This is a genomic window from Streptomyces mesophilus, assembly GCF_011044995.1.
Lineage (GTDB): Bacteria > Actinomycetota > Actinomycetes > Streptomycetales > Streptomycetaceae > Streptomyces > Streptomyces mesophilus.
The window spans coordinates 1-56,628 of record NZ_JAAKZW010000017.1; the positions used below are offsets into that span (position 1 = coordinate 1).

52 protein-coding genes, 2 rRNA genes and 1 pseudogene (1 of these 55 only partly in view) are annotated in these 56,628 nt (G+C 71.0%); 39 read left to right on the top strand and 16 right to left on the bottom strand.

Translation table 11 applies throughout. The annotated features are described in order from the left end of the window. From G6045_RS42475 to G6045_RS07895, 4 genes and pseudogenes are all read left to right on the top strand, one after another. Positions 1-105, top strand: a 23S ribosomal RNA gene (locus G6045_RS42475); the annotation flags it as partial. A gap of 132 nt (positions 106-237) precedes the next feature. After that, positions 238-354, top strand: a 5S ribosomal RNA gene (gene rrf, locus G6045_RS07885). A gap of 119 nt (positions 355-473) precedes the next feature. Next, positions 474-1,313, top strand: a pseudogene (locus G6045_RS41970) (hypothetical protein); the annotation flags it as partial. A gap of 540 nt (positions 1,314-1,853) precedes the next feature. Next, positions 1,854-2,831, top strand: coding sequence for a tetratricopeptide repeat protein (locus tag G6045_RS07895; protein ID WP_206343387.1), 978 nt, complete (start codon positions 1,854-1,856; stop codon positions 2,829-2,831). 82 nt (positions 2,832-2,913) lie between these two features. Here G6045_RS07895 and G6045_RS07900 read toward each other — a convergent pair whose 3' ends face one another. Beyond that, positions 2,914-4,200 (bottom strand): DUF1015 family protein, encoded by a 1,287-nt coding sequence (locus G6045_RS07900; RefSeq protein ID WP_165331117.1) that lies wholly within the window; start codon positions 4,198-4,200, stop codon positions 2,914-2,916. A gap of 74 nt (positions 4,201-4,274) precedes the next feature. Between G6045_RS07900 and G6045_RS07905 the strand changes: the two genes are divergently transcribed. Continuing rightward, a complete protein-coding gene (locus tag G6045_RS07905) occupies positions 4,275-5,300 on the top strand; it encodes an HAD hydrolase-like protein (protein WP_165331161.1) in 1,026 nt (341 codons plus the stop codon). A 44-nt stretch (positions 5,301-5,344) separates the two neighbouring features. On the opposite strand, the gene G6045_RS07910 is transcribed toward G6045_RS07905, so the two are convergent. From G6045_RS07910 to G6045_RS07920, 3 genes are read right to left on the bottom strand one after another with little or no spacing between them, the layout of a single operon-like run. Continuing rightward, the gene (locus G6045_RS07910) at positions 5,345-6,142 is read right to left on the bottom strand and encodes a siderophore-interacting protein (RefSeq protein ID WP_165331118.1); all 798 of its coding nucleotides are present in this window, start codon (positions 6,140-6,142) and stop codon (positions 5,345-5,347) included. Between the two features lie 33 nt (positions 6,143-6,175). Further along, on the bottom strand, positions 6,176-7,222 hold the full coding sequence (locus G6045_RS07915) for an ABC transporter substrate-binding protein (RefSeq protein ID WP_165331119.1): 1,047 nt from the start codon (positions 7,220-7,222) through the stop codon (positions 6,176-6,178). Continuing rightward, a complete protein-coding gene (locus G6045_RS07920) occupies positions 7,222-8,271 on the bottom strand; it encodes an ABC transporter substrate-binding protein (RefSeq protein ID WP_165331120.1) in 1,050 nt (349 codons plus the stop codon). The genes G6045_RS07915 and G6045_RS07920 overlap by 1 nt, the downstream gene beginning before the upstream one ends. 55 nt (positions 8,272-8,326) lie before the next feature. Between G6045_RS07920 and G6045_RS07925 the strand changes: the two genes are divergently transcribed. Genes G6045_RS07925 through G6045_RS07935 form a run of 3 tightly spaced genes read left to right on the top strand, consistent with a single transcriptional unit; the run spans position 8,327 to position 11,351 of the window. Beyond that, a complete protein-coding gene (locus G6045_RS07925; protein ID WP_235967689.1) occupies positions 8,327-9,379 on the top strand; it encodes a FecCD family ABC transporter permease in 1,053 nt (350 codons plus the stop codon). Positions 9,380-9,414: 35 nt separating this feature from the next. Next, complete coding sequence (locus G6045_RS07930; protein ID WP_328707695.1) at positions 9,415-10,458, top strand: FecCD family ABC transporter permease; 1,044 nt, start codon at positions 9,415-9,417, stop codon at positions 10,456-10,458. A 5-nt stretch (positions 10,459-10,463) separates the two neighbouring features. After that, the gene (locus G6045_RS07935; RefSeq protein WP_165331122.1) at positions 10,464-11,351 is read left to right on the top strand and encodes an ABC transporter ATP-binding protein; all 888 of its coding nucleotides are present in this window, start codon (positions 10,464-10,466) and stop codon (positions 11,349-11,351) included. Between the two features lie 50 nt (positions 11,352-11,401). On the opposite strand, the gene G6045_RS07940 is transcribed toward G6045_RS07935, so the two are convergent. Next, positions 11,402-11,749, bottom strand: coding sequence for an SCP2 sterol-binding domain-containing protein (locus G6045_RS07940; RefSeq protein ID WP_165331123.1), 348 nt, complete (start codon positions 11,747-11,749; stop codon positions 11,402-11,404). Positions 11,750-11,825: 76 nt separating this feature from the next. Here G6045_RS07940 and G6045_RS07945 point away from each other — a divergent pair, with 76 nt between their 5' ends. The 3 genes from G6045_RS07945 to G6045_RS07955 are packed head-to-tail and all read left to right on the top strand — an operon-like array spanning position 11,826 to position 13,937. Continuing rightward, positions 11,826-12,197 carry a hypothetical protein gene (locus G6045_RS07945; protein WP_165331124.1) on the top strand — a complete coding sequence of 124 codons (372 nt, stop codon included), beginning with the start codon at positions 11,826-11,828 and terminating at the stop codon, positions 12,195-12,197. A 7-nt stretch (positions 12,198-12,204) separates the two neighbouring features. Continuing rightward, complete coding sequence (locus G6045_RS07950; protein WP_165331125.1) at positions 12,205-13,020, top strand: TlyA family RNA methyltransferase; 816 nt, start codon at positions 12,205-12,207, stop codon at positions 13,018-13,020. After that, entirely contained in the window at positions 13,017-13,937 is a 921-nt protein-coding gene (locus G6045_RS07955) for an NAD kinase (RefSeq protein WP_165331126.1), read from the top strand. The genes G6045_RS07950 and G6045_RS07955 overlap by 4 nt, the downstream gene beginning before the upstream one ends. A gap of 58 nt (positions 13,938-13,995) precedes the next feature. Here G6045_RS07955 and G6045_RS07960 read toward each other — a convergent pair whose 3' ends face one another. Continuing rightward, complete coding sequence (locus G6045_RS07960; protein WP_165331127.1) at positions 13,996-15,345, bottom strand: FtsX-like permease family protein; 1,350 nt, start codon at positions 15,343-15,345, stop codon at positions 13,996-13,998. Positions 15,346-15,621: 276 nt separating this feature from the next. Between G6045_RS07960 and recN the strand changes: the two genes are divergently transcribed. Both recN and G6045_RS07970 read left to right on the top strand, forming a co-directional pair. Continuing rightward, positions 15,622-17,340, top strand: coding sequence for a DNA repair protein RecN (recN, locus tag G6045_RS07965; RefSeq protein ID WP_165331163.1), 1,719 nt, complete (start codon positions 15,622-15,624; stop codon positions 17,338-17,340). Positions 17,341-17,543: 203 nt separating this feature from the next. Further along, on the top strand, positions 17,544-18,713 hold the full coding sequence (locus G6045_RS07970; protein WP_165331128.1) for a glycosyltransferase family 4 protein: 1,170 nt from the start codon (positions 17,544-17,546) through the stop codon (positions 18,711-18,713). Between the two features lie 39 nt (positions 18,714-18,752). On the opposite strand, the gene G6045_RS07975 is transcribed toward G6045_RS07970, so the two are convergent. Beyond that, complete coding sequence (locus tag G6045_RS07975) at positions 18,753-20,423, bottom strand: PucR family transcriptional regulator (protein WP_165331129.1); 1,671 nt, start codon at positions 20,421-20,423, stop codon at positions 18,753-18,755. A gap of 160 nt (positions 20,424-20,583) precedes the next feature. Between G6045_RS07975 and G6045_RS07980 the strand changes: the two genes are divergently transcribed. Genes G6045_RS07980 through G6045_RS07995 form a run of 4 tightly spaced genes read left to right on the top strand, consistent with a single transcriptional unit; the run spans position 20,584 to position 24,829 of the window. After that, positions 20,584-22,134, top strand: a complete 1,551-nt coding sequence (locus tag G6045_RS07980; protein WP_408056311.1) for an APC family permease — start codon at positions 20,584-20,586, stop codon at positions 22,132-22,134. An 11-nt stretch (positions 22,135-22,145) separates the two neighbouring features. After that, a complete protein-coding gene (locus G6045_RS07985) occupies positions 22,146-23,762 on the top strand; it encodes a flavin monoamine oxidase family protein (RefSeq protein ID WP_165331130.1) in 1,617 nt (538 codons plus the stop codon). Between the two features lie 25 nt (positions 23,763-23,787). After that, positions 23,788-24,381, top strand: coding sequence for an RNA polymerase sigma factor (locus G6045_RS07990; protein ID WP_328707696.1), 594 nt, complete (start codon positions 23,788-23,790; stop codon positions 24,379-24,381). Further along, positions 24,371-24,829 carry a hypothetical protein gene (locus G6045_RS07995; RefSeq protein ID WP_165331131.1) on the top strand — a complete coding sequence of 153 codons (459 nt, stop codon included), beginning with the start codon at positions 24,371-24,373 and terminating at the stop codon, positions 24,827-24,829. Before G6045_RS07990 ends, G6045_RS07995 begins: the two co-directional genes overlap by 11 nt. Here G6045_RS07995 and G6045_RS08000 read toward each other — a convergent pair. Together G6045_RS08000 and G6045_RS08005 are read right to left on the bottom strand one after the other, a co-directional pair. Continuing rightward, on the bottom strand, positions 24,826-25,740 hold the full coding sequence (locus G6045_RS08000) for an alpha/beta fold hydrolase (RefSeq protein WP_165331132.1): 915 nt from the start codon (positions 25,738-25,740) through the stop codon (positions 24,826-24,828). The two genes, G6045_RS07995 and G6045_RS08000, sit on opposite strands and share 4 nt — an antisense overlap. 120 nt (positions 25,741-25,860) lie before the next feature. Next, positions 25,861-27,663, bottom strand: a complete 1,803-nt coding sequence (locus G6045_RS08005) for a glycoside hydrolase family 15 protein (RefSeq protein ID WP_165331133.1) — start codon at positions 27,661-27,663, stop codon at positions 25,861-25,863. Between the two features lie 445 nt (positions 27,664-28,108). Between G6045_RS08005 and G6045_RS08010 the strand changes: the two genes are divergently transcribed. From G6045_RS08010 to G6045_RS08080, 15 genes are all read left to right on the top strand, one after another. Continuing rightward, the gene (locus G6045_RS08010; protein ID WP_165331134.1) at positions 28,109-29,758 is read left to right on the top strand and encodes a CTP synthase; all 1,650 of its coding nucleotides are present in this window, start codon (positions 28,109-28,111) and stop codon (positions 29,756-29,758) included. Positions 29,759-29,845: 87 nt separating this feature from the next. Further along, positions 29,846-30,472, top strand: coding sequence for an NUDIX domain-containing protein (locus tag G6045_RS08015; protein ID WP_165331135.1), 627 nt, complete (start codon positions 29,846-29,848; stop codon positions 30,470-30,472). A 204-nt stretch (positions 30,473-30,676) separates the two neighbouring features. After that, positions 30,677-32,701 (top strand): tetratricopeptide repeat protein, encoded by a 2,025-nt coding sequence (locus G6045_RS08020; RefSeq protein ID WP_408056312.1) that lies wholly within the window; start codon positions 30,677-30,679, stop codon positions 32,699-32,701. Between the two features lie 213 nt (positions 32,702-32,914). Continuing rightward, a complete protein-coding gene (ald, locus tag G6045_RS08025) occupies positions 32,915-34,030 on the top strand; it encodes an alanine dehydrogenase (RefSeq protein ID WP_165331136.1) in 1,116 nt (371 codons plus the stop codon). Positions 34,031-34,441: 411 nt separating this feature from the next. Next, on the top strand, positions 34,442-35,587 hold the full coding sequence (locus G6045_RS08030) for a ParA family protein (protein ID WP_206343381.1): 1,146 nt from the start codon (positions 34,442-34,444) through the stop codon (positions 35,585-35,587). Then, positions 35,572-36,108 carry a hypothetical protein gene (locus G6045_RS08035; RefSeq protein WP_165331138.1) on the top strand — a complete coding sequence of 179 codons (537 nt, stop codon included), beginning with the start codon at positions 35,572-35,574 and terminating at the stop codon, positions 36,106-36,108. Before G6045_RS08030 ends, G6045_RS08035 begins: the two co-directional genes overlap by 16 nt. A 98-nt stretch (positions 36,109-36,206) precedes the next feature. Then, positions 36,207-37,394 carry a segregation and condensation protein A gene (locus G6045_RS08040; protein WP_235967684.1) on the top strand — a complete coding sequence of 396 codons (1,188 nt, stop codon included), beginning with the start codon at positions 36,207-36,209 and terminating at the stop codon, positions 37,392-37,394. Beyond that, positions 37,391-38,038, top strand: coding sequence for an SMC-Scp complex subunit ScpB (scpB, locus tag G6045_RS08045; protein ID WP_165331139.1), 648 nt, complete (start codon positions 37,391-37,393; stop codon positions 38,036-38,038). Before G6045_RS08040 ends, scpB begins: the two co-directional genes overlap by 4 nt. Then, complete coding sequence (locus G6045_RS08050) at positions 38,038-39,303, top strand: pseudouridine synthase (RefSeq protein ID WP_165331140.1); 1,266 nt, start codon at positions 38,038-38,040, stop codon at positions 39,301-39,303. Before scpB ends, G6045_RS08050 begins: the two co-directional genes overlap by 1 nt. 155 nt (positions 39,304-39,458) lie before the next feature. Then, positions 39,459-40,418: a sigma-70 family RNA polymerase sigma factor gene (locus G6045_RS08055; protein ID WP_165331141.1), complete on the top strand. Its 960-nt coding sequence runs from the start codon at positions 39,459-39,461 to the stop codon at positions 40,416-40,418. A gap of 117 nt (positions 40,419-40,535) precedes the next feature. Next, the gene (locus G6045_RS08060) at positions 40,536-41,972 is read left to right on the top strand and encodes a DHA2 family efflux MFS transporter permease subunit (protein ID WP_165331142.1); all 1,437 of its coding nucleotides are present in this window, start codon (positions 40,536-40,538) and stop codon (positions 41,970-41,972) included. A 61-nt stretch (positions 41,973-42,033) separates the two neighbouring features. Continuing rightward, the gene (gene pnuC, locus G6045_RS08065) at positions 42,034-42,681 is read left to right on the top strand and encodes a nicotinamide riboside transporter PnuC (RefSeq protein WP_165331143.1); all 648 of its coding nucleotides are present in this window, start codon (positions 42,034-42,036) and stop codon (positions 42,679-42,681) included. Further along, entirely contained in the window at positions 42,678-43,751 is a 1,074-nt protein-coding gene (locus tag G6045_RS08070) for an AAA family ATPase (RefSeq protein ID WP_165331144.1), read from the top strand. The genes pnuC and G6045_RS08070 overlap by 4 nt, the downstream gene beginning before the upstream one ends. Then, positions 43,748-44,536 (top strand): NUDIX hydrolase, encoded by a 789-nt coding sequence (locus G6045_RS08075; RefSeq protein WP_165331145.1) that lies wholly within the window; start codon positions 43,748-43,750, stop codon positions 44,534-44,536. The genes G6045_RS08070 and G6045_RS08075 overlap by 4 nt, the downstream gene beginning before the upstream one ends. Then, entirely contained in the window at positions 44,536-45,585 is a 1,050-nt protein-coding gene (locus tag G6045_RS08080; protein WP_235967685.1) for an ADP-ribosylglycohydrolase family protein, read from the top strand. The genes G6045_RS08075 and G6045_RS08080 overlap by 1 nt, the downstream gene beginning before the upstream one ends. 326 nt (positions 45,586-45,911) lie before the next feature. Here the strand turns inward: G6045_RS08080 and G6045_RS08085 are convergent, their stop codons facing one another. The 5 genes from G6045_RS08085 to G6045_RS08105 are packed head-to-tail and all read right to left on the bottom strand — an operon-like array spanning position 45,912 to position 48,990. Then, positions 45,912-46,463 (bottom strand): GNAT family N-acetyltransferase, encoded by a 552-nt coding sequence (locus G6045_RS08085; RefSeq protein ID WP_408056313.1) that lies wholly within the window; start codon positions 46,461-46,463, stop codon positions 45,912-45,914. 14 nt (positions 46,464-46,477) lie between these two features. After that, positions 46,478-47,170, bottom strand: coding sequence for a nucleotidyltransferase domain-containing protein (locus G6045_RS08090; RefSeq protein ID WP_165331147.1), 693 nt, complete (start codon positions 47,168-47,170; stop codon positions 46,478-46,480). 9 nt (positions 47,171-47,179) lie between these two features. Beyond that, complete coding sequence (locus G6045_RS08095; RefSeq protein ID WP_165331148.1) at positions 47,180-47,635, bottom strand: Rieske (2Fe-2S) protein; 456 nt, start codon at positions 47,633-47,635, stop codon at positions 47,180-47,182. 46 nt (positions 47,636-47,681) lie between these two features. Continuing rightward, entirely contained in the window at positions 47,682-48,272 is a 591-nt protein-coding gene (locus G6045_RS08100; protein ID WP_165331149.1) for a DUF6529 family protein, read from the bottom strand. Positions 48,273-48,318: 46 nt separating this feature from the next. Continuing rightward, complete coding sequence (locus G6045_RS08105) at positions 48,319-48,990, bottom strand: hypothetical protein (protein ID WP_165331150.1); 672 nt, start codon at positions 48,988-48,990, stop codon at positions 48,319-48,321. A gap of 205 nt (positions 48,991-49,195) precedes the next feature. On the opposite strand from G6045_RS08105, the gene G6045_RS08110 reads away from it, so the two are divergent. The 6 genes from G6045_RS08110 to der all read left to right on the top strand — a co-directional run bounded on the left by G6045_RS08110 (position 49,196) and on the right by der (position 54,542). Further along, a complete protein-coding gene (locus G6045_RS08110) occupies positions 49,196-49,627 on the top strand; it encodes a YidB family protein (RefSeq protein ID WP_165331151.1) in 432 nt (143 codons plus the stop codon). Positions 49,628-49,849: 222 nt separating this feature from the next. Beyond that, positions 49,850-50,212 (top strand): chorismate mutase, encoded by a 363-nt coding sequence (aroH, locus tag G6045_RS08115; protein ID WP_165331152.1) that lies wholly within the window; start codon positions 49,850-49,852, stop codon positions 50,210-50,212. Further along, positions 50,209-51,294 (top strand): prephenate dehydrogenase, encoded by a 1,086-nt coding sequence (locus G6045_RS08120; RefSeq protein WP_165331153.1) that lies wholly within the window; start codon positions 50,209-50,211, stop codon positions 51,292-51,294. Before aroH ends, G6045_RS08120 begins: the two co-directional genes overlap by 4 nt. Before the next feature lie 329 nt (positions 51,295-51,623). Next, the gene (gene cmk, locus G6045_RS08125) at positions 51,624-52,307 is read left to right on the top strand and encodes a (d)CMP kinase (protein ID WP_165331154.1); all 684 of its coding nucleotides are present in this window, start codon (positions 51,624-51,626) and stop codon (positions 52,305-52,307) included. A 56-nt stretch (positions 52,308-52,363) separates the two neighbouring features. Next, the gene (locus G6045_RS08130; RefSeq protein ID WP_206343412.1) at positions 52,364-52,951 is read left to right on the top strand and encodes a lysophospholipid acyltransferase family protein; all 588 of its coding nucleotides are present in this window, start codon (positions 52,364-52,366) and stop codon (positions 52,949-52,951) included. A 109-nt stretch (positions 52,952-53,060) separates the two neighbouring features. Then, a complete protein-coding gene (der, locus tag G6045_RS08135; RefSeq protein WP_165331169.1) occupies positions 53,061-54,542 on the top strand; it encodes a ribosome biogenesis GTPase Der in 1,482 nt (493 codons plus the stop codon). Between the two features lie 129 nt (positions 54,543-54,671). On the opposite strand, the gene G6045_RS42155 is transcribed toward der, so the two are convergent. Next, positions 54,672-54,938 (bottom strand): hypothetical protein, encoded by a 267-nt coding sequence (locus tag G6045_RS42155; protein WP_165331116.1) that lies wholly within the window; start codon positions 54,936-54,938, stop codon positions 54,672-54,674. A gap of 146 nt (positions 54,939-55,084) precedes the next feature. Then, the gene (locus G6045_RS08145) at positions 55,085-55,855 is read right to left on the bottom strand and encodes a hypothetical protein (protein ID WP_165331156.1); all 771 of its coding nucleotides are present in this window, start codon (positions 55,853-55,855) and stop codon (positions 55,085-55,087) included. A 553-nt stretch (positions 55,856-56,408) separates the two neighbouring features. Here G6045_RS08145 and G6045_RS42160 point away from each other — a divergent pair. Continuing rightward, positions 56,409-56,628, top strand: partial view of a transglycosylase family protein gene (locus tag G6045_RS42160; protein WP_328707697.1) — the 5' portion only. It continues 446 nt past the right edge of the window; 220 of the gene's 666 nt are visible here — the first part of the coding sequence; its start codon is at positions 56,409-56,411; its stop codon lies off the right edge, out of view.

Here is a 56,628-nt window from a genome sequence, read left to right on the forward strand (position 1 = left end):
TTGAGGGGTTAAGGCTCCCAGTAGACGACTGGGTTGATAGGCCGGATGTGGAAGCCCTGTAAAGGGTGGAGCTGACCGGTACTAATAGGCCGAGGGCTTGTCCTCAGTTGCTCGCGTCCACTGTGTTAGTTCTGAAGTAACGAACAGCTGTTGCCGGCTGAACAGTTCCTCAATTGAAGAGAGTGCTTGTTCGCTGCCCTGTTCAGGCTCCGGAATTTTGGAGCCACTTGAAAGGGTTTCGGTGGTCATAGCGTGAGGGAAACGCCCGGTTACATTCCGAACCCGGAAGCTAAGCCTCACAGCGCCGATGGTACTGCAGGGGGGACCCTGTGGGAGAGTAGGACGCCGCCGAACAATTATTGGAGGACCCCTGGTCCCAGCGTTCACGCTGGGGACCAGGGGTCCTTTTCTTTTTCTGCCGAAGCGCGGCCGGTTGGCGGTTGCGCAAGAATGACTTGCGGTACCTAGGACAGGAGTCACCGATGTCGAGCAACTCTCCCGAGGATCGTCCGGAGCGCGAGCCGCGCCGCCGGGACGATGACCGGGGCGGATACCGCGGCGGCCGTGATGACCGCGGCCCGCGCAGGGACGACCGCGGTGGTTCCGGCCGGCGTGACGAGCGCCCCAGCGGTCCCCGCAGGGACGATCGCGGGGGTGACCGAGGCGGTTTCCGTCGAGATGACCGTTCCGGCGGTCCGCGCCGTGATGACGACCGTGGTGGGTACCGCGGGCGTGACGACCGTTCCGGCGGTCCGCGCCGTGATGACCGTGGCGGGCGCCCGTCCGGCGGCGGCTTCGAGCGTCGTGATGACCGTGGTGGACGTCCGTCCGGTGGTGGTTTCGAGCGTCGTGACGATCGTGGTGGCCGTCCGTCGGGTGGCGGCGGTTTCCGTCGCGATGACCGTGGTGGCCGGCCTGCGGGTGGTGGCTACGGTCCGCGTCGTGATGACGACCGTTCCGGCGGTCCGCGTCGTGATGACCGCGGCGGCCGCCCGTCCGGCGGTGGCTTCGAGCGTCGTGACGACCGCGGTCCGCGTCGTGATGACCGTGGCGACGACCGCGGCGGGTTCCGCCGTGACGACCGTCCCTCCTTCCGGCGTGACAACGACCGTCGGGATGACCGACGTGACGACCGCGGCGGCCGTCCCTCCGGTGGTGGCTACGCGCCCCGCCGTGACGACGACCGCGGTGGCTACCGCGGACGTGACGACCGCTCCGGCGGCCCGCGTCGTGATGACCGTCCTTCTTTCCGTCGTGACGACGACCGTGGTGGTCGTCCGTCCGGTGGTGGCTTCGAGCGTCGTGACGATCGCGGCGGCCGCCCGTCGGGTGGCGGCGGTTTCCGTCGTGACGATCGTGGTGGCCGGCCTGCGGGTGGTGGCTACGGGCCGCGTCGTGATGACGACCGTGGTGGGTACCGCGGGCGTGACGACCGTTCCGGCGGTCCGCGCCGTGACGACCGCGGCGGGCGCCCGTCCGGCGACGGCTTCGAGCGTCGTGACGACCGTGGTGGCCGTCCGTCCGGCGGTGGCTTCGAGCGTCGTGACGACCGCCGTGACGACCGAGGTCCCCGTCGTGATGACCGTGGCGACGACCGCGGTGGGTTCCGCCGTGACGACCGTCGCGATGACCGACGCGACGACCGCGGTGGCCGTCCCTCCGGTGGTGGCTACGCGCCCCGCCGTGACGACGACCGCGGCGGGTTCCGCGGCCGTGACGACCGTGGCGGACGTCCGTCCGGCGGCTCCGGGCCGCGTCGCGACGACGACCGTGGTGGATACCGCGGGCGTGACGACCGCGGTGGGTACCGGGGACGTGACGACCGGGACCGCGACCGCGAGCCGATCCGGCGGCTGCCGATCCCGGAGGACGTCACCGGCTACGAGGTCGACCCGGACGTACGGCAGGAGCTGCAGAGCCTCCCCAAGGGCCTTGCGGACGATGTCGCCAAGAACCTGGTGATGGTCGCCAAGCTCATCGACGAGGATCCCGAGCAGGCCTACGCGTACTCGCGTGTGGCCCTGCGCCTCGCGTCCCGTGTCGCTGCCGTCCGCGAGGCCGCCGGCTTCGCCGCGTACGCGAACGAGAAGTACTCCGAGGCGCTCGCCGAGTTCCGTGCCGCGCGCCGGATGACCGGCTCGGCCGAGCTGTGGCCCGTCATGGCGGACTGCGAGCGCGGTCTCGGGCGGCCCGAGAAGGCGCTGGACATGGCCGGTGAGCCCGAGGTGAAGCGGCTCGACAAGGCCGGACAGGTCGAGATGCGGCTGGTCGCCGCCGGTGCACGGCGCGACATGGGCCAGCTCGACGCGGCCATCGTGACGCTGCAGAGCCCCGAGCTCGCCTCGAACTCCGTACAGCCGTGGACCGCGCGACTGCGCTACGCCTACGCCGATGCGCTGCTCGAGGCCGGGCGTGAGGACGAGGCGCGGGAGTGGTTCGCCAAGACCGTCGAGTCCGACAAGGAGCACACCACCAATGCCTCCGACCGGCTCGCGGAGCTGGACGGTGTGGAGTTCGTCGACGCCTTCGATGAGGACGATGACGAGGACGAGGGCGAGGGCGACGAGGACGAGCAGCTCGTCGCAGAGTCCCGCACCGACGAGTCCGACGAGTCCGACGACTCCGAGGACGACGAGGACGTAGCGGAGGCCGAGAAGGCCGACGGTACCGAGTACTACGACCCCGATGACGACGAGTACGAGGGCGACGACGACGCGGACGACGACGTAGCCGCCAAGCCGACGCTCGACCAGCCGCTCTTCGTGGCCCCCGAGCAGGACGAGGCGCAGGCCGCCGACGAGGGCGAGGAGCCCGAGGCGGACAAGGCCTGAGGCTTCAGGGACAAGTGAAAAGGGGCGGTGACCGGAAACGGTCACCGCCCCTTCGTCGTATCCGGGCCCGGCAGGCGAGGGCTCAGTGGGCGAGGCTGCGCAGCACCAGACCCGTGGCCGGCTTCGGGCCGAACGACGTCGACTTGCGCGGCATCGTCACGCCCTCGCGCGCCAGCTCCCGTACGACGTCCTCGTGGACGGGGTGCATGAGGACCGCCGTACCGCCGTCGCGTTCCGCCTTGGCGACCGTGGCCACCGTGTCGTGGATGTACGCGATGTGCGCGGGGTCGTCCGGGATGTTCCAGACGTGGTCGAGGAGTGTGGCGTGCAGGACCGTCGCGTCGAGCCGGCGCCAGGCGTCGGGGCGGTCGGCCCGCACCGTGCGGGCCAGGAGCTCGGGGGAGGGGCGGTCGATCAGGTGGTACGTGCCGTCGCCGGTCAGGAGGAAGGCGTTGGACTCGGCCGACGCGGAGGCCAGGGACTCCATGGCGCGCGAGAGGGGGCCGTCGACCTGGCGTACACGGAAGGAGCCCCGTACGGAGGAGAGGGCGTCGGCGAGCGGCAGTCGGTGCAGCAGGCGGTGGATGGCCCGTACGCGCAGGGGGTAGCGGGCCGTGTCCACCAGGAGCACCAGACCGTGGTCCCAGGGCGTGCCCCGCGGGTGTTCGGCGCGCAGGCGCAGATACGTGGCCCAGCGGTGGTGGCCGTCGGCGATCAGGGCCTGGCGGTGGCTCAAGTCGCTCTGGACCTCGGCCAGTTCGGCGGGGTCCGTGACCGACCACAGGCGGTGGCTGAAGCCGTCCTCCGTGGTCGTGGAGAGCAGCGGGGGGCGCTGGGCCGCCCGCTCGATCGCCGCGGTCGCGCCGACCCGGGTGCCTTCGCTGCGGTAAGTGAGCAGCAGCGGCTCGAAGTTGGCGGCCGCGGCGCGCATCAGGGCCGCGCGGTCGGCGACGACATCCGGCATCACGTCCTCGTGCGGCAGCACGACGCCCTGGGCCGCCTCCGAGAGCTCCAGCGCGCCGATGAGACCGCGCTGGAGCACGTCGCCGTTGCGCTGCTCGTAGACGTAGAGCGCCGGTTCCGGGTCCGGGGCGAGGATGCCCTCGGCGAGCCAGCGGTGCAGGGTGTCGGCGGCCTGCTGGTGGCGGGCCGCGGGCGTTTCGGCCTGCGGGAGGATCAGCCGGACGATGTTGTGGGGGTCCGCCGATTCCAGGTGGGTCAGGCCGTCGGGCCGTACGACCACGTCGTACGGCGGCGACGTGACCGCGGCCAGGCTGCCGACCCGCTCCGGGGCGTAACGCAGGCCCCGAAACGGTGAGAGGTGCAGCCCCTCCGGCCTACCGCTGTCCCTCTGACCTGTGGTGTTCATTGAGGCATCGTAGTTGTGTCCGAGCAGTGCGAGAGGATCGGGGCATAAGCACCGATCGAGGAGCGATGACCACCATGCATGAGACCGTCAGGACCAGCCCGGCCGGCAGCGAACGGGCGCTGAGCGCGGCGTACGACACGGCGCTGCTCGACCTCGACGGGGTGGTGTACGCGGGCGGTGCGGCGATCACGCACGCCGTCGACTCGCTGCTGACCGCGCGCGAGGGCGGTATGCGGCTCGCGTATGTCACCAACAACGCGCTGCGTCCGCCGCAGGTCGTGGCCGAGCACATCACGGAGCTCGGGGTGCCGACCGAGGCCTCCGAGGTGATCAACTCCGCGCAGGCCGTGGCCCGGCTCATCTCGGAGCAGCAGCCGGCCGGTGCGAAGGTCCTGGTCATCGGCGGGGGAGGGCTGCGGATCGCGCTGCGCGAGCGGGGGCTCGTACCGGTGGAGTCGGCGGACGACGATCCTGCGGCCGTGGTGCAGGGGTACGGCGGGCCCGAGTTGCAGTGGGGAAGGTTCGCGGAGGCCTGTTACGCGATCGCGCGGGGCGTGCCCTGGTACGCGTCCAACACCGACCTGACCATCCCGAGCGGACGCGGCATCGCGCCCGGCAACGGTGCGGCGGTGGAGGTCGTACGGATCGCCACGGGCGCCGAACCGCAGGTCGCGGGCAAGCCGTTGCCGCCGATGCACCGCGAGACGATTCTGCGCACGGGTGCCGAGCACCCGCTGGTGGTGGGCGACCGGCTCGACACGGACATCGAGGGTGCCTACAACGGGCAGGTCGACTCGCTGCTCGTCCTGACCGGAGTGACCGACGGCGCGCAGCTGCTCGCGGCGCGGCCCGAGCACCGGCCCACATACGTCGACGCCGATCTGCGCGGCATGCTCACCGGGCAGCCCGAGGTCGTGGCCGAGGGCGACGGGTTCCGCTGCGGCGGCTGGACCGCGCGGGCGGGGGAGCGCCTCGAACTCGACGGTGAGGGCGAGCCGTTGGACGGCCTGCGGGCGCTGTGCGCGGCGGCTTGGACGCACGCGGGCGCAGGGGTGTGCGAGCTGGACTCGGGGAAGGTGCTGGCGCGGCTGGGGCTGTGACGACGTGAGGGGTGCGCCCGGCCCGGGCGCACCCCTCACGTGGTTCAGGCGTCCTCGCCCGAGGTCAGGAGGTCGTCCTCGGTGGCTCCCTGGCGCCAGTAGCCCGTGAACTTCACCCGCCGCTTGTCGAAGCCCCGCTCACCGACGAGATGGCGGCGCAGCGCCTTTACGGTGGCCGATTCGCCCGCGATCCAGGCGTACGGGGTGCCGGACGGCAGATCCGCCGCGCGGACCGCGTCCACCACCCCCGAGGTGACCCACTCGATCTTCGCGTCCGCGGCGGTGGCCAGCTCCTGGCGGTCGGCGAGATCGCGGACCTCCAGCCACACCCGTACGGGAAGACCGGACGGCAGCGATTCGAGGATGCCGGCGATGGCGGGCAGGGCCGACGCGTCGCCCGTGAGGAGCAGCCATTCGGAGTCCTCGGGCGGGCGGAAGTCGTACGCGCCGTTCTCCTCGTCGACCGGGGCGAGGACCGAGACGCGGTCGCCCGGCTCCGCGTGGTGGGCCCAGCGCGATGCCGGGGCCTCGGTGCCGTGCAGGGCGAAGTCGACGAGGAGTTCGTCGGAGGTCAGGGCGCGGGTCGTGTACGTGCGCATGACCCCGCGGACCGCGGGGTCGAGTTCCCGCCAGGCGGCGTACCAGTTGTCGCCCTGCTCCGTCGGCACGATCGGAGCGTCCTGGCCCGGGTGCGGCAGGAACAGCTTGATGCGCTGGTCCCGCCCGGCCGACGCCATCCGCGCGACGTCCGGGCCGCCGAAAGCGACACGGATCATCGACGGGGTCAGACGTTCCTTGCGTACGACATGGGTGTCGAAGAACTGGTACGGGGCGTCGGACACGGGCGGACTCCTCCTGGCAATTGCGCCGGCCGGTCAGGCCTTGAGCTTCTTCGCGTTCTCGATGGACTCGGCGAGCGCTTCGAGGACCGGCGCGTAACCGGCGTAGCTGTAGCGCTCCTCCATCGACCACGGAATGACCTGGTCGGCCTCGACCGCGGGCATGCGGGTCCACGTCGGCTTCTTGGCCAGCTCGGCGGCGGGCAGCGTCTGGCTGCGGTTGTCGAGCAGGAGCAGGTCCGCGTGGTACTTGTCGGTGTTCTCCCAGCTGAAGGTCTCCCAGAAGCCCCACTCGTCGACCTTCTTGCCCTCGATCAGCTCGACGCCGAGGTCCTTGAAGTAGTTGAGGTCGCAGTAGGAGTCGGGGACGGCCACGTAGAACTGGTCCTTGTCGGCCGTGACCGCCATGACCTTGAGGCCCTTGTTCTTCTTCGCCGCTTCGCGCAGCCGCGCCTCAGCCTTGTCGAAGCGGGCCTTGGCGTCCTTGACGGCCTGGGCCTCCAGGTCGGCGCCGAGCGACTTCGCGAGCTCCGTGTAGCGCTTGAGCGGGTCGAGCAGCGTACGGCGGGCGCCGTCGATGCCGACGGTCGGGGCGAGCGCCTCGATCTTCTTGGTGGACTCCTCGGGGACGAACCAGAGGAGCGGCGCCGGGAACATGTTGCTGATCAGGAGATCGGGCTCGAGCGCCGCGTACTTCTCGACGTTGAACTGGCCCCAGTCCTCACCGAGGCTCGTCACCTTGGCCACGTCCATGGCGCCGGCCTGCGGGTTGGGCTTGCCGTCGATCGGCTTGCTGGGGCCGAAGATGCCGACGCATTCGATGCCGTAGTCGTGCAGGGCCGCGGCCGTGGAGACAAAGGCGACGATCTTGTTCGGGGTGTGGCCGACCTTGGCGGTCTTGCCGCGGTCGTCCTTGAACGACCAGGGCTTGTCCTTGCCCTTGTCGGTGCTCGCCGCGGGCTTCTTGTCATCGCCGCACGCGGTCAGGAAGGCACCGAGACCGAAGGCCGCGCCGGCGGAGAGCAGGCCGCGGCGGGAGAGGCCGCCCTTGTTCAGGTGCGAGGGGCGGTTCTTGGCAGACATCAGGCGACCTTCTTGGCGTCTTGAAGAGCGGTGGCAAGGGATTCGAGGAGCGGCGCGATACCGGCGTGGCTGAACTGCGGCTCGTTGTACCAAGCCACGGTCTGGCCGGCCTTGACCGCGGGGAGCTTCGCCCAGGTGGGCATGGACTTCTTCAGGTCCTCGGGCTGAAGATTTCCGGTGCGCTTGTCGACGAGGATCACGTCGGCGTCGTACTTGTCGGCGTTCTCCCAGCTCAGCTCGGCGAAGAAGCCGGCCTCGCCGACCCCGTCCGGGGTCACGAAGTCGACGCCGAGCTCGCGGTAGTAGCGCAGATCGGTGAAGTCGTCGGGGGTACCGACGTAGAGCAGGTCCTTGGTCGCGGAGACCGCCATGACCTTCAGCTTCTTGGCCTTCGCGGTCTTGGCGGCCTGGCGTACGGACTCGGCCGCGGCCTCGAATCGGGCCTTGGCGTCGGTCACCTTCTTCGCCTTGAGATCCGCGCCGAGCGAGGCCGCGAGCTCGCCGAAGCGGTCGATCACGCCGGTCAGCGAGGCCTTGCCGGTGAGGATGCCGACGGAGGGGGCGAGGGCCGCGATCTTCTTGGCCGACTCCTCGGGGACGTACCAGAGCGTCGGCGACTCGTTCATCGTGGTGACGAGGAGGTCGGGCTCGAGGGCCGCGTACTTCTCGAGGCTGAACTCGCCCCAGGCGTTGCCGATGATCTCGACCTTGTCGACATCGATCCGGCCCGCCTGGACATCGGGCTTGCCGTTCTCGAGCTTCGTGGGGCCGAACACCCCCACGCACTCGACGCCGAAGTCGTGCAGGGCGGAGGCGGCGCCTATGTAGGCGACCACGTTCTTGGGGGTGCCGTTGGTCTTCACGGTCTTGCCGCGGTCGTCCTTGAAGGACCAACTGCCCTTCTTCTCGGGAGACTTGGCGTCCTCCGAGTCGCCGCACGCGGCAAGGAGCGCGCCCAGGCCGAGGGCGCCGCCGGAGGCGAGCAGTCCGCGCCGGGATATCCGGGAGCGCTGACCGGCCGGCGAAAGGGAAGGACGGGACGGCAACATTCTTCGTGCTCTCTCGTCGAAGGGAAGTGCGAGGGTAGGCTAACCTAACCGGGTGTTGGTCGACAGTCCCCCTCAGCCCCAGACACAGCCGCCACCAGCCGATACGGTGCCGGCCCGGCGCCAGGCGATGCGCGCGGCCGGTCTGCTGGTCTCCGTCGGTGTGCTGCTGCTCGTCGTCGTGGCGAGCATCGCGATAGGCGCCAAGCAGATACCCGTCGGCGACGTCTGGCACGGCCTGTTCGGTAACACGGGCACCGACAACGACGTCGTCATCCGCGACCTCCGCCTGCCGCGCACCCTGCTCGGACTGCTCGCGGGCGCGGCCCTCGGCCTCGCCGGCGCCGTGATGCAGGCGCTCACCCGCAACCCGCTCGCCGACCCCGGACTGCTCGGCATCAACGCCGGAGCCTCCGCCGCGGTCGTCTCGGCGGTCAGCTTCTTCGGGGTCACCTCGCTGACCGGCTACGTCTGGTTCGCGTTCGCCGGCGCCGCCGCCGTCATGGTCCTGGTGTACGCGCTCGGCGGGGTCCGCGCCGCCACCCCGGTACGGCTCGCGCTCGCCGGTACGGCCGCGACCGCCGCGCTCTACGGCTACATCAACGCCGTACAGATCATGGACACCGCGGCCCTCGACAAGATGCGCTTCTGGACGGTCGGTTCGCTGGCCTCCGCCTCGATGTCCACGGTCGGGCAGGTGCTGCCGTTCATCGGCGTCGGCATCGTCCTCGCGCTCGTCGTGGCCCGCCCGCTCAACGCGATGGGCATGGGCGACGACACCGCCCGCGCGCTGGGCGCCCACGTCAACCGCACCCGCGCGGTCGCGATGCTCGCCGTGACGCTCCTGTGCGGTGCGGCCACCGCGGCCTGCGGGCCGATCGTCTTCGTCGGCCTGATGGTGCCGCACATCGTGCGCAGCTTCACCGGCCCCGACCAGCGCTGGATCCTGCCGTACGCCACGGTCCTGTCGCCGGTGCTGCTCCTGGGCGCCGACGTCATCGGCCGCGTGGTCACGCGCCCGGCCGAACTGCAGGTCGGCATCGTGACGGCGCTCATCGGCGGTCCGCTGTTCATCTTTCTCGTACGACGCCGGAGGATGGCGCAGCTGTGAAGGCCCCTTCGAAGACCTCTGTGTCGGGCACCTCTGTGCCGAAAACCTCTGTGCGGGCGGTACGGACCGCGGGCGGCCTCTCCGTCCGGTTCGAGCTGCGTCCGCTGCTCACGGTCGGGGCGCTGCTCGTCGTCGCGTTCGCGGCCAGTGTGCTGCTCATCGGCACCGGCGACTTCCAGATCCCCGTTCCGGACGTGCTCAACACCCTGATGGGCAACGGCAGCGTCGCGCACGAGTTCATCATCAACGACCTGCGGCTGCCGCGCGTCGTCGTCGGCCTCCTGGTCGGCGCCGCGCTGGGCCTGTCCGGTGCGCTGTTCCAGTCGGTGACGCGCAACCCGCTCGGCAGCCCCGACATCATCGGCTTCGGCCAGGGCTCCACGGTCGGCGCACTCATCGTGATCGTGCTCTTCCAGGGCAGCGCCGAAGCCGTCGCGCTCGGCTCGCTGGCCGGCGGTCTGGTCACCGGCGCGCTGATCTATCTGCTCGCCTGGAAGCGCGGCATCCACGGCTACCGGCTCGTCCTCGTCGGTATCGGCGCCGCGGCCGTGCTCACCGCCATGAACGGCTATCTGCTCACCAAGGCCCAGATCGTGGACGCGGCCCGCGCCGTCGTCTGGATCACCGGCTCGCTGAACGGGCGCGGCTGGGAGCAGGTCGGGCCGCTGTTCTGGTTCTGCCTGATCCTCATGCCGCTCGTGCTCCTGTACGCACGTCCGCTGCGCATGCTCGAAATGGGCGACGACGTGGCGTACGCCCTGGGTGTACGGGTGGAACGCACGCGGCTCGTCCTGATGACGGCGGCCGTGCTCCTGACCGCGGCGGCCACCGCGGCGGCGGGCCCCGTGGCCTTCGTCTCGCTCACCGCACCGCAGCTCGCACGGCGGCTGACCCGCTCGCCGGGACCCAATCTCCTCGCCTCGATGGTCATGGGCGCCACGCTCCTGATCGCCGCGGATCTGGGGGCGCAGCGGGTGTTCGGCGCCGACCAGTTGCCGGTCGGTGTGGTGACCGGGGTGCTCGGCGGCGGATATCTGCTCTGGCTTCTCGCCTCGGAGCGGAAGGCGGGGCGGATTTGAGCCACGTGAAGCACCAGACGACCGCTGCGAAGAACTCATCGAACCAGGAGCGTGCTCCCTTGAACCGCCTGTCCGCGGACAACGTCACCCTCGGCTACGACCAGCGCGTCATCGCCGAACAGCTGTCGGTCGAGATACCCGACCACTCCTTCACGGTGATCGTCGGCCCCAACGCCTGCGGAAAGTCCACGCTCCTTCGCGCCCTGTCGCGGATGCTGAAGCCGTCCGAGGGCCGGGTGCTGCTCGACGGGCAGACCATCCACTCGATGCCGGCCAAGAAGGTCGCCCGTACGCTCGGCCTGCTCCCGCAGTCCTCGATCGCACCCGACGGCATCACGGTCGCCGACCTGGTGGGCCGCGGCCGCTACCCGCACCAGGGGCTGCTTCGGCAGTGGTCGTCCGAGGACGAGGGGGTCGTCCAGGAGTCGATGGCCTCGACCGGTGTCGCCGAACTGGCCGATCGCTATGTCGACGAACTCTCCGGCGGTCAGCGCCAGCGCGTCTGGATCGCCATGGCCCTTGCCCAGCAGACGCCGCTGCTGCTGCTCGACGAGCCCACCACGTTCCTCGACATCCAGCACCAGATCGATGTCCTCGATCTCTGCGCCGATCTGCACGAGGAGCAGGGCCGCACGCTGGTGGCCGTGCTGCACGACCTCAACCACGCCGCCCGGTATGCCACGCATCTCATCGCGATGCGTGACGGCCGGGTGGTCGCCGAGGGTGCGCCGGCCGAGATCGTGACGGCCGACCTCGTGGAGGAGGTCTTCGGGCTGCCCTGCCAGATCATCGACGACCCCGAGACGGGAACGCCCCTGGTGGTGCCGGCGGCGCGCAAGGGGCGGGTGCGCAAGACGGACACGGTCCCTGAGGTGGCGGATTCCGTACGGTGACGGGCGCCCGGGCGGATTCCGTACGGTGACGGCGCCCGGGACTCGTATCGCTAAAGCATCTTGCGCAGCTGGAGCAGGTCCCTGAAGCCCGCCTCCAGCTTGACCCGGCCCGAGGCCCAGGCCTTGGCGAAGTTGAGCTCGCCGTTCACCATCGCGACCAGGTCGTCTCCGGTCATCGCCAGGCGGATCTGCGCCTTCTCGCGCGGAGGTCCCGGCTGGGTGTCGTGCACCTCGATCCGGCCGTCCTGGAGGCGGCCGGTGAAGGTGGTGTCCAGGTCCTTGATGTGGCAGCTGACCGAACGGTCGAGCGCGGCCGCACTGCGGACCTCGCCGTCGGCGGAGGCCAGATTGTCGCTGAGTTTGACGAGCGCACCACGGCACTCTTCGATCGTCGCCATCGTGATCGACGGTACCGCAGACCGGCTCCGCGCCCTTCGCGGTCCAGGTCGGGGCCCTTCGCGGTAGCGTCATGGCATGAGCTACCCGATGCCGGGGCCCGAGCGTGAGGTCCCCTCGGACGACGAACAGGTCCCCTCCGGGGAGTCCGCGCCCCAGGCGCAGGCCCCCGCCCCCGACGAACCCGGCCCGCTCGGCGTGCCGCGCACCGCCACCGGTCACGGTGAGGTGGACGCCCAGCTGGAGCGCCTGGCCGATGTGGACCACCTCGCCACCGACGGACATATCGAGGTGTACGAGGATGTGCACGCGGGGCTGCGCGACACGCTGACCGCGCTCGACGCCCGGCAGGGCCCGCCCGCACCGGGCGCCCACCAGGGGCGGCCCGCACCGGGCCCCGGCCCCCTGCCCGGCGGCGCCCCGGCACGACCGTACGACCACAGGAGCTGAACCGAACGTGGCAGGAGTGGCACGCCGCCGCCTCGACGCCGAACTCGTCCGCCGCAAACTGGCCCGCTCGCGCGAGCACGCCAGCCAGCTGATCGCCGCGGGCCGCGTCACCGTCGGCCGCAATGTCGCGACCAAGCCCGCCACCCAGGTGGAGACGGCGGCCGCGATCGTGGTCGCCGCCGACGACGGCGATCCCGAGTACGTCTCGCGCGGCGGGCACAAACTCGCGGGCGCCTTCGAGGCGTTCGTACCGCAGGGGCTCGTGGTCAAGGGCCGGCGTGCCCTGGACGCCGGCGCGTCCACGGGCGGCTTCACGGATGTGCTGCTTCGCGCGGGCGCGGCCCATGTGGTCGCGGTCGACGTCGGCTACGGGCAGCTCGCCTGGTCGCTGCAGAGCGACGAGCGCGTCTCCGTCAAGGACCGTACGAACGTACGGGAGTTGACGGTCGAGGCGATCGACGGCGAGCCCGTCGACCTGGTCGTCGGCGACCTCTCCTTCATCCCGCTCGGCCTGGTGCTGCCCGCCCTCGTGCGCTGTGCGGCACCCGGCGCCGACCTGGTCCTGATGGTCAAGCCGCAGTTCGAGGTCGGCAAGGAGCGCCTCGGCAGCGGCGGAGTCGTCCGCAGCCCCGAGCTGCGCGCCGAGGCGGTACGCGCCGTGGCCGGGCAGGCCTGGCAACTCGGGTACGGCGTACAGGGCGTGACGGCGAGCCCGCTGCCCGGGCCGTCCGGAAACGTCGAGTACTTTCTGTGGCTCAAGGCCGGTGCACCCGAACCGGACCCGGCCGATGTGGAGCGAGCGGTGGCGGAGGGACCGAGTTGACGAGTCAATCGGACAAGGCGGCGGCGGAGCGTACGGTCTTCCTCCTTGCACACACCGGACGCCCGGCCGCCATCCGCAGCGCCGAACTCGTCGTCCAGGGACTGCTGCGCAGCGGTCTCGGGGTACGGGTGCTCGCGGCCGAGGCCGCCGATCTGCCGCTGCCGCCCTCGGTCGAGCTGATCCCGGAGGCCACGCCCGAGGCGCTCGACGGCTGTGAGCTGCTCATCGTGCTCGGCGGCGACGGAACGCTGCTGCGCGGCGCCGAGTTCGCGCGCGCCTCCGGGGTGCCGATGCTCGGGGTGAACCTCGGTCGCGTCGGCTTTCTCGCCGAGGCCGAGCGGGACGACCTGGACAAGGTCGTCGACCGGGTGGTCACCCGTGCGTACGAGGTCGAGGAGCGGATGACGCTCGACGTCCGGGTTCGCAACAACGGCACGGTGGTGCACGCGGACTGGGCGCTGAACGAGGCCGCCGTGCAGAAGGTGTCCCCGGAGCGGATGCTCGAGGTCGTCCTGGAGATCGACGGGCGGCCGGTCAGCGGCTTCGGCTGCGACGGCATCGTCTGCGCGACACCGACCGGTTCGACGGCGTACGCGTTCTCGGCGGGCGGTCCGGTCGTCTGGCCCGAGGTCGAGGCGCTCCTGATGGTTCCGATCAGCGCGCACGCCCTGTTCGCCAAGCCGCTGGTGACATCGCCGAATTCGGTGCTCGCGGTCGAGGTGCAGCCGCACACGCCGCATGGCGTGCTCTGGTGCGACGGCCGCCGGACGATCGAACTGCCCGCCGGCGCGCGGGTGGAGGTGCGGCGGGGTGAGGTGCCGGTGCGTCTTGCCCGGCTCCACCACGCCTCGTTCACGGACCGGCTCGTCGCCAAGTTCGCGCTTCCGGTGTCGGGGTGGCGGGGAGCACCGCACTAGGGGGCCTGGTTGCTACGGCCGGCCGTTCACCACGGCCGGCCGCGCGGACCGGCTCGTCTCAGGCCGACTTCACCACGGTGATCGCGCGCCTCCGCAGCGCCGCCCGCACCGGGACCGTGGTGGCCCCGACCGTCAGGAGCAGCGTGCCGCCCGCCACCCCGGCGAGAAACGTCCAGGGGAGATACGGCAGGGGCGAGCCGAAGGCCGTGGACAGCACCGGCGCGAGCGTCACCAGCGCGGTCAGCCCGCCGAGCACCAGCGCGGTCAGCGTCACCACCACGCCCTCCCACAGCGCCATCACCCCGATCTGCCCGCGCTGGGTGCCCACGACCCTGAGGAGCGCGAGGTCACGGCGGCGCTCGAACGAGATCATGGCGAGGGTGTTGGCCGCGGCGATGGCGGCGAAACCCGCGTACAGCGAGGTGCCGATGTAGTCCAGCCACACCGCACTGCTGCGGCCCGCAGAACCGGTGTGGTGCCGGGCCGTCGTATGCATCGCGATCTTGGTCAGACCGAAGCCGACGACGAGCACGAGCGGCACCACCGCGGCGGCGAACCGCCGGGGCTGCGAGCGGACGTTGAGCATCGCCAGGCGGGCCGAAGGACCGCACCGGCCGATGAGCGCGGAGACCAGCCAGGCCGCGGGCCCGATGATGCGTGGCCCGAGCAGCCCCATCCCCACACAGAACAGCAGCAGGACGAGGAACGCCCCCTGTCCCGCCTCCTCGGCCGGTTGGCCGGCCAGGAGGACCGAGAGCACACCGCCGCCGGCCAGCGCCAGCAGACCGAGCGGTGCGCGCAGCACTCCGAGACCGCGGCGGCCCGCCTCGGCCTCGGCGAGGGCGCGCGCGGGACGCAGCAGCGAGAAGCGGAGCGAACACAGGACCCCGGCCAGAGCGGAGGTCACCACCGCGACGGCCAGGCAGACGGGCAGGGCGATCCAACTGGGCGCGAACGGCACCCCGTCCGGCACCAGGCCGTGCGTCACCATCGTGTCGAACCACAGGCGCCCGAGCAGCCCGCCGAGCCCGAAGCCCGCGAGAGCGGCCGGCAGCGCGGCGGCCAGCGCCTGAGCCGCCACCGCACGGCGTACCTGCTTCGGCTTGGCGCCCACCGCACGGACGAGCGCCAGCTCGCGGTGCTGCTGAGCGACGGCGGTACCCATGGTCGAGGCGACCACGAAGACCGACATATAGATCGAGCCGATCAGCATCACCACGGCCATGTCGCCCACACCGTTCGCCGTGAGGGCGTGCCGGGCGGACGGGGACAGGGTGTCGCTGCCCGTGGCGACGAGCATCGATGTCGCCGCGCTCACCACGCACGCGGCGAAGAGCGCCGCCACGGCCGTGCCGACGAAGGCGGGTCGATGGGCGCGGAGTGCGGCCGCTGTCAGTCCTGTTCGCATGATCACCAGGCTCGCGCGCGGGACGGGCGCGGGGAATGGGGCGATCCGCAGAGTCCGGCTGTGGTGGGCCACAGCGGAATGCGGGGGGTTTTCCTCAGGTGCGGCCCTTGCCCGCGAACCGCGCGCAATGGCCGCCGCCGCCCCCTTCGCCCGCCACTCCCGCGGGTGATACGTCCGTCCCGTCCGCCTCCGCCAACTGCTGCTTCGCCCCCGCAAGCCGGGGCCCGTCGCACATCGGGCCCCGGACCTCGTAAGGTCGTGTCCGTGTTGGAGGAGATGCGGATACGGTCGCTCGGAGTCATCGACGACGCGGTGGTCGAGCTGTCGCCCGGATTCACCGCGGTCACGGGTGAGACCGGAGCGGGCAAGACCATGGTCGTCACCAGCCTTGGGCTGCTGCTCGGCGGTCGCGCCGATGCCGCCCTCGTACGGATCGGTGCCAAGTCCGCCGTCGTGGAGGGCCGCATCAGGGTGCCCGCGGACGCCGCGGCCGCGGTGCGCGCCGAGGAGGCCGGGGCCGAACTGGACGACGGGGCGCTGCTGATCAGCCGTACCGTTTCCGCCGAGGGCCGCTCACGCGCCCATCTCGGCGGCCGCAGCGTGCCCGTGGGCCTGCTCGGGGAGCTGGCCGAGGACCTCGTCGCCGTGCACGGCCAGACCGACCAGCAAGGGCTGCTCAAGCCGGCCCGGCAGCGGCAGGCCCTCGACCGGTACGCCGGGGACGCGGTCGCTGTTCCGCTCGCCAAATACGTGGCGGCGTACAAGAGATTCCGTGCCGTGAGCCAGGAGCTCGACGAGATCACCACGCGGGCGCGCGAGCGGGCCCAGGAAGCCGATCTGCTGCGCTTCGGCCTCGAGGAGATCGCCGCCGTCGAGCCGCGGGCCGGCGAGGACGTGGAACTGGCCGCCGAGGCCGAGCGGCTCGGGCACGCCGAGGCGCTGGCGTCCGCCGCGACCACCGCGCACGGCGCCCTGGCCGGCAACCCCGAGGACCCCGAGGGCGTCGACGCCGGTCTCCTCGTCGGCGGCGCCCAGCGCGCGCTCGACGCCGTACGGTCCCATGACCCCGCACTCGCCGGACTTGCCGAACGCCTCGGCGAGATCGGGATCCTGCTGTCCGACGTGGCGGGGGAGCTGGCCGGTTACGCCGACGACCTCGACGCCGACCCGCTGCGGCTCGCCGCCGTCGAGGAGCGCCGGGCCGCGCTGACCCAGTTGACCCGCAAGTACGGCGAGAGCATCGACGCCGTCCTCGCCTGGGCGGAGAACAGCGCCGCGCGGCTCACCGAGCTCGACAGCGACGACGACCGGATCGGCGAGCTGACCGCCGAGCGCGAGGCCCTGCGCGGTGAACTGGCCGGACTCGCCCAGGCGTTGACCGACGCGCGCGGCGAGGCCGCCGAGCGTTTCGCCGCCGCCGTCACCGCCGAACTCGCCTCGCTCGCGATGCCGCACGCCCGCGTCACCATCGCCATCGGCCAGACCGACGACCCCGACGGGATCGAGGTCGGCGGCCGCCCGGTCGCGTACACCTCGTCCGGTGCCGACGAGGTCGAGCTGCTGCTCGCCCCGCACCCGGGCGCACCGCCGCGGCCCATCGCCAAGGGCGCGTCCGGCGGTGAGCTCTCCCGCGTGATGCTCGCGGTCGAGGTCGTCTTCGCCGGATCCGATCCCGTACCCACGTATCTCTTCGACGAGGTCGACGCCGGCGTCGGCGGCAAGGCGGCCGTCGAGGTCGGGCGCCGGCTCGCGCGCCTTGCCCGTTCCGCGCAGGTCGTGGTCGTCACGCACCTTCCCCAGGTCGCGGCGTTCGCCGACCGGCAGCTGCTCGTCGAGAAGACCAACGACGGCTCGGTGACACGTTCGGGTGTCAAGGTGCTCGAAGGCGAGGACCGGATCCGCGAGTTGTCGCGGATGCTCGCCGGTCAGGAGGACTCCGAGACCGCCCGTGCGCACGCGGAGGAGCTGCTCGCGGCGGCGCGCGTCGAGGGCTGACGCCTGCTGCGGCACTCGCCCATGTGGGTGGTCCGCACCTTCTCCTTGCCGCAGTCGCCACAGGTCGTACCGTCCGGCGGTGCCGGAACGTGCGTACGGACTGGCATCCTTGGCGGAGCACTTCGCGGCCCGTGCCCGTCCGGCCCGCACCCCGCCGGCCCCAACTGCCGGACCGTCCACGCCGATTCAGGAGCACAAGGCGAGTGAGCCACCTGAGCAGCCAGCCGTCGCAGGGCAGGACCCCGCTGCGTACCGTGCAAGTGCTCGGCGGCGGCAGTGCGGGAAGCTCCGTGCACGTCAGGTCGCTCACCGGGGGACTCGTCGCCCGGGGTGTACGGGTCACGGTGTGCGCACCGGCCGAGCTGGACGAACGGTATGGATTCACCGCATCGGGCGCACGGTTCGTGCCCGTGCCGCGGCGCGCCGACCCGGTATCCGTGGCCGCGCTGCGGGCCGCCTGCGCCGAGGCCGATCTGGTCCACGCCCATGGGCTGCACGCGGCCGTACGGTCCTCGCTCGCGCGCACAAAGCCCGGCAAGCAAGGCAAGCCCGGCACCGCCCCGCGTACGCCCCTGGTCGTGACCTGGCATACGCGGGCGTACGCGGAAGGCGCGCGCGCCCATCTGCTGCGCATGATCGAGCGGCGGGTGGCCAAGGCGTCGGCCGTCGTGCTCGGCACCTCGTCCGATCTGGTCGACCGGGCGCGCAGCCGGGGCGCACGCGACGCGCGGCTCGCGCCGATCGCGTTCCCCGCGCCGCGCCGGCCGGCGGCGCCCGGGCATGACGATCCGGACCGGCTCAAGCACCAGGCACGGGCCGAACTGGGCGCCGTGGAACGCCCGTTGCTACTCGCGGTCGGCTCCCTGGAGCCGCACCGGGGTTACGGGACGCTGCTCGACGCGGCCCGGAGCTGGCTGAGCCTCGATCCGGTGCCGCTGCTCGTCGTGGCGGGCGAAGGGCCCGAACGCGGTGCGCTGCAGCGGCGGATCGACACCGAAGGGCTTCCCGTACGCCTGGTCGGCCGCCGTGAGGACGTACCCGAACTGCTCACCGCCGCCGATGTGGCCCTGCTGCCCAGCCGCTGGGAGTCGCGTTCCGTGCTCGCCCACGAGGCCCTGCACGCCGGCGTACCGCTGGTCGCGACGGCCGTCGGGGGAGTGCCGGAACTGGTGGGCGACGCCGCCGAACTCGTCCCGTACGGCGACGCACGGGCGCTGGCGACCGCGGTCGAAGGACTGCTCGCGCAGCCCGGCCGCCGGGCGTGGCTGCGGGCGGAAGGGCTCGCCCAGGCGGCGACGTGGCCGACGGAGGACGAGACGGTGGCGCAGATCCTCAGCGTGTACGACGAGTTGACCCAGCCCTTGGGGCGTTGACGCGCTCACACGGTGCCGCGGTGGGTGCCCGCGACCGCCTCACACGCCGGACGGGCCGTGCTTCACCAGCCTCCGCGCCCGCAGCGCCAGACTGAGCGCGAGCACCGTCTGGGGATCGTCCAGATCCGTCCCCAGCAACTCCGCGATCCGGGCCAGCCGGTTGTACAGCGTCTGCCGGTTCAGATGCAGCTCGCGCGCCGTCTCCGCCTTGCGCCCCGCATGCGTCAGATAGGTCTCGAGCGTCGGAAGCAGCGGCGCCTTCGAGCGGGCGTCGTGCTCCTGCAACGGCCCGATCGCCCGCTCCACGAACGCGGCGAGATCCGGATGCTCGCGCAGCCGCCAGAGCAGCAGTTCCGTGTCGAGCCGCCGGGCGTCGTACCAGGGCCGGTCCGACAGCCCCTGCGCGGCCGTCGCCGTCTCGGCGGCGTGCCGCAGACCCGCCGACGCCGCCATCCAGCCGCCCGCGACACCGACGACGACCACCGGCGCACGGCCCGCCGAGTGCATCCCCGCACGCTCGACACCGGCCCGCAGCGCGGCGGCCACCCGGTCGGCCACCGCCGTGCGCTCGGACTCCGAACGCAGCCCGAGCAGCAGCGGAACCCGGCCCTCCACCGGACGTACGCCCACCAGTACCGGCACCCCCACCGCCGCCAGCTCCTCCGAGACCGCACGGGCCAGCACCGCCCAGCCGCCTCCCGGCGCGAAGGTGACCGTGTCGTCCGGCAGCCGCATCACCACCGGAAGCAGCGGTCCTTCACCCGGCTTGAACCCGAGGACCCGGGCCTGCCCGGGTGCGTCCCCGGCCGCGATACGGCCTTCGGCGAGATCGGTCAGGAAGTCACCGCGCCCCCGGGCCGCGAGCTCCTCCTCCTGACGCGCCTGCATCAGTACGACCGCCAGGATCCCGGCCGCTCGCTCGGCGGCGATCCGGTGCACCGGCAGCAGGGGCGTGCTCACCGCGAGGAGCGCGATACGGGCCCGTACGGCACCGGAAGTGCTCCCTCCGGAGGCCCCGCCGGACCCGGGCACGTCCACGAGCACCGCGTTCGCCGGCGGTTCCGACTCCCGCGACCGTCCCCGCAGGCCCTCCCAGACCTGCAGCGGATCCACCCCGGCGGCGCCCGGCCCGGCCGCGTACAGAAGCTGTCCGTCGGCGGTCTCCAGGAACACCGGGTTGGCCGTGAACTCCGCCAGGATCGACAGGACCTGCGGCACACCGCCCCCGCCGAGCAGCGCCTGCGTACAGCGCCGGTGCACCTCCTCGGCCTGCTGGAGCAGTGCGTAGTGCCCGTTGACGATCTCCGTGTGCACCTCCTCGGTGACCGTCACGAACGGCACCTCGCGATGCAGCTGTACGAGGGGAAGTCCCGCCGAGCGCGCGGTCTCCACGATCGCCGCGGGCAACCGGGCGAACCGCGGGCCGAGTTCCACCACGAGCGCCGCGATCTGCCGCTCGGCCAGCTTGCGCACGAAGGCGCGCTGCTCGGCCGGGCGCGTACCGAGGCCGAGCCCCGTGGTCAGGAGCAGCTCGCCGCCCTTGAGCAGCGAGGCGATATTGGGCACCTCGCCCGCGTGCACCCAGCGCACCGTGCGCTGCAGCCGCTCCGCGCCGACGACGACCTCGGGCAGCCCGCTGCGCAGTCCGGGCAGTTCGAGTGCCCGCTGGACCGTGATCCCGCCGCCGTTGGGGACCCCCTGGATGTTCATATTCCGGACGCTACCTGCGGCCGCGTTTCCGGAACATCACCGGCCGGTCACAGCAGCGCCCTCAGCGCCCCCTGAGGCGACAACTCGTCGCCCCCACAGGCCGATTGCATGACTTGATGTCTGTTGTGGCCTGCGTCACTCCGGGCCAAGCTGCGCGGTCATGACAGATTCCTCAGCGGGTACCGGCGCAGCTCCCTCCGCAGGTACCGGCGCACCGCAGCGCGAGGTCCACCGCCTCAAGGCGAACTCCGTCGGCCTGATCGGCGTCGTCTTCATGGCCGTCGCCACCGCCGCACCGATCACCGCGATGACCGGAAACCTGCCCATCGCCGTCGGCTTCGGCAACGGCACCGGCGCACCCGCCGGCTATCTCTTCGCCACGCTCGTCCTCACGGTCTTCTCGGTCGGCTATGTCGCCATGGCCAAGCGGATCACCGCCGCCGGCGCCTTCTACGGCTACATCTCGCACGGCCTCGGCCGGATCGCGGGCATGGCGTCCGGCATGCTCGCGGTCCTCGCGTACGTGGTCTTCGAGGCCTCGATCGTCGGCGTCTTCGCGTACTTCACGAAGACGACGGTGCTCGACCAGCTCGGCTGGGATCTGCCCTGGATCCTCTACGCGGCCGCGATGCTCGCGGTCACCGGGATCCTCGCGCACTTCGACATCAACCTGACCGCGAAGGCGCTCGGTGTGATGCTGCTCGCCGAGATCGCCGTCCTGTTCGCCGTGGCCACGGCGGTGCTGCTGGGCGGCGGCGGCCCGGACGGCATCCCGGTCGAGCCGATCAACCCGAAGAACGCCTTCACCGGAGCGTCGGCGGGCCTCGGCCTGTTCTTCGCCTTCTGGTCGTGGGTCGGCTTCGAATCGACCGCCATGTACGGCGAGGAGTCCCGCAACCCGAAGAAGGTCATCCCGCGCGCCACCCTGATCTCCGTGATCGGCGTCGGCCTCTTCTACATCTACGTCTCGTGGATGACGATCGCCGGCAACGGCCTGGCCGGCTCGGTGAAGATCTCCTCCTCCGCGAGCCCGCTCGACCTGTTCTTCGCCCCGGCGAACTCCTTCATCGGCGGCTGGGCCGTCGACACCTTCCAATGGCTCCTGATCACCGGCTCGTTCGCCTGCGGCATGGCCTTCCACCAGTGCGCCTCGCGCTACCTCTACGCGATCGGCCGCGAGGGCTTCCTGCACCCGGCACTCGGCCGTACGCACGCCAAGCACGGCTCGCCGCACATCGCCTCGTACGTCCAGTCGGCCATCGCCGTCGTCCTGGTGGGTGCCTTCTGGCTCACCGACCAGGACCCGTACATCCACCTGTACACCCTGCTCGCGATCCTCGGCACCATGGCGATCCTGATCGTGCAGACCCTGTGCTCGTTCGCGGTCATCGGCTACTTCCGCAAGAACCACCCCGAGGACCGGCACTGGTTCAAGACCTTCACCGCACCCCTGCTCGGCGGCATCGGCATGATCGCGGTCGTGGTCCTCCTGGTGATCAACATGGAGACAGCCGCGGGCCTCGCCGCCGACTCGGTCTTCTTCAAGGCCATTCCCTGGGTCGTCGGCCTCGTCTTCTTCGGCGGCCTGGCCCTCGGCTTCTATCTGAAGGCCAAGCGGCCCGCCCGCTACGAGATCATCGGCCGCGTCGTCCTCGAGGACGCGGCCGAGCGCGACAGTGAACCCGCCCCCGCCGCCACGGCCAAGGTCTGAGGAGAGCACCCATGCCTCGTACGCAGCCCCTGCACGCCCTGCACCAGCTCGCCGCCCGGCACCGGGCAGCCGCACAGCTCCGCATGCCGGTCGCCGACGTACGAGGCACGGACCGTCGCGGCCTGCTCAAGCGGGCCGCGGCGCTCGGCCTCGGTGTCACCGTGGCCGGGCAGGCCACAGCCTCGGCGGCGCCCGTCCGCGCCGCCACGGCCGCCACCCCTCGTATCGCCGTCGTCGGCGCCGGCATCGCGGGCCTGACCGCTGCCCTGACCCTGCGCGACGCGGGCCTCAACTGCACGGTGTACGAGGCGAATCCGAGCCGGGTCGGCGGCCGGATCTGGACCCAGCGCGACCACTGGGCGTACGGCCAGACCTCCGAGATCGGCGGAGAGCTGATCGACACCAGCCACAAGAAGATGCTGGAACTGTGCCGCCGCTTCGGCCTGCCCACCGAGGACTTCCTCGGGGGCGGCCCGAACGGAGCCGAGGAAGTCCTCTGGTTCAACGGCGCGTACTACCCGCGCGAGGAGGCGGAACGGGACTTCAACGCCGTCTACCAGGCCCTCCACCGCGACCTCCAGGACTCCGGCGAGGTGTTCTGGAACCAGACGACACCGACCGGCACCGCCCTGGACAACATGTCGATTCACGAATGGATCGACTCCCGTGTCCCCGGCGGCCATGCCTCGCCGCTCGGCCGCTTCTTCGACGTCGCCTACAACGTCGAATACGGAGCCGACACCACCGCCCAGTCGGCCCTCGCCCTCGTCCTGCTCATGGGCTACCAGCCGAACCCCGGGAACTTCAACATCTGGGGCCTGTCCAACGAGCGCTACCACATCGCCGGCGGAAACGATCAACTCCCGCACGCCATCGCGGACTCCCTGCCCGACGGCACGATCCGGCCGGGCTGGTCCCTGAACGCCGTGCGCGCGAACGCCGACGGCACCCAGACCCTCACGTTCACGGAGGCCGGCGCGACCCGCACGGTCACCTCGGATCACACGATCCTGTGCGTCCCACTGCCCGTCCTCAAGCAGCTCGACCTCACCAAGGCGGGCTTCGACCCTCGTATGACGAACCTGCTGCGCGACGCCCGCATGGGCCACTGCACCAAGCTCAACATGCAGTTCAGCTCCCGCCCTTGGCGCGGCACGGGCCCCTGGCCCGGAGTCTCCGCGGGCGACTGCTTCACGGACAGCGACGTCCAGCAGACCTGGGACACCACGAAGATCCAGTCCGGTACGGGCGGCATCCTGATCCAGTACGGCAGCGGCTCCCTCGCGAGCTCGCTGAGCCCGGCCACGCCCTTCGCCACCGAATCCGACCGCTACGTCAGGGACTTGGCGACAAGGCGACTGAAGGGCATCGACGCCTTCTTCCCCGGCACCTCGGCCAAGTGGACCGGCAAGGCCCAGCTCTCCGCCTGGCACCGCAACCCGCACGCCCAAGGCGCCTACTCCTACTGGCCCGTGGGCTATCTGCAGCGCTACGCCGGCTACGAGGGCACCCCGCAAGGCAACATCCACATCGGCGGCGAGCACTGCAGCTACGACTTCCAGGGCTTCATGGAGGGCGGCGCGACCGAAGGCGAGCGCGCCGCCAGGGAGGTGATCGGGAAGCTGTAGGCTCCCTGCGAAGCTGGGGGGACGGGTGGCCGACGCGTGGGACGGACCAGCCGAGGACGGCACGGACAGCGCCCTGTGGGAGACGACGGCCGCCCTCGTGCGGGCCGCGCAGCAGGGCGACGCCCTGGCCATGGACGACCTGCTGACCCAGGTCACGCCGTATGTCACCCGACTGTGCCGCCCGATCGCCCCGCTCGACACCGCGGACGCCGTACAGGAATCGCTCATGGCCGTGTTCAAGGCGCTTCGCGGGCTGCGCGATCCGCGGGCGTTCTACGGCTGGGTGCGCACCCTCACCGTGCGCGAGGCGGTACGGGTCGCCCGCCGCACCGCGGTCGAGCGGCCCGCCGAGCCGGACGAACTGGTCCGGCTCGGCGGGCTGCGGACGGACGGCGACACGGAACTGTCGGCCGACGTCCGCGACGTACTGTCCCGCCTGCCGGTGCACTACCGCGCCGTGCTGGTGCTGCGGGAGCTCGAAGGCCTCGACGAGCGCAGCGCCGCCCGGCTCCTGGGCGTGGCCCCCGGCACGGTCAAGTCCCGTCTGCACCGGGCGCGTTCACTGTTCCGCAGGTCGTGGACGGAGCCCACGCGGCAAGGGGAGCGGCATGAGCACTGATCCGGTGGCGCGGCTGCGCGTCATGGCCGCGGGGCTCGGCGCCGCCCTGTACGCCGAGGAGTTGATCGCCCTGCCGTACGAGCAGGTGTGGGCGGTCGCCTCGGACCTGGCCGGTGAACTTCCGCATCTCGTCCCGCTGCTGCGGGAGTTCCGGCTGGAGCCGGGCGACACCGAGCGCGGCACAGCGGTCGCGGTGGGCCCGCTCGGCACCCGGGACGCCTTCGAGGTGCGGCTTTCGCCGGGCTGGTGCCTGATGCAGTCCGGCCTGATCGTGGGCGGTATGGCCGCCGTACGCGAGGGGGACGGCACCCGCTTCGCCGTACTCGGCGCCACGCGCCCGTCCGCCCTGCGCCCCGTCCAGCGGATGTACGCGCCCCTGCTCGGACGGCGGCGCGGACGGGCCTTCCTGCGCACCGTCGAGCAGCGAGCCCGGTTGAGAGCCAACTAGCCCCTGGAGAACAGCTTCCTCGCGGCCTCGGCGACCTCCTCCGGGCGCTCCTGCGGCAGGTGATGCCCGGCCCCGGGCACGACCCGCACCGTCAGATCGTCCGACCTGCTCTCCCCGCCGGCAAGCAGAGACGGCGCGATCACCGGATCCTGCGCGCCGCCGAGCAGCACGGTGGGCACGGTCAGGCGGTGGTGGCGCCAGGAGCCCTTCATCAGCCGGGGCACGTCCCGCAGCACGTACTGCCAGAACATCGCCTGGCCGGCATGGGCACTCACACCGGCCGCGGCCGCGAACTCCCGCAGCTCGCCCGGCTCCCAGACCGACGCGTCGCCCACCTGCCGGCGCAGCAGAAAGCGCGTGAAGCCGGGCCAGTGCCGCAGCACGAGACGGCCGAGCACGGGGTACTCGATGAACTCGGTGAACCACATCCGCCACAGATTCGGCACCACGGCACGGTGCCTGGGCCACGGATGCGTCATGTTGAGCGCCAGGTAGCCCGTGAACCGCTCCGGCGCCCGCAGGCACAACCGGAAACCGACATGCGCGCCCCAGCTGTGCCCCACGAGCCCCACCCGCTCCAGACCGAGAGCGTCGAGCAGCGCGATCATGTCCCCGGCCAATCCGTCCGCGTCGTATCCGCGCTTCGGCTGCTCCGACCACCCGAAGCCCCGCAGATCCGGCACGATCAGCCGGTGCTGGGCGGCCAGTCGCGCCGTCACCTTGCGCCAGCCGTACCAGTGCTGCGGAAAACCGTGCAGCAGCAGAAGCGGCGAACCGCTGCCGTACTCCGCTATGTGCAGCCGGGCGCCGGGCACGGTCACCCAGTGGTGCACGGCCCCTTCGTCGTACGGCATGGGCCGGCCGGACACCGCCGTGCCGTGCTCCGGAGTGGATCCCGTCGTAGAAACCACGATGCGTCCCTCTCGCCTGCGCGCGGATCGCTGTCGATTCCGCGTCGGCAGGCCAGGAGGGACGCATCGCCCGAAAGGTTCCCGGCACTCGGGAAAATTCCCGGGAACCCGGGAAAGGGACTACCCCCCGTACGCCCCCGAGGCCGTGAGCCGCAGGGCCGTGTCGATCAGGGGCACATGGCTGAACGCCTGCGGGAAGTTGCCCACTTGGCGCTGCAGCCGCGGATCCCACTCCTCGGCGAGCAGCCCCAGGTCATTGCGGAGCGAGAGCAGCTTCTCGAAGAGTTCGCGCGCCTCGTCGACCCGGCCGATCATCGCGAGATCGTCGGCCAGCCAGAACGAGCAGGCGAGGAACGCCCCTTCGTCGCCCTCGAGACCGTCCACGCCCGCGTCGTCCCCGGAGGTCGGGTAGCGCAGGACGAAGCCGTCCTCGGTGGACAGTTCGCGCTGGATCGCCTCGATGGTGCCGACCACGCGCTTGTCGTCCGGCGGCAGAAAGCCCACCTGCGGGATGAGCAGCAGGGAAGCGTCCAGCTCCTTCGAGCCGTACGACTGCGTGAACGTGTTCCGCTCCGGGTCGTAGCCCTTCTCGCAGACGTCCCGGTGGATGTCGTCGCGCATTTCGCGCCACCTCTCCAGCGGGCCGTCCGCGTCCCCGGACTCGATCAGCTTGATCGTGCGGTCGACGGCGACCCAAGCCATCACCTTGGAGTGCACGAAGTGCCGCCGTGGGCCGCGGACTTCCCAGATGCCCTCGTCGGGCTGGTCCCAGTGCGTCTCCAGATAGCGGATCAGCTTGAGCTGGAGCAGCGAGGCGTAGTCGTTGCGCGCGAGCCCGGTCATGTGCGCCAGGTGCAGCGCCTCGGTGACCTCGCCGTACACATCGAGCTGCAGTTGATGCGCCGCGCCGTTGCCGACCCGTACCGGCCCGGAGTTCTCGTAACCCGGCAGCCAGTCCAACTCGCTCTCGCCGAGCTCCCGTTCACCCGCGATCCCGTACATGATCTGCAGGTTCTCCGGATCGCCCGCCACCGCGCGAAGCAGCCACTCGCGCCAGGCGCGGGCCTCCTCGCGGTAGCCGGTGCGAAGCAGCGAGGAGAGCGTGATCGCGGCGTCGCGCAGCCAGGTGAAGCGGTAGTCCCAGTTGCGGCTGCCACCGATGTCCTCGGGCAGCGACGTGGTCGGCGCGGCCACGATCCCGCCGGTCGGCGCGTACGTGAGCGCCTTGAGCGTGATCAGCGAACGGACCACGGCCTCGCGGTAAGGCCCGTGATACGTACAGTGCTCGACCCATTCACGCCAGAACTCGCTGGTCGCCTCGAGCGCGGCCTCGGGCTCCGACAGCGGCGGCGGCTCCTTGTGCGAGGGCTCCCAGCTGATCGTGAACGCGATCCGGTCACCGGGGCCGACGGTGAAGTCCGAGTACGTCGTCAGGTTCTTCCCGTACGTCTCCGCCGGAGTGTCCAGCCATACGGAGTCGGGCCCGGCGACCGCCACCGTCCGCCCGTCCACCTTGTGCACCCAGGGCGTGATCCGCCCGTACGAGAAACGCATCCGCAGCGCGGAGCGCATCGGCACCCGGCCGGTGACGCCCTCGACGATCCGGATGAGCTGGGGTGCGCCGTCACGCGGCGGCATGAAGTCGGTCACCCTGACCGTGCCGCGCGGGGTGTCCCACTCGGATTCCAGGATGAGCGAGTCGCCGCGGTAACAACGCCGGTCGGCCGGCGGGGGTTTGTCGTCGGAGCCGTGTGCGGGACCCAGGCGCCAAAAGCCGTGGTCCTCGGTCCCGAGCAGGCCCGCGAAGACCGCGTGCGAGTCGAAACGGGGCAGACACAGCCAGTCAAGCGAGCCGTCTCGGCAGACCAGCGCCGCGGTCTGCATGTCCCCGATGAGTGCGTAATCCTCGATGCGCCCGGCCACGTGCAATCTCCAGTCGAACGGCCACTTCCGCCCCCTCGGGGCGCTTGCATTGCAGTCAAGGGTCGTTGACGAGCACTTGGGTCCGGGGCGGCGGGGTGGTGCCTTGTGCCGGCCGGCTCGCAGCGTATTCCGAGCAGGATACGCGCACCCTAATGATCTGGACGGGGCCGCGGGCAAAGCGGTTCGGCTGAACGAGTGATGACTTTGTGACGTGCGCATTGTCGGGTACGCGGCGTCAACCCACGGCCACGGAATGTGGTCGTCCGGTGTGGCTCCCGGGTGGCCGGAAGCATGCCCCCCGTGTCGCTGATACCCTGGTAGCCCGTGGACCGGTGGTCAAAAAACCCCCGACCGCAGCGACGGCGCCTCCCCTCCTTCTCACAGGAGAGACCAGGAAAAGCCGGCACGCACCCCACTTCGCGACCACGGGAGCCCCCTCTTGGCCATGCCGCCCAAAGCCACGACGACCAAGCACATCTTCGTCACCGGGGGTGTCGCCTCCTCCCTCGGCAAGGGCCTGACGGCCTCGAGCCTGGGTGCGCTGCTGAAGGCCCGCGGCCTTCGGGTCACGATGCAGAAGCTCGACCCGTACCTCAACGTCGACCCCGGCACGATGAACCCGTTCCAGCACGGCGAGGTGTTCGTCACCAACGACGGCGCCGAGACCGACCTGGACATCGGCCACTACGAGCGCTTCCTCGACGTCGACCTCGACGGCTCGGCCAACGTCACCACCGGCCAGGTCTACAACACCGTCATCGCCAAGGAGCGCCGCGGCGAGTACCTCGGTGACACCGTGCAGGTCATCCCGCACATCACCAACGAGATCAAGCACCGCATCCGCCGCATGGCCACCGACGACGTCGACGTGGTCATCACGGAGGTCGGCGGCACGGTCGGCGACATCGAGTCGCTGCCGTTCCTGGAGACCGTCCGCCAGGTCCGCCACGAGGTCGGCCGCGACAACGTCTTCGTCGTGCACATCTCGCTGCTGCCCTACATCGGCCCCTCCGGCGAGCTGAAGACCAAGCCGACCCAGCACAGCGTCGCCGCGCTGCGCAACATCGGTATCCAGCCGGACGCGATCGTCCTTCGTGCCGACCGTGACGTCCCGATGTCCATCAAGCGCAAGATCTCGCTGATGTGCGACGTCGACGAGGCCGCGGTGGTCGCCGCCATCGACGCCAAGTCGATCTACGACATCCCGAAGGTCCTGCACACCGAGGGCCTGGACGCGTACGTCGTCCGCAAGCTGGACCTCCCGTTCCGCGATGTGAACTGGACCCAGTGGGACGACCTCCTGGACCGGGTGCACAACCCGAACCACGAGATCACCATCGCCCTGGTCGGCAAGTACATCGACCTGCCCGACGCCTACCTCTCGGTCACCGAGGCGCTGCGCGCGGGCGGTTTCGCCAACAAGGCCCGCGTGAAGATCAAGTGGGTCACCTCGGACGACTGCAAGACCCCGGCGGGCGCGGCCAAGCAGCTCGGTGACGTCGACGCGATCTGCATCCCGGGCGGCTTCGGCGACCGTGGTGTGAACGGCAAGGTCGGCGCCATCACGTACGCCCGTGAGAACAAGATCCCGCTGCTCGGCCTCTGCCTCGGCCTGCAGTGCATCGTGATCGAGGCCGCGCGCAACCTGGCCGACATCCCGGACGCCAACTCCACCGAGTTCGACTCGTCCACCGCCCACCCGGTCATCTCCACGATGGCCGAGCAGCTCGACATCGTCGCCGGTGAGGGCGACATGGGCGGCACCATGCGCCTGGGCATGTACCCGGCGAAGCTGGCCGAGGGCTCGATCGTGCGCGAGGTGTACGACGGCAAGGAGTACGTCGAGGAGCGCCACCGCCACCGCTACGAGGTCAACAACGCCTACCGCGCGGACCTCGAGAAGAAGGCCGGCATCCAGTTCTCCGGCACGTCCCCGGACAACAAGCTCGTCGAGTACGTCGAGTACCCGCGCGAGATCCACCCCTACCTGGTCGCGACCCAGGCGCACCCCGAGCTGCGGTCGCGTCCGACGCGTCCGCACCCGCTGTTCGCGGGCCTGGTGAAGGCCGCGGTGGAGCGCAAGACCGGTAAGTAATCTCCAGGCGATACGGTTGCCGGGGTACGGGCCTTTAGAGGCGCGTACCCCGGTTTCTGCATGTGGGCTCGTGGGAGGACGTACAACATGTCGATCAAGGACACTGCCGAGGAATGGCAGATCACGGCCACCACGACGCCCTTCACCGGCAACAAGACCAGCGTCCGCACCGACGACGTGGTCATGCCCGACGGGACGGTCGCACGCCGTGACTACCAGGTGCACCCCGGCTCCGTGGCCGTGCTCGCCCTCGACGACCTGGGCCGCGTCCTGGTGATCCGCCAGTACCGCCACCCCGTGCGCCACAAGCTCTGGGAGATCCCGGCCGGACTCCTGGACGTCCCCGGCGAGAACCCGCTGCACGCCGCACAGCGCGAGCTGTACGAGGAGGCGCACGTCAAGGCCGAGGACTGGCGGGTGCTCACCGACGTGTACACGACGCCCGGCGGCAGCGACGAAGCCGTACGTGTGTTCCTCGCACGCGATCTCTCCGAGGCCGAGGGCCGGCGCTTCGAAGTGTCCGAGGAAGAGGCGGACATGGAGATCAAGCGGGTGCCTCTGGAGGAGCTGGTGCGCGGCGTCCTGGCCGGCGAGCTGCACAACACCTGCCTGGTCGTGGGCGTGCTGTCGCTCGTCGCCGCACAAGCCGGTGACGGCCTCGACGCCCTGCGTCCCGCCGAGGCCCCCTGGCCGGCCCGCCCCTTCGCGTCCTGAGGCGCCCGGCCTCGTGAGGTCGCGCGCGGTGTGACCATCGGCTGATCCGATCGAGGGATCTACCCGCCGCGCTCCCCGGCTTTCGTCACGATGCGTGAACTACGCTCAGGTCGACGGAATACGCCGGAAACGACCTCGGCGTCCCGTCATCTTCCCCGGCCGCAGCCGCGGCCGTGGCGGTGCGGCTGGACGGGAGCATGACCCGTGACGGATCAGGCGGTGGACACCCACACGGCGGCGGAGGGCGACCTCGAGCGCGGCCGCAGTGCCCCGGCGGAGTTCGTCGGCCGGCAGCGGGAGTTGAAGGAGCTGCGCGCCGACATCGAGCGCACGGGGCTCGACACTCTCGCGGCCGGCAAGAAGCCGCCCCGCGCCCGTGTCCTGCTGATCGCGGGCCGTCCCGGCTCGGGCCGCACCGCGCTCGCCGAGGAACTGGCGGGTCAGCTCGCCGGCCGCTATCCGGACGGCGTGCTGCGCGCCAAGCTCGCCGAGCCCGACGGCACGCGAGTGCCCACCGAGCGCACGGCGCGTGACCTGCTCGAAGCGCTCGACTACCCGACTCCGCCCGGCGCGGCCGAGGACGAGCTCGCCGAGTCGCTGCGGACCGCCCTTTCCGTACGCAGAGTGCTGATCGTCCTGGACGGTGCGGCCGACGCCGACCAGGTCGAACCGCTGCTGCCGGACTCGCCCGAGTGCCTGGTCGTCGCGACCGCGGAAGGGCCGCTCACCGGGATTCCGGATGTGCGCCCCTGCACACTCGGCGGGCTCGACACCAAGTCCGCCCTCGAGCTCCTGAGCGGCTGCACAGGGTCGGTGCGGATCACCGTCGACCCGCGGGCCGCCGAGTCGCTCGCCGAGCTCTGCGCCCATCAGCCCGCGGCTCTCGTGCTCGCCGGCGGCTGGCTCGCCGCCCGGCCCAAGGCCTCCGTCGCGGAGCTCTCGAAGGCGCTGCGGCACGTGCCCGACGACGAGACGGCCACCGCGGACCCGCTCGCGCGCGTCTTCCGCTTCGTCTACGAGTCGCTGCCCTCCCCGGCCGCCCGGATACTGCGACTGCTCTCCCTCGCGCCCGCCGGTCTCGCCGACCCGCACACCGCCTCCGCGCTCGCCGGCTGCTCGGTCTCGGCCGCGCGGACCACCCTCGAGGACTTCACCGCGCTCGGTCTGGTGCGGCCCGTCGGCGCTCAGCGTGAGCAGTACGAGGTGCCGGGCGCCCTGCACCCGCTGCTCAAGGCGCTCACCGAAGTCCAGGACCGGCCCGCCGAACTGCAGTTGGCCCGGGCGCGGATGCTGGAGCGGACCGTACGGCTGCTGCAGTCCTGCCGCGCCGTCACCGAGCCCGACGGGTCGCCGGCCCGCAAGAAGCTCGCCGGACTGCCGCGTGCGCTGCGGTTTCCGAACCCCGCCGCCGCCGCGCAGTGGCTGCGGCTGCGCCAGCCCGCGCTGCTCGCGTCGGCGCGGCTCGCGGTCGCCGACGGTGAACTCGACACGCTCGCACGGCGGTTGATGGCCGCGCTCACCCGCGCGCTTGTGGCCCACCGGGGCACCCAGGCGGCCGCGCCCGAGCTGTACGGAATCCACACCCTGGTCCTCGATGTGGCCGCGCGGCGCGAGCTGCCGCGCGAGAAGGCGGCCGCGCTGCTCAATCTCGCCGATCTGGACGCGCAGACCGGCCGTACCCAGGAGGCGCTCGCCCGCTACCGCAGCGCGCTCGACACCGCGCGTGCCGCCGCCGACCCGTATGCCACCGGACGCGCCATGGAATCCATCGGCGGCGCCTACCAGGAGCTGGGGGACTGGCACCGGGCCGCCGACTGGTTCGGGCGCGCGCTCGCCCAGCGGCTCGCGCGCGACGAGCGCGTCGAGGTGGCGCGGCTCTACGGGCGGCTCGGGACCGTGCACACCTATGCGGGCCAGTACGGCGAGGCGCTGCGCAGCTGGCGCTCGGCCGCGGCCGGCTATCGCAAGGAGGCCGATGTGCCTTCGTATGCAAGGGCGCTGAGCGAGATGGCCCGGGTGCAGGAGTACGCGGGCCGGCCCGAGGAGTCGCTGGGCACCTGCCGGCAGGCGGTGGAGTGGGCCCGCAAGGCCGAGGACGTACGGCTGCAGGCCGCCCTCCAGGTGCGGCTCGCGGACACCCTGGACCGGCTCGGGGACAGTGCCGCGGCCGGCCTGCACAGGGCCGCTGCCGAGCGCATGCTGGGAGAAGAGCTGCACGGAGCGCAGTAACCGGGCGGTGTTGTGGGTGGCTGGAGCCGATGGCCTACGAAATCCGTAGTGCATTCAGATCAGATTGAAGCTTTCAAAGGCTAGACAGCGAGACATCCTTCATTAGACTGGCTCCGCCGCCTACTTCTGCGGCCTCTGCCCGCTGCGCTCTCTGCGTTCGGGTTCGTGCGTCTATGCCCGTGAATTTCCCTGAGTCAAGGACCGTGATCGACGATGAAGGTCGGCATCCCCCGCGAGGTCAAGAACAACGAGTTCCGGGTGGCGATCACCCCCGCCGGCGTGCATGAGCTCGTACGCCACGGCCACCAGGTCTTCATCGAGCACGACGCGGGTGTCGGCTCCTCGATCTCGAACGAGGAGTTCACCGCCGCGGGCGCGACGATCCTGCCGACCGCCGACGAGGTCTGGGCCACCGCCGACCTGCTCCTGAAGGTCAAGGAGCCGATCGCGGAGGAGTACCACCGCCTGCGCAAGGACCAGACGCTCTTCACCTACCTGCACCTGGCCGCCTCCAAGGAGTGCACCGACGCGCTCCTCGAGTCCGGCACCACGGCCATCGCCTACGAGACGGTCGAGACCGCGAACCGCGCGCTGCCGCTGCTCGCCCCGATGTCCGAGGTCGCGGGCCGGCTGGCCCCGCAGGTCGGCGCGTACCACCTGATGGCCTCCGCCGGCGGCCGCGGCGTGCTGCCGGGCGGCGTGCCCGGTACGCACCCGGGCAAGGCGGTCGTCATCGGCGGCGGCGTCTCCGGCTGGAACGCCACGCAGATCGCCGTCGGGCTCGGCTTCCACGTGACGCTGCTCGACAAGGACGTCAACAAGCTGCGCGAGGCCGACAAGATCTTCGGCACCAAGGTGCGCGCGATCGTCTCCAACGCCTTCGAGCTGGAGAAGGCCGTCCTCGACGCCGACCTCGTGGTCGGTGCCGTGCTCATCCCCGGTGCCAAGGCGCCGAAGCTGGTCACCAACGAGCTGGTGTCCCGGATGAAGCCCGGAAGTGTTCTTGTCGACATTGCGATCGACCAGGGCGGCTGCTTCGAGGACTCGCACCCGACCACGCACGCCGAGCCGACCTTCAAGGTCCACAACTCGGTCTTCTACTGCGTGGCCAACATGCCGGGCGCCGTGCCGAACACCTCGACGTACGCGCTGACCAACGCGACGCTGCCGTACATCGTCGAGCTCGCCAACCGCGGCTGGGTGGAGGCGCTGCGCCGCGACCCCGCGCTCGCGCTGGGCCTCAACACCCATGAGGGCCAGGTCGTTTACGGTCCCGTGGCCGAGGCGCACGGCATGGAGCACGTCGAACTGAGCACGCTGCTCGGCTGAACTGAGCCCAGTTCCCGGTTGATCGGTCAACGCCCCGCGTCAACCTGACGCAGACGGCCGGACCTTGTTCGCAAGGTCCGGCCGTCCGCGTTCGCGGTGTGTATCCGGTCACTTTGCGAGGGACGATCAACTCGCCTCGAACGTAACTGTTTAACCGTTTCGCACACCCGTGAAACCAGTCGACGCGTCCCCGTACGCCCGCGGTCCACCCTTGACAGGGGGCTGTTCCTTTGCCGACACATCGGGCCGGGTCCGGCGGATTGTGTTGCTGCGGACCGGTGACACGCCATAGAGTCGCCAACCGTCGGCATGGTGTCACGCTGACCTATCGATAAATGTTCCTGGTCACCCAAGGAGGTAAGACGACTTGTGAATGAGTCGACATTTACTCCCGGGGGTGGCCAACCAGGAATGCCTGCGCAGGAGTCGGGCCCCTCAAGGTTCGAAACTGTCGGCGCTGTCGGCTCAGTCGCCGTACGAACCTTCGCGGAGCGACAGAACACGCAGCGCCCCACGCAGACGCTGAACGCCCACCAGAGCATGGATGGCCATCAAGTGAACGCCATGGCCGGCGACCGGAGTGGTGAGACCCCGACGCACTTCGCCGACTACGACGAACTGCCCGAAGGGCACTTCTACGACCCCGACGCCGAGTACGAGCCCGACCCCGAATACGCGGCCACGCTGGCCCCGGACGCTGCCCGCCAGCGCCGGGAGCGTATCGGTCCGACGGGACGGCCGCTGCCGTACTTCCCGATCCCGGGTCCGCTGACGGACCACGGGCCCGCGAAGATCATCGCGATGTGCAACCAGAAGGGCGGCGTCGGCAAGACCACGTCGACCATCAACCTGGGTGCGGCGCTCGCGGAGTACGGACGACGCGTGCTGCTCGTCGACTTCGACCCGCAGGGTGCGCTCTCGGTCGGTCTGGGTGTCAACCCGATGGAGCTCGACCTCACCGTCTACAACCTGCTCATGGAGCGGGGCATGGCGGCCGACGAGGTGCTCCTGAAGACCGCGGTGCCCAACATGGACCTGCTGCCGAGCAATATCGACTTGTCGGCGGCCGAGGTGCAGTTGGTGAGCGAGGTCGCGCGCGAGTCCACGCTGCAGCGCGCTTTGAAGCCGCTGATGCAGGACTACGACTACATCGTGATCGACTGTCAGCCCTCGCTCGGTCTGCTGACCGTGAACGCGCTGACCGCCGCGCACAAGGTGATCGTGCCGCTCGAGTGCGAGTTCTTCGCGCTGCGCGGTGTCGCGCTGCTCACCGAGACGATCGAGAAGGTGCAGGAACGCCTCAACCCCGACCTGGAGTTGGACGGCATCCTCGCGACGATGTACGACTCGCGCACGGTGCACAGCCGTGAGGTGCTCGCGCGCGTCGTCGAGGCCTTCGACGATCACGTCTACCACACGGTGATCGGGCGCACGGTCCGCTTCCCGGAGACCACGGTCGCCGGTGAGCCGATCACGACGTACGCCTCCAACTCCGTTGGTGCGGCCGCCTACCGTCAGCTCGCCAGGGAGGTGCTCGCCCGGTGTCACGCCGAGTGAGTCTGCCGGGGGCCGACGAACTGTTCCGTACGACCGGGGGGATGGCGCTTCAGTCCTCGTCTCCACGCAAGCAGACGAACGGTGAGGCGCGGGTGCCCGCGCCGGCCGGCGAGAGCGATGCGGCGGCCGCGGCCGCCGGCGGAGCCCCGGTCGAGGCCGAACACGCGCCCGCCGACGCGGAGTCGGGTACGGCGTCCCGTACGCGGTCGGCGGACGAGCAGTCCGCCGAGGACGCGCCGCGGGGCAAGGGCGCGGCCAAGTCGGACACTTCCGCCGCCCGTAAGCGGGCGCGGTCGGCACGGCGGCCGAGCGGGCGTGAGCGGCACGACGAGAAGATCACCGTGTACGTCTCCGCCGAGGAGCTGATGGACCTCGAGCACGCGCGGCTCGTCCTGCGCGGGGAGCACGGGCTCGCGGTGGACCGCGGGCGGATCGTGCGCGAGGCCGTGGCGGTCGTGCTCGCGGACCTGGAGTCCCGGGGCGAGGCCAGCATTCTTGTCCGGCGGCTGCGCGGGCGGTGAGTTTTCGGAACGGCGTTCGTGGGCGCCGCTCACCGGGGCGGTAGCCTGCGGGGTGCCCTCGCGGGCCGCCCCCGTTTTCAGCCGCACCTTGGACTTCGATGACCGACGACCCTTACGCTCCGCCGTCTCGCCGTGGCCGCCGTTCGCTGGGGCGGGGGCCTGGTGCGGTGCCCGCGCCGGGTGTGGTGCCCGGGGGCGCGGAGCCGACCTGTACTGAGGCCGAGCTCGTTCCGGTTCGCGACGAGGCGGCGGAATCAGAGGCCGAGCCGCGCGGTCCCGGCGAAGAGGCGTCCGGTCGCGGCGCCGAGGAACCCGGCCACGATGCCGGGCCGCCCAGCGGTGATCACGATGCCGGGCCGCCCAGCAGCGTTACCGATCAGGCAGTCGGCGCCGAGCCGGACGTCCCCGACGTCGGACCGGACGTTCCCGGCACCGGACCGGACGGCGACGCCGAACCCCCCGTCGACGACGGCAAGTTCAAGGTGCGGCTTGCCAACTTCGAGGGCCCGTTCGACCTGCTGCTCCAGCTCATCTCCAAGCACAAGCTCGATGTCACCGAGGTCGCGCTGTCCAAGGTGACCGATGAGTTCATGACGTATATCCGCAGGCTCGGCAGCGACTGGGATCTGGATCAGACGACCGAGTTCCTCGTCGTCGCCGCGACCCTGCTCGACCTCAAGGCCGCGAGGCTGCTGCCCTCCGCCGAGGTCGAGGACGAGGGCGACCTCGCGCTCCTCGAGGCCCGTGACCTGCTGTTCGCGCGGCTGCTCCAGTACCGCGCGTACAAACAGATCGCCGAGATCTTCAGCGGGCGGCTCGACGACGAGGCGCGCAGATACCCCCGTACCGTCGGGCTCGAAGCGCACCACGCGGACCTGCTGCCCGAGGTCGTCATCAGCATCGGGGCCGAGGGCTTCGCCAAGCTCGCCGTGAAGGCGATGCAGCCCAAGCCCAAGCCGCAGGTGTACGTCGAGCACATCCACGCCCCGCTCGTCTCCGTACAGGAGCAGGCCGGGATCGTGGTGGCGCGGCTGCGGGAGTCGGGGACGGCGAGCTTCCGCGAGCTGATCGCCGACACCGAGGACACCCTGACGGTCGTGGCCCGCTTCCTGTCGCTCCTGGAGCTGTACCGCGAGAAGGCCGTGGCGCTCGACCAGGACGAGGCCCTCGGCGAGCTCATGGTGCGCTGGACCGGAGCGGACGGGGACGAACCCCTGGTCACGGACGAGTTCGACCGGCCCCCCGAGGTACCCGACGACAAGGCCGACAGCAAGGAGAAGGTGTGAGCACCACGGACGAGGCCCCCGCCGGACTGCTCGACGTCGCCGGGCTCGAGCTGAAGCCCGCGCTCGAAGCGGTGCTCATGGTCGTCGACGAGCCCGCCACCGAGGAGCACCTCGCCAAGATCCTGGACCGGCCGCGGCGGAAGATCGCCGACGCCCTGCGGGAGCTGGCCGACGAGTACACGATGCAGCAGCGCGGCTTCGAGCTGCGCCTGATCGCCGGCGGCTGGCGCTTCTACACCCGCCCCGAGTACGCCGCGGCCGTGGAGCGCTTCGTCCTCGACGGCCAGCAGGCCCGGCTCACCCAGGCGGCCCTGGAGACCCTTGCCGTGGTCGCGTACCGGCAGCCGGTGAGCCGTTCCCGGGTCTCGGCGGTCCGTGGAGTGAACTGCGACGGCGTGATGCGGACCCTGCTCCAGCGGGGTCTGGTCGAGGAGGCGGGCGCGGAACCCGAAACAGGTGCGATCCTGTACAGGACGACGAACTACTTCCTGGAGCGGATGGGCCTGCGCGGCCTGGACGAGCTCCCGGAACTCGCGCCCTTTCTGCCCGAGGCGGAGGCGATCGAGGCCGACACCTTGGAAGGGGTCCCGTCGTTCGATCCGGATGCTCCGGATTCCGAGGAAGACGACAAGACGGAAATTTGATGCGAAGCAACGGCAGGAACAGCGGAAACAACGGCGGGAGCCGTGGTGGCAACAGCGGTGGCCGTAGCAGTGGCGGGACCAGCGGTGGCCGCGGGAACTACCAGGGCGGTAGCGGCGGTGGCCGTTCTCAGGGTGGCGGCGGCCGTCCCCAGGGCGGCGGCAGTGGCCGTCCCCAGGGCGCTGGCGGCGGGCGTCCGCAGAGTGGCGGCAGTGGCCGTCCGCAGGGCGGTGGCGGCGGGCGTCCCCAGGGCGGCGGCAGCGGCGGCACCAACGCCAGCGGGCGTCTGCGCAATCCGCGCCCCGAGGAGCGTCGCTACGACGTGGACCCCGCGGACGGCGGCCCCAGGAGGGGCCGTGGCGAAGCGGCGCGCGGTGGAGCGAAGGGCGGTCCCCGTACCTCGCAGGGCAGCGGAGCCCGTGGCGCCAAGCGCAGCACGCCCGCGACCTCCCGCGAGTACGAGACGCGCCAGGAGGAGCGCAACAGGGAGCGGTACGCCGGCAAGAAGGACGTGAAGCTTCCCAAGACCTTCCCGGGCGCCGAGCAGGAGGGCGAGCGGCTCCAGAAGGTGCTCGCGCGGGCCGGTTACGGTTCGCGGCGTGCCTGCGAGGAGCTGGTCGAGCAGGCCCGTGTCGAGGTCAACGGCGAGATCGTGCTCGAGCAGGGCCTGCGCGTGAAGCCCGAATCCGACGAGATCAAGGTCGACGGTCTGACCGTGGCCACGCAGTCGTACCAGTTCTTCGCGCTCAACAAGCCGGCCGGTGTCGTCTCCACCATGGAGGACCCCGACGGCCGTCAGTGCCTGGGCGACTACGTGACCAACCGCGAGACGCGGCTGTTCCACGTGGGCCGGCTCGACACCGAGACCGAGGGCATCATCCTGCTCACCAACCACGGCGAGCTCGCCCACCGTCTGACCCACCCGCGGTATGGCGTGAAGAAGACCTATCTCGCCGCGATCACCGGCCCGCTGCCGCGTGAGATCGGCAAGATGCTCAAGGACGGCATCCAGCTGGAGGACGGCTACGCGCGCGCCGACCACTTCCGGGTCGTGCAGCAGACCGGCAAGAACTACCTGGTCGAGGTCACTCTGCACGAGGGCCGCAAGCACATCGTGCGCCGGATGCTGGCCGAGGCCGGCTTCCCGGTCGAGAAGCTGGTGCGGACGCACTTCGGTCCGATCGGGCTCGGCGACCAGAAGTCGGGCTGGCTGCGCCGGCTCAGCAACACCGAGGTCGGGATGCTGATGCGCGAGGTCGAGCTGTAGGCAGCCTCGCCTTCGTAGGGCTTCGCCTTCCTACGGCTTCGCCTTCGTAGGGCCTCGCCTTCGTACGGCATCGGCCGGATCCGGAACTTTTCCGGGTCCGGCCGATTCCTTTTGCCCGCCCGCCGGGTCTGCATGGGAACGGCGAGGAGAGCGGCATGGCGGATCATGACGAGTTCGTACGGCTGGCGCAGGCGCATCGGCGGGAGCTGCTCGCGCACTGCTACCAGATGCTCGGCTCGGTCGACGAGGCCGAGGACCTGGTGCAGGAGACGTATCTGCGGGCCTGGCGCTCGTACGACACCTACGAGGCGCGCGCGTCCCTGCGCACCTGGTTGTACCGGATCGCGACCAACGCCTGTCTGACGGCCATGGAGCACCGCACACGGCGGCCCCTGCCGGCCGGGCTCGGTGCGCCGGGCACCTCGCCCGACGAACCGGTCGGGGCTCCGGCCACGGACATCCCCTGGCTGCAGCCGCTGCCGGATGTGCTGGTCGACCCCGCCACCGTCGTGTCCGCGCGGGGCAGTCTGCGCCTGGCGGTGGTGGCGGCGCTGCAGCATCTGCCGCCCCGGCAGCGGGCCGTGCTCATCCTGCGCGAGGTGCTCGCCTGGCGGGCCCACGAGGTGGCCGACGCGCTCGGCACCAGCACGGCCGCCGTGAAGAGCACGCTGCAGCGGGCGCGGGCCCGCCTCGACGAGGTGGCGCCCGAGGAGGATCTGGTCGCCGAGCCCTCGTCGGTCGATGAACGGGCCCTGGTGGACCGCTACATGGCCGCCTTCGAGTACGCCGACGCCGACGGGCTCGCCCGACTTCTGTGCGACGACGTGGAGTTGGACATGCCGCCGTATCTGGTGTGGTTCCGCGGCCGTAAGCACGTCTTCGGCTTCATGGAGTCCAAGGTGCTCGACGCGTACCCGGTGGCGCGGATCCACATGGTGCCCGTGGGCGCGAACGGACAGCCCGCCGTGGCCGCGTACGAGCGCGGGCCCGACGGGGTGCGGCGGGCGCATTCCGTACAGCTGATCACGCCGCAGGGGGACCGGATCCGGCGGATCACGGCCTTCTTGGACCCGGGGCTCTTCGAGCGGTTCGGGCTGCCGCGGGTGCTCGACTGACAGGCGGACCGACCGGCGGGCCCGCAGGCGGATCGACCGGCGGCCGATTCCTTTCGGGAGCGGGCCGGGTCTGCCCCTCGTGAGTGATCCGAGTACTCACGAGAGGTAGGGACGGCCATGGCCGTTACGACGAAGACTCCACCGCGCGATGTGCGCGCCTGGACGGTGGTGCTCGCGGGGATCGGCTCCCTGCTGTGCGCGCTCGATGTGGTGGTGGTCGCCACCGCGCTGCCGACGCTGCAGGCCGATCTGGGGGCGAACCTGTCGGATCTGGAGTGGACCATCAATGCGTACAACCTCGCCCTTGCCTGTCTGATCCTCACCGGGGCGGCGCTCGGCGACCGGTTCGGGCGGCGGCGGATGTTCGCGGCGGGGATCGCCGTGTTCACGGTGGCGTCCGCGGCGGCCGCGCTCTCCGACGGGGTGGGGCAGCTGATCGTGGCCCGGATGGTGCAGGGTGCGGGCGCCGCCGTGGTCCTGCCGCTCACGCTGACGCTGATCGCCGAGGCGTTCCCGGCCGAGAAGCGGGGTGTGGCGATCGGTCTGTGGGGCGGGATCGGCGGTCTCGGCGTGGCAGCGGGACCGGTGCTCGGCGGGGCGGTCACCGAGGGTCTGTCCTGGGAGTGGATCTTCTGGATCAATGTGCCCCTCGGCGTGGTGATGATCCCGCTCGCTCTGCTCAAGCTGCGCGAGAGCCGTGGCCCGAGGCCCCAACTCGATCTGACCGGACAGGTGTTGGTGGCCACAGGCCTGCTGGGTCTGACCTGGGCGCCGGCCCGGGCGCCTGTGGTGGGCTGGGGGAGTGCGGAGGTTCTGGGGGCGCTGGTCTGCGGTGTGGCGCTCCTGGCCGCGTTCCTGCGGTGGGAGGGGCGGACGCGGTATCCGATGCTGCCGCTGCGCTACTTCCGCAACCGTGGCTTCTCCGCCGCGAACGGGGCGGTCTTCCTGCAGTTCGTCTCGCTGCTCGGCTCGCTGTTCCTGATCTCGCAGCTCTTCCAGCTGGGCCTCGGCAACTCCCCGCTCGACGCGGGTCTGCGCATCCTCGTATGGACGGCGACGCCGCTGTTCGTCGCGCCGATCGCGGGCGCGCTCGGTGACCGGTACGGCAACCGTCCCTTCATGATCGCAGGCATGGCGCTCCAGGCCGTCGGTCTCGGTCTGCTTGCCGCGCTGACGGAACCGGGGGTCGGGTACGGGACGCTCGTCGTGCCGCTGATCGTGGCCGGCGTCGGCATCTCGATGGTCTTCCCGACCGCGGCCAACGCCGTGACCTCCGCCGTGCCCGCGGCCGACGCGGGGGTCGCGGCCGCCGTCAACAACGCGCTGCGGGAGCTCGGCGCGGTCTTCGGTGTCGCCATCGCCGCGCTGGTGTTCGCGCGCAACGGCAGCTATGCGTCGCCGAGTTCCTTTGTCGACGGGGCCGTGCCCGGGCTGTGGGTGACGGCCGCGGTGGCCGCCGCGGGAGCGGGTGTGGCCCTGTTCGTACCGCGCAAGCGCCGGGATCCGGGCGCTCCGGAGACGGACCGGACCGTACGAGAAGCCGTGGGCGCCTGAAACGCCTTGTGATTCCGTGCCCGCCTCCTTTATAGTCGTTCTGACCATAAAGGAGGCGGGCGTGAGTCTCGCGGAGCTACTCGAACCCTTGCAGCAGCCGCTGTTCACGCTGCTCGACACCCCGGTGAGCTGGACCGAGGTGCTCGGCTTCGGCAGCGGGGCGCTCTGCGTCTGGCTGGTGGCGCGCCAGCACATCGCCAACTGGCCGATCGGGATCGCGAACAACCTGTTCTTCATCCTCCTTTTCACGCAGGCCGGCCTGTACGCGGACGCCGGTCTTCAGCTGGTCTTCATCACCCTTGCCGCGTACGGCTGGTGGACCTGGGCCCACGGGGGTGGTCCTGGCTCCTCGGATTCGCTGCCGGTGCGTCGTACGACGCGTACCGAATGGATCTGGCTGGGCGCGGCAGGGGTGGTGGGCACGCTCGCGATCACGCTCCTGCTCGACCGCGCGACCGACTCCACGGTCCCGTTCTGGGACGCGCTGACCACGTCCCTGTCGCTGATGGCGACTTATGGACAGTGTCGCAAGCGGCTCGAATCGTGGTGGCTGTGGATCGCGGCGGACGTGGTCTACATCCCGCTCTACGCGCACAAGGAGCTGTATCTGACCTCACTCCTGTACGTGGGCTTCATGGCCCTGTGCGTGCTGGGGCTGCGCAACTGGCGCCGTGAACTGGTGGTCAGGGAAGCGGTGATGGCGGCATGACCGCGCGCCTGGGGCACGGTCTGGTGCTCGGCAAGTTCTATCCGCCGCACGCCGGACACCACCATCTGGTGCGGACGGCCGCGGCCCGGTGCGAGCGGCTCACCGTCCTGGTGTGCGCGGCCTCCGTCGAGTCCGTTCCGCTGGAGCGGCGCGTGGCGTGGATGCGGGAGGTGCATCCGGATGTACGGGTGGTCGGAGCCGTCGACGACATCGCGATGGATCTGCACGACCCCGAGGTGTGGTCCGCCCATATGGCCGTCTTCCGGGCGGCTGTGCCGGAGCGCGTCGACGCGGTGTTCTCCTCGGAGGCGTACGGGGACGAGCTGGCGCGGCGGTTCGGGGCGCGGCATATGAGTGTCGACGTGTCGAGATCTCTCCATCCGGTGTCCGGGACGGCCGTGCGCAAGGATCCCGTCGGCAACTGGGAGTTCCTGGCCGAGCCCGTGCGGGCCGCGCTCACGCGCCGGGTCGTCGTGCTCGGGGCCGAGTCCACCGGGACGACGACGCTGGCGCGGGCGCTCACCGAGCATTACCGGGCGCGGGGTGGGATCTGGGCCGGGACGCTCTGTGTGGACGAGTACGGGCGGGAGTTCAGCGAGCGGAAGCTGGCGGAGCTGCGGGCGGTGCGTCCCGGGGCCGAGTGGGCCGAGGTCGCGTTCGCCTCGGAGGAGTTCCCGGTGATCGCGCGGGAGCAGCGGCGGCGTGAGGACGCGGCCGCGCGGCTCGGCTCGCCCGTGCTCTTCTGCGACACGGACGCCTTTGCGACGACCGTCTGGCACGAGCGGTACATGGGCGGCTCCTATCCGGTCGGACCCGAGCCGGCCGGGCAGCATCTGTGGCTGCTCACGGACCACGAGGGTGTGGCCTTCGAGGACGACGGGCTGCGTGAGGGGGAGGAGCTGCGGCCGTGGATGACCGAACGCTTCCGCGCCGAACTCGTCCGTACCGGCCGGGACTTCCGCTTCCTGACGGGGGCACACGACAAGCGCCTCGCCGAAGCCGTGGCCGCGGTCGACGGACTCCTCGGTGCCGGCTGGCACTTCACCGATCCGCTCCCGGAGAAGCGATGAACTCATCTGTGCCCGAAGGGGACGCGACTGTGCCCGAGGGGAATGCCGTCGTGCCCGAGGGGAATGCCGTCGTGCCCGAGGGGTACGACCCTCATGCCTTCGCCCCGTTCGCCGTGACCGTGGATCTCGCGGTGTTCACGGTCCGCGACGGTGCGCTGCAGGTGCTGCTCGTCGAGCGCGGACAGGAGCCGTACGCGGGGCGGTGGGCGCTGCCCGGCGGGTTCGTGCTGCCGGCGGAGTCCGCGGAGACGGCCGCGCGGCGTGAACTCGCCGAGGAGACGGGGATCTCGGACCTTTCGGGGCTGCATCTGGAGCAGCTGCGGACCTACAGCGAACCCGATCGCGATCCTCGGATGCGGGTCGTGTCCGTGGCCTTCGCGGCGCTCGGGCCCGGTCTGCCGGAGCCGCGGGGCGGCGGGGACGCGGCGCGGGCCGAGTGGCGGCCGTACGGGACCTTCGGGGCGCTGGCCTTCGACCACGACGTGATCCTCGCGGACGCGCACGAACGGATCGGCGCCAAGCTCGAGTACAGCTGTCTCGCCACGTCCTTCCTGCCGCCCGAGTTCACGCTCGGCGAGCTGCAGCAGGTCTACGAGACCGTCTGGGGCACGGCCCTCGACCGGCCCAACTTCCGGCGCAAGGTCCTCGCGACCCCCGGGTTCGTCGAGCCCGTGCCCGGGGGTGCGCGGCTGACCGGCGGACGCGGCAAACCCGCGGCGCTGTACCGGGCGGGCACCGCCGGCGCCCTGCACCCCCCTCTTCTGCGACCGGAAGGACGACTCTGATGACCTCGCCGACGAACACACCCAGGAACTCCACGATGAACGGGCACACCAAGCAGGCCGCGACGGGCTCCTTGATCGGGCTCGCGCTCGGGGACGCGCTCGGCTTTCCGACCGAGTTCAAAGACGTGCCGGCGATCCTCGCCTCGTTCGGTCCCTGGCGCGAGCTGGACCTGCCGAAGCCCGCGATCGTCACCGACGACACCCAGATGACGCTCGCGCTCGGGCGCGGGCTGCGGACGGCCATGGACCGCGGGCTGCTCGGGCCCAAGCGGATGGAGCACGCGGTACGGCCGGAGTTCGTGGAGTGGTACCACTCGCCCGAGAACAACCGCGCGCCGGGCCGTACCTGCATGGTCGCCTGCCGGCAGCTGGACAGTGACCGGCCCTGGCAGCAGGCCAGCCAGATCGGTTCCAAGGGCTGCGGGGCGAATATGAGGGTCGCGCCGATCGGGCTCGTGCCCGGCCTGAGCGAGGAACAGCGCGCGGGCGCCGCCCAGTTGCAGTCCGCGCTCACGCACGGGCATCCGACGGCGCTCGCGGCTTCGGATCTGACGGCGCGGGCGGTGTACCTGCTCGCCCAGGGTGCGGACCCCATGGCCCTGGTCGGGCTGTTGCGGTCGTACGCCCTGGAGAACCGCACCACGTACCACGAGCGGTGGCTCGGTGATCTGTGGACGTATGCGCAGGATCCGATGCCGGAGCACTTCATCGCGCGCGGCTGGGACGAGTGCCTGGAGATCCTGGCCCGGCTCGACGCCGCGTTGCGCTCGGCCAACGAGGAGACCGATCCGTGTCTGGCCACGGGGGAGGGCTGGATCGCGGAAGAGGCCTTCGCCACCGGGCTTTTGTGCTTCCTGATGTTCCCGTCGGACCCGGTCACCGCGCTGCGGCGGGCGGCGGTGTCGTCGGGCGACTCGGACTCGCTCGCGTGCCTCGCGGGGGCGTTCGCGGGGGCCCACCTGGGGGCGTCCTGCTGGCCCGCCGAGTGGGCGGACCGCATCGAGTACCACAGCGAGCTGGTCTCGCTCGGGGCGCTGTGGGATGCGTGAGGTTTCGGGTGGGTCGGGTTTGGGGTGAGGTCTTGGTGCCGGGTTCGGCCTCGCTGCCGGGTGCCGGGTGCCGGGTGCCGGGTGCGAGCGGTGGGGTCTCGTCGTCGGGTGCGGGTAGGTGGGTGGGCGCCTGCGGCGGGCTGATTTCCCCTACCCGCCCCTTCCCGAAACCGGGGCTGCGCCCCGGGCCCCTTGGGTGGGCACCCTTGCGGGGGCTTCGCCCCCTGTACCCCCTCTTGGGGCTTCGCCCCTTGCCCCCGTATCGCGCTTAAGGCGCTCGTCCTCAAACGCCGGACGGGCTGGGGGTTGGACGCTCCGTTGGGCGCTCAGGCCTCCCGTATCCGGGCGTGCAGGTGCATGTCGTGGCGGCCGTCGTCGTGGACGGCCGCGCTGCGCTTGGTGCCCTCCAGGTCGTAGCCGGACTTGGTCGCGACTCGGCAGGAGGCGTGATTGTGCGTCGAGTGGTCCAGGGTGAGGCGGTGGAAGCCGGCCTCTTCCATGGCCCAGGCGGTCAGCGCCTGGACGGCACGTGTCGCCACGCCCCCGCCGCGGGCCGCCGGGACCACCCAGTACGCGACGTCGGCGAGGCCGTCGTCGAAATCCCAGCCGCGCAGGGCGATCCGGCCGAGTACCTGGCCGGGGACCCCCGCGACCGCCCAGTGCCCGCCCCGCTCCGTCGCCCAGTCCCTGCGGTAGGTGTCGAACCACTTCAGGGCGTCGGCCTCGCAGGACGGGCGGCGGGTGTGCCAGCGGCGGATGGTCTCGTCCTGGTAGGCGGCGAGGAAGGCCGCGGCGTCGCCTGCTTGCCAAGGGCGCAGCAGCAAGTCGCCGCAAGGGAGCGTGGGTTGGGGGCGGGACGCGGGCGAGCCGGGGGTGATGACGGGCGGGGGAGTCACAGGCCCGCCGAACGGCGCCGTACGCGGAAGAGGAAGTCCTCGACCGCCGCCGTGTCCGGCTCGGCGGGGAGCGGGGACTTGGGTGCTGCGGCGGAAGCCTCGTCCGCGAGCGTGTTCATACGGTGTTCCACCTCCGGCCAGGCGACCTCGCCCCGCTTCACGGCGAGCAGGTCCTCGCGGGCGTCGCCCACGTCGATGACCAGCTCGCCCGTGCGCAGCAGATCGCGGCAGGACATCAGAAGGCGCAGCAGATGCATCGCGTGCTTCCAGCGCGGGGCGCCGTGCGTGCGGATGTCCGCGTCGAGCTTCTTGCGCTGGCCGAGCGCATAGCGGGCGAAGGTGTCATGGGCGCGCAAGGACAGGAACGCGCCACGCAGGGCGAGGAGTTCGCGGCCCGTGTCGTCGATGCGCTCGACCAGCGGGGAGTGCAGGCACTCCAGGATGTTGGGGTTGGCGCGCAGGGCCAGTTCGCAGAAGCGTTCCAGCTCCCATGAGAACTGCTCCGGCGCGGGACCCTCGATATGCGTCGGGGGTTTCGAGAAGCGCCAGAACGACGGGGTCGGGGCCAGGAAGACACCCCGAACGTCCGTGTCGCTCGTCTCCGTCGCCAGGCCGAAGGCGCGCGAACCCATCACACAGGAGTAGATCGTGTGCTCGCGGATCAGGGCCGCATGGTCTTCGGGAAGCATGGCGCGAGGCTACGCCAGAGTGATCGAGTCCCCCTCGACCTTTATCTGCCGGGGCGCCAGGGGGCTCGGCGCCGGACCGCCCTGCACCGAGGCGTCGTCGAGGGCGTACTTGCTGCCGTGGCACGTGCAGTTGATGGTGCCGTCCTCGACGTTCGCCACGATGCAGCCCGAGTGCGTGCAGACGGCGGAGAAGGCCTTGAAGTCCCCGGCGGCGGGCTGTGTCACGACGACCTTCTCCCCTTCGAAGACCTTGCCGCCGCCCACCTCGATGTCCGAGGTCTTCGCCAACTCCGGTGCCCCGGGCTGTTTTTCGCCGCCGGACGCGTCCGGACTGCTCGGCTGCTTGCCGTCCGTTTCGGCCGGCGGCTCGGGCTCCGGCTGCTCGTCCCCGTACTTCTCGCAGCCCGCGACGGCCGGAAGCGCGAGCGCGCCCGCGGCGAGGACGGTGCGTCGCCGTGTCGTCATGTCGTCACCTCGATCCGGTACGTCGGCCGGGCATGGATTCCGTACGTCATGTCGTCACCCCGAACGTCCGGAAGAACCACAGCGCCGACGTCACCCACACCACCGCGAGCCCCGCGAACACCACCCCGCCGACCAGCGGCAGGAGCCAGCCCGGCAGCCTTTCATGGCGCAGGAGCAGCATCTTCGCGGTGAACGCGCCGAAGAAGAAGCAGCCGAGCAGCGAGTGCCACATGACGCGGGTGTCGAAGGTCTGATAGCCGAGTGCGTACAGGCAGTGCACCGCCACGGGGACGGCGAGCAGGAAGGCGATACGTCCCGACCAGCGGTGCGTTTTCGCCATCCAGGGCTTGGCGCCGACGCCCGGCAGCCGCCCGTACATCGCGAGCGCGGTCAGCAACTGGACCACCGCGAAGGCGAACGCCCCCGTCCCCAGCCAGGACTTGACCGCTCCCGTGCTGCTGAAGCCCGCCAGGTTGAACGAGGTGCCGGCCGGGTCGTGGGTCTTTCCGTACACCCCGAGGCCCACCGCGACCAGGCCGGCCGCGAAGACGGGGATCAGATAGCGGGCCGGGTGCGGGCGCCCGTGCGCCGGAGGTGAGGGGAAGTCCTGCGTGACGGCGTTCGGGTCGACGCTCATGCCCGGTTCCTGCCTCTCGTACGGAGGGCTGCTCGTAGGGCGAAGATCAGGGGGTGACCGGCTCGGCGGTGAGGTCCTCACCCGTCACCGAGCCCGAGGACGGGTCGATCTCCGGGGCCGGCTCGCGGGCGCCGTCGCGGGTGAGGATGCCGACCTGGGCACCGTTCTGGAGCACGATCCAGCCGCCGTCGAGACGGGCGCCGCGTACGGTCTGCGTCGCGCGGTACAGGCCCGAGGGCTTCTTCGCCCGGTCGGCGGTGAAGGTGAAGGTCTTTTTGTCGACGTTCGCCGTGCCGGTCAGTTTGCCGCCCTTCGGCGAGGCGTCGAGCCGCGCGCCGTTCTTGCCGGTCAGCTTCATCGAACCGTCGCCGGCGACATCGCCCTTCAGCCAGGACTCCCGGTCGCGTCCGTCGCAGAAGTACGCGACCGCCTTCCCGTCCCGCACGGTCACCGCGATCGCCGAGGAGTCGTCGTCGGTACGGCCCGCGTAGTCGGCGTCGGGAGCCTGTGTCTTCGACGGTGTGGGTGTGGGCGCCTCGCTCGTCGGCGCCGCGCCGGCGCTCGGGCTCGACGACGGGCTCGCGGTCGGGCTCGCCGACGGCGCGACCTTGTCGCCGGCGGGCGCGGCTTTCGTCCCGGTCGTCGCGTTGAACGTCAGCAGCAGCAGGGCGAGCAGCAGCCCGCCGAGAAGGGTGAAGAGGGGTCCGGAGCGTGTCATACGAGCCTCCCCCGAGGCGCAAAAGGCTGAGCCCACCCATGCAAGCGGACCCGGGCCGCCACCGTCCAGAGGTACGCATGGCCCGGTTTGCGCCAAGTGGCAGGAGTGCGGGGATCGGGTGACATTTGACCTGTCAACGCTAGGTGGGGGGCTTCCTGCGGTACGGCCGCCGGAGCCCCGGCCACACCTCTGGAAAGGCGAGACCATGGCGGGTAACAGCGGACCGGACCTCGGCAGCCTCCTCGGCGGCCTGCTGGGCGGCGGACAAGGCGGCTCCAGCGGAGGCGGCGGGAACATCCTCGCCCAGCTGCTGCAGTCCTTCCTGGGCGGCGGCGGTTCCGGCGGTGGCGGGAACAACCCGCTGTCCGGACTGCTCGAGGGCCTCAACAAGGCGGGCCTGTCCGAACAGGCCGACTCGTGGGTCGGTACCGGCGACAACAAGCCGGTGACCGGTGAGCAGGTGCAGCAGGCGCTGCCGACGGACACGCTGCACGAGGTCGCGGAGAAGAACGGGATCACCGAGGAGCAGGCGGCCAACGAGATCGCCGCACAGCTGCCCCAGGCCGTCGACAAGCTGACGCCGCAGGGGCAGGTGCCGAGCTCGCTCGACGAGCTCATGAAGCAGCAGAACCTGTAGCAGGCACGGAGCTGAGGGCCCCGACCACCCTCTCCTCACGCGGCGCCCGTCTCGGCAGACGGGCGCCGCGCGCTGTCCGCGCCCGCGCTGACTACGCTGTTCGGAGCAGTTCAGGAGAGCGGTTCAGGAGCAGGTCGCGCGGACAAGTCGGCGCAGGCAGGTAGCGCGGACACGTCGCGCAGGCAGGTCGCGCGGACAAGCGCACGGACAAGGAGCAGCACGGTGGCGGTACGAGCGGTCCGGGGCGCGGTCCAACTCGAGCGGGACGAGGCCGGGCACATGGACGAGCAGGTCGGCGCGCTGCTGACCGAGGTGCTCGACCGCAACGGGCTTACCGCGGACGACCTGATCAGTGTCTGGTTCACGGCGACGCCCGATCTGCACAGCGACTTCCCGGCGGCCGCCGCCCGCAAGCTCGGCATCACCGACGTCCCGCTGATCTGCGCCCAGGAGCTGGACATCGCCGGCGCCATGCCCCGTGTCGTACGGGTCCTCGCGCACATCGAGTCCGACAAGCCGCGCTCCGAGATCGCCCATGTCTACCTCGGCGCCGCCGCCGCTCTGCGCAAGGACATCGCCCAGTGAGAACCGCCCTCGTCATCGGCACCGGACTGATCGGTACCTCCGCCGCGCTCACCCTGCAGAGCCGTGGCGTCAGCGTCCACCTCGCCGACCACGATCCCGAGCAGGCCCGGATGGCCGCGGCTCTGGGCGCCGGCACCGACGAGCCGCCGATCGGACCGGTGGACCTCGCGATCGTCGCCGTACCGCCGGCGCATGTGGCCGCCACCCTGGCCGACGCCATGCGGCGCGGTGTGGCCCGCGCCTATCTGGACGTCGCCAGCGTGAAGGCCGGGCCGCGGCGCGAGCTGGAGGAACTGGGCCTCGACCTCTCCTCGTACATCGGCACGCATCCGATGTCCGGCAAGGAGCGCTCCGGGCCCCTCGCGGCCACCGCGGACCTCTTCGAGGGCCGGCCCTGGGTGCTCACGCCGACCCGTGAGACCGATACGGAGGTTCTGAACCTCGCCCTGGAGCTGGTCGCGCTCTGCCGCGCCGTTCCCGTCGTCATGGACGCGGACGCCCACGACCGCGCGGTGGCGCTGGTCTCCCATATGCCGCACCTGGTGTCCAGCATGGTCGCCGCGCGCCTGGAGAACGCCGAGGAGACGGCTGTACGCCTCTGTGGCCAGGGCATCCGTGATGTCACGCGGATCGCCGCATCGGATCCGCGGATGTGGATCGACATCCTGTCCGCGAACCCGGGACCGGTCGCCGATCTGCTCTCGGCGGTGGCCGCCGACCTCGACGAGACGGTGAGCGCGCTGCGGGCCCTGCAGTCCTCCGACGAGGCCAAGCGGCAGGGCGGCGCCACCGGCATCGAGACGGTGCTGCGCCGCGGCAACGCCGGCCAGGTACGGGTGCCCGGCAAGCACGGCTCGGCCCCGACGGCGTACGAGACGGTCGCCGTACTGATCTCCGACCAGCCGGGCCAGCTCGCGCGGATCTTCGCCGACGCCGGCATGGCGGGCGTGAACATCGAGGACGTCCGCATCGAGCACGCCACGGGCCAGCAGGCCGGTGTCGTCCAGCTCCTCGTCGACCCGAAGGTGGCACCGGCCCTGGCCGGGGCGCTGCGGGAGCGCGGCTGGGCGCTGCGGCAGTAGGGCGGCCGGGGTGCCCGCGGCGGGGCGGTCGGGGGCCGCGGCCCTTGCGGCAGTGGGGCGGTCGGCCGCCGTTGCAGGAGCCAGTAACCTTGTGGGCGGCGTTCTAAGGGCCTGTCGGGAGTTTCCCGTCTGCCGTGCGACGCCCGGCACGCGCGCTCGCGGCGTTGCCGGACCGCCCACGTGGCTCCGCCACGAGGGCACTCCGGCGCCTTGCGATCGCACGCACCGGACGCCGCACGGCCGCCCTTCGGGCGACGACGGGAAACTCCCGACAGGCCCTTGCGCCGCCCTGCACTCCTCACCGCCCGACGAAAGGCGCTCCAAGCCCCGTGGACACCACCGCCACCGCAGTGATCGTTGCCATCGACGGACCTTCCGGCACGGGCAAGTCGAGCACGTCGAAGGCCGTCGCCGCCCAGCTGGGCCTGAGCTACCTGGACACCGGCGCCCAGTACCGGGCGATCACCTGGTGGATGGTGCACAACGGCATCGACATCACGGACCCGGCCGCCATCGCCGCCGCCGCGGACAAGCCGGAGATCGTCTCGGGCACCGACCCTTCGGGCCCGACCATCACGGTCGACGGCACGGACGTGGCCGGTCCGATCCGTACGCAGGAAGTGACCTCCAAGGTCAGCGCGGTCAGCGCGGTGCCCGAGGTGCGCACCCGGATCACCGAACTGCAGCGCTCCATCGCCGCGGCCGCCGAGAAGGGCATCGTGGTCGAGGGCCGTGACATCGGCACCACCGTGCTGCCGGACGCCGACCTCAAGGTCTTCCTGACCGCCTCGCCCGAGGCCCGTGCCGCCCGCCGCAGCGGCGAGCTCAAGGGCGCGGACGTCAACGCCACCCGCGAGGCCCTGCTCAAGAGGGACGCGGCCGACTCCGGCCGCAAGACCTCCCCGCTCGCCAAGGCGGACGACGCCGTCGAGGTCGACACCAGCGACCTCACGCTGCAGCAGGTCATCGAGTGCGTGGTCACCCTGGTCGAGGAGAAGCGGGCCGCAAAGTGACGGAGACCGCCTCCGAGAAGGGTGCGGAGGTAGGCCGCAAGATCGGCGTCGGGCTGATGTACGGCCTGTGGAAGCCGCGCGTCCTGGGCGCCTGGAAGGTGCCCGCGAGCGGCCCGGCGATACTCGCCGTGAACCACTCGCACAACGTCGACGGCCCCATGGTGATGGGCACGGCCCCGCGGCCCACGCACTTCCTGATCAAGAAGGAAGCGTTCATCGGGCCGCTGGATCCGTTCCTGACCGGGATCGGCCAGCTCAAGGTGGACCGCACGACCGCCGACCGGACGGCGATCACCGGAGCGCTGGACGTCCTGACCGCGGGCGGCGTCCTCGGGATCTTCCCCGAGGGCACCCGGGGCGACGGCGACTTCGCCTCGCTGCGCGCCGGGCTCGCGTATTTCGCGGTCCGCAGCGGTGCGCCGATCGTCCCGGTGGCCGTACTGGGAAGCACAGACCGTCCCGGACGGTTGATAAAGGGGCTGCCGGCGCTCCGCAGCCGTATCGACGTGGTCTTCGGTGACCCCTTCGACGCGGGCGACGGCAGCGGACGGCGCACGCGCAAGGCCCTCGACGAGGCCACCCTGCGCATCCAGGAGCGGCTGACCGGCCACCTGGAAAACGCCAGGCGCCTCACGGGGCGCTGAGTAAGACTTGAAGCACCGCGTCGCACCCGGCACCGGGTGGGAACGCGGTGAGTAGTGGCCCGCGCACCTGCGTGGTCCATCGATGACCGATGACAGAGGTACGGACTTCATGAACGACCAGATCCCCGCAGAGGGCGCGCACGAGCACGAGCACGACCACGGCGCGCTCGGCGAGGCGGAGTACGCGGAGTTCATGGAGCTCGCCGCGGAAGAGGGCTTCGACATCGAGGAGGTCGAGGGCGCCCTCGAGGAGGCCGGGCACGGCCCGCTCCCCGTGGTCGCCGTCGTCGGCCGCCCCAACGTCGGCAAGTCGACCCTGGTGAACCGCATCATCGGCCGCCGCGAGGCCGTCGTCGAGGACAAGCCGGGCGTCACGCGTGACCGCGTCACGTACGAGGCCGAGTGGGCCGGACGTCGCTTCAAGCTCGTCGACACCGGCGGCTGGGAGCAGGACGTCCTCGGCATCGACGCCTCCGTCGCCGCCCAGGCCGAGTACGCCATCGAGGCCGCCGACGCCGTGATCTTCGTGGTGGACGCCACCGTCGGCGTCACCGACACCGACGCGGCCGTCGTCAAGCTGCTCCGCAAGGCCAAGAAGCCCGTCGTGCTGTGCGCCAACAAGGTCGACGGCCCGAGCGGCGAAGCCGACGCGCTGGCCCTGTGGTCCCTCGGCATCGGCGAGCCGCACCCGGTCTCCTCGCTGCACGGCCGCGGTACGGGCGACATGCTCGACGCCGTACTCGAGGCGCTGCCCGACGCACCCCAGCAGTTCTTCGGTGGCCCGGGCGTCGGCGGCCCGCGCCGTATCGCCCTGATCGGCCGCCCGAACGTGGGCAAGTCCTCGCTCCTGAACAAGGTGGCGAAGGAGGACCGCGTCGTCGTCAACGAGATGGCGGGCACCACGCGTGACCCGGTCGACGAGCTGATCAACCTCGGCGGTGTGACCTGGAAGTTCATCGACACCGCGGGTATCCGCAAGAAGGTCCACCTGCAGTCCGGCGCCGACTACTACGCCTCGCTCCGTACCGCCGCCGCGGTCGAGAAGGCCGAGGTCGCCGTGATCCTGATCGACGGCGCGGACTCGATCAGCGTGCAGGACCAGCGCATCGTCACGATGGCGGTGGAGGCCGGACGCGCCATCGTCATGGCGTACAACAAGTGGGACACCCTCGACGAGGAGCGCCGCTACTACCTCGAGCGCGAGATCGAGACTGAGCTCGGCCAGGTCGCCTGGGCCCCGCGCGTGAACGTCTCGGCGCGTACCGGCCGCCACATGGAGAAGCTGGTGCCGGCGATCGAGACGGCCATCGAGGGCTGGGAGACCCGCGTGCCGACCGGCCGCCTCAACTCCTTCCTCGGTGAGCTGGTCGCCGCCCACCCGCACCCCGTGCGCGGCGGCAAGCAGCCCCGCATCCTCTTCGGCACGCAGGCCGGCACGAAGCCCCCGCGCTTCGTGCTCTTCGCCTCCGGCTTCATCGAGGCCGGCTACCGCCGCTTCATCGAGCGCCGGCTGCGCGAGGAGTTCGGCTTCGAGGGCACGCCGATCCACATCTCGGTGCGGGTGCGCGAGAAGCGCAGCAAGAAGAAGTAACGGTCGCACTTCCGGTCGTACGAAGGCCCACCCGGCGTCTGCCGGGTGGGCCTTCGTGTGTCGTACGGAAGGGGCTCAAGTGCCGTACGGGCGCGGCTCAGGCGTCGTACGGACTCGTACGGCGGCTGCTCAGCGCTCGCGGCGCGGCCCCGGTGGCAGCGCCGCGGGGAAACCGCCCGGGCGGTGCGACAGGTGCTGCCAGGTCGGCGGGGGCGGCTCGTGGCGCGGGTGCAGGGCCGGGCTCTGCGGCATGTTGCCGAACGCCGTGAAGCCCAGGTCGTCTTCGCCGACGCGGTCCCCCGGAAGCGCCTTGAACGACCTGCGCCACTCCGCATAGAGCTCGTCATAGATCGGGGTCTCGGACTGACTCGGGGGCGTCTCCCCGGAGGGTCGCATACCGGGGATGGGGTGGCGGGAGGGGTCGTAAGGCTGCACGTAGGTGCCAACGACCCCACGGCGGTTGGGATGCGGGACGGGACGCATCGACCTCGGACCGGGCAGCGCCGACGGTGCGGGCCGGCTCACGCTGGGCTCAGCCGGCATCACGTCCCGGCCAGCGGCATGCACGCCGTGACGAGCTTGCCGTTGGCCGCGGCCTTGTCCAGGGCGTCGCGCAGCAGGTCCTCGCGGGGCTGGCGGCCGATGGAGCCAACCGGGGCGGCGAACACCAGCACCTTGTTGGTCTTGTTGGCGGCCGCGCGCCAGCCCTCGGTGACATGGAGCGGCTGGTGCGCCTGCCACCAGGCCGCCTGGCCGCCGCTCTCGCCCGGCTGGAGGACCGCGTGCAGCTGACCCATCGCGAGCAGCACCGACCAGCCGTTCAGGGCGCTGGGGACGTCCTTGACCTGGCTGACGGGCATGAAGCCCTGCTCGATCAGGAGCGGCAGGAAGTCATCGCCCCCGCTCGTGGCGCCCGGGCGGGCGATCGGTCCGGTGGGCTCCACGACGAGCGCCGGGTGCAGCTCGCCCTCCAGGAGCACGAGTCCGCTGGTCACACCGAGCACGGCCTGCTCGGGTTCTTCCGGTGCGGCCGGCTCGCCGCCGGTGATCGACTGGACGGCGCCCTGGAGCTGCTCCTCGGGAACCTGGACGACCTGCGAGGGCAGACAGGTGGCGTGCGCGAAGGCGAGGACGGCGGTCTCCTCGCCGACGAACAGCACGGTGCTGGTGCGCTCCTGCTGGCTGTCGCCCGGGGTGCGGCAGGATGTGCAGTCATAGCTGCCCGGGGAGTTGTCGCCGGTGAGCAGACGGTCGGCCTCATCGTCGCCGATCTCGGCGCGTACGTCGTCGCTGACGTCGAGCATGCGCTGCACGGGTGCTCCTCGGAAGTCGGTGCGTCGCGATGCCGGGAGGTTCCCGGCACGGGAGGACCGGTCGCTCCGGACCCCCCGAAAAGCCCGAAGGCTCATGAAGAGCACAACGGGGGAACCGTGGCGCAAGTCACGCAGTCGAGCGAACGGAATCGCACCATCCTCAGCACACGGTGAAGCCGTCACCGGAACCGCTCACTCCGCGTCAACCGCTGCTGCATACAAGGAAGTTGAAGTGGTGAGCTGAGTCACAGGTCACCGGAGTCGCTGGCGGACAAATGCGGAAATCAAGGCTTCTAGTGGGTGGCTGAAAATCGCCGCTACTCCGGGTAATGGGCAACTGGCCTGGAATGACAAGGATTTGGTTGATATCGGGCGCCTGTGTGCCTAGATTCCACCGCCGTGTGCATCGAGCACCGCTCGGGTACGTCCGCCGACCGCACCAAGCCAGCTCTTGCACCATGCGTCGGCGGACGGGACGCGACCGCTCACCGGCGTCGGATACGCCGGCGCGGCGGCGTCCAGGGGGAGCCCGGGTCCTGCGAGAGGGAACTCTGTGTTAGCCAAGTACGCCATCTCCTCACGTCCCAAGCGCAGTCGGACGACGGCAGTGCTCGCCGGGGCCGCTCTGGCCGCCCCATTGGGCCTGTTCGCAGCGAGCGGTCAGGCCGCGGCTGCCGACAGTGGGGTCTGGGACCGCATCGCCAAGTGCGAGAGCGGCGGCAACTGGCACATCAACACCGGCAACGGCTACTACGGCGGGCTCCAGTTCTCCG

What these genes read in the sequence shown, in the direction of transcription:
- G6045_RS07900 (WP_165331117.1), bottom strand. Translation starts at nt 4,200, where the DNA reads ATGAACACCACAGGTCAGAGGGACAGCGGTAGGCCGGAGGGGCTGCAC.
- G6045_RS07905 (WP_165331161.1), top strand. Translation starts at nt 4,275, where the DNA reads ATGCATGAGACCGTCAGGACCAGCCCGGCCGGCAGCGAACGGGCGCTG.
- G6045_RS07915 (WP_165331119.1), bottom strand. Translation starts at nt 7,222, where the DNA reads ATGTCTGCCAAGAACCGCCCCTCGCACCTGAACAAGGGCGGCCTCTCC.
- G6045_RS07920 (WP_165331120.1), bottom strand. Translation starts at nt 8,271, where the DNA reads ATGTTGCCGTCCCGTCCTTCCCTTTCGCCGGCCGGTCAGCGCTCCCGG.
- G6045_RS07940 (WP_165331123.1), bottom strand. Translation starts at nt 11,749, where the DNA reads ATGGCGACGATCGAAGAGTGCCGTGGTGCGCTCGTCAAACTCAGCGAC.
- G6045_RS07945 (WP_165331124.1), top strand. Translation starts at nt 11,826, where the DNA reads ATGAGCTACCCGATGCCGGGGCCCGAGCGTGAGGTCCCCTCGGACGAC.
- G6045_RS07960 (WP_165331127.1), bottom strand. Translation starts at nt 15,345, where the DNA reads ATGCGAACAGGACTGACAGCGGCCGCACTCCGCGCCCATCGACCCGCC.
- recN (WP_165331163.1), top strand. Translation starts at nt 15,622, where the DNA reads ATGCGGATACGGTCGCTCGGAGTCATCGACGACGCGGTGGTCGAGCTG.
- G6045_RS07975 (WP_165331129.1), bottom strand. Translation starts at nt 20,423, where the DNA reads ATGAACATCCAGGGGGTCCCCAACGGCGGCGGGATCACGGTCCAGCGG.
- G6045_RS07980 (WP_408056311.1), top strand. Translation starts at nt 20,584, where the DNA reads ATGACAGATTCCTCAGCGGGTACCGGCGCAGCTCCCTCCGCAGGTACC.
- G6045_RS07985 (WP_165331130.1), top strand. Translation starts at nt 22,146, where the DNA reads ATGCCTCGTACGCAGCCCCTGCACGCCCTGCACCAGCTCGCCGCCCGG.
- G6045_RS07995 (WP_165331131.1), top strand. Translation starts at nt 24,371, where the DNA reads ATGAGCACTGATCCGGTGGCGCGGCTGCGCGTCATGGCCGCGGGGCTC.
- G6045_RS08010 (WP_165331134.1), top strand. Translation starts at nt 28,109, where the DNA reads ATGCCGCCCAAAGCCACGACGACCAAGCACATCTTCGTCACCGGGGGT.
- G6045_RS08015 (WP_165331135.1), top strand. Translation starts at nt 29,846, where the DNA reads ATGTCGATCAAGGACACTGCCGAGGAATGGCAGATCACGGCCACCACG.
- ald (WP_165331136.1), top strand. Translation starts at nt 32,915, where the DNA reads ATGAAGGTCGGCATCCCCCGCGAGGTCAAGAACAACGAGTTCCGGGTG.
- G6045_RS08030 (WP_206343381.1), top strand. Translation starts at nt 34,442, where the DNA reads ATGCCTGCGCAGGAGTCGGGCCCCTCAAGGTTCGAAACTGTCGGCGCT.
- G6045_RS08040 (WP_235967684.1), top strand. Translation starts at nt 36,207, where the DNA reads ATGACCGACGACCCTTACGCTCCGCCGTCTCGCCGTGGCCGCCGTTCG.
- G6045_RS08050 (WP_165331140.1), top strand. Translation starts at nt 38,038, where the DNA reads ATGCGAAGCAACGGCAGGAACAGCGGAAACAACGGCGGGAGCCGTGGT.
- G6045_RS08055 (WP_165331141.1), top strand. Translation starts at nt 39,459, where the DNA reads ATGGCGGATCATGACGAGTTCGTACGGCTGGCGCAGGCGCATCGGCGG.
- G6045_RS08060 (WP_165331142.1), top strand. Translation starts at nt 40,536, where the DNA reads ATGGCCGTTACGACGAAGACTCCACCGCGCGATGTGCGCGCCTGGACG.
- G6045_RS08070 (WP_165331144.1), top strand. Translation starts at nt 42,678, where the DNA reads ATGACCGCGCGCCTGGGGCACGGTCTGGTGCTCGGCAAGTTCTATCCG.
- G6045_RS08075 (WP_165331145.1), top strand. Translation starts at nt 43,748, where the DNA reads ATGAACTCATCTGTGCCCGAAGGGGACGCGACTGTGCCCGAGGGGAAT.
- G6045_RS08080 (WP_235967685.1), top strand. Translation starts at nt 44,536, where the DNA reads ATGACCTCGCCGACGAACACACCCAGGAACTCCACGATGAACGGGCAC.
- G6045_RS08090 (WP_165331147.1), bottom strand. Translation starts at nt 47,170, where the DNA reads ATGCTTCCCGAAGACCATGCGGCCCTGATCCGCGAGCACACGATCTAC.
- G6045_RS08095 (WP_165331148.1), bottom strand. Translation starts at nt 47,635, where the DNA reads ATGACGACACGGCGACGCACCGTCCTCGCCGCGGGCGCGCTCGCGCTT.
- G6045_RS08100 (WP_165331149.1), bottom strand. Translation starts at nt 48,272, where the DNA reads ATGAGCGTCGACCCGAACGCCGTCACGCAGGACTTCCCCTCACCTCCG.
- G6045_RS08105 (WP_165331150.1), bottom strand. Translation starts at nt 48,990, where the DNA reads ATGACACGCTCCGGACCCCTCTTCACCCTTCTCGGCGGGCTGCTGCTC.
- G6045_RS08110 (WP_165331151.1), top strand. Translation starts at nt 49,196, where the DNA reads ATGGCGGGTAACAGCGGACCGGACCTCGGCAGCCTCCTCGGCGGCCTG.
- G6045_RS08130 (WP_206343412.1), top strand. Translation starts at nt 52,364, where the DNA reads ATGTACGGCCTGTGGAAGCCGCGCGTCCTGGGCGCCTGGAAGGTGCCC.
- der (WP_165331169.1), top strand. Translation starts at nt 53,061, where the DNA reads ATGAACGACCAGATCCCCGCAGAGGGCGCGCACGAGCACGAGCACGAC.
- G6045_RS42155 (WP_165331116.1), bottom strand. Translation starts at nt 54,938, where the DNA reads ATGCGACCCTCCGGGGAGACGCCCCCGAGTCAGTCCGAGACCCCGATC.